The organism is Bacillus cereus group sp. RP32, from assembly GCF_040459735.1.
Lineage (GTDB): Bacteria > Bacillota > Bacilli > Bacillales > Bacillaceae_G > Bacillus_A > Bacillus_A wiedmannii.
In genome coordinates, this window is record NZ_JARVHO010000001.1 from 1 (window position 1) to 57,671 (window position 57,671).

The following is a 57,671-nucleotide window of genomic DNA, read 5'->3' on the forward strand; positions in this document are numbered from 1 at the left end:
TAAAATAATACTTCCTGATTGTGCTACTTCTACGATTTCTTTTCCATTGTCTTCAACTGGGATAAAAGATTCAATAGAAATATCAGCATCGCTTCCTGTTAACGTAACTCCTTCTTCCGTAGCGACAACTTTAATTCCTGTAAGGATCGGAATTGTCGTACGAGAAGAAACAGCCTTCATTACATCTTGTACACTTCTTACAAGATAGTCTTTTTGTATTGTAAAACGCATAAAGAAAAACCTCCGGTAAGTATAATATTTTATTTAATTAATAAAGATAAAAAATAGTAGTAATAGTAATAGGGCCTGTGGATATGTGGATAACCCCGTTGAAGGATGTAAAAACAGTCTATCTACATGTGGATAGACTGTGCGTAAAACAAGGGAAGTTATTCACACTATTCAGCTACTACTTTAAAATATCGTTAATTTCTTCAACTTGTTTTTGTAATTGCGTATCCGTTTTAAGCAGCTTAGAAATTTTTTCATGAGCATGGATAACTGTTGTATGATCACGTCCACCAAATTCTTCACCGATTTTAGGCAAGGAGTAATCTGTAAGTTCGCGTGATAAATACATTGCAATTTGGCGAGGGAAGGCAACTGATTTTGTTCGCTTTTTCGCCTTGAAATCTTCCAGTTTTATTTGATAAACATCTCCGACAGCCTTTTGAATATCATAAATGGAGATAATTTTTGGTTTAGAATTTGGAATAATATTTTTAAGTGCTTCAGCTGCTAAATCAGCATTAATATCTTTGTTAATTAAAGATGAATAAGCTACAACTCGGATAAGTGCACCTTCTAGTTCACGAATGTTTGAATCAATTTGATTTGCAATATAAAGCATAACCTCATTTGGTATATCGAGTCCTTCAGCCTTTGCTTTTTTACGTAAAATTGCAATTCGTGTTTCTAAATCTGGTGGCGTAATATCCGTAATGAGTCCCCATTCAAAGCGAGAACGAAGACGATCTTCTAAAGTTGGAATTTCTTTTGGTGGCCGATCACTTGAAATTACAATTTGTTTACTTTCTTCGTGTAATGCATTGAATGTATGGAAAAACTCTTCTTGAGTTTGTTCTTTTCCTGCTAGAAATTGAATATCATCTATCAATAAAACATCTACATTACGGTATTTATTACGAAAATCGACTGCTTTATTATCACGAATAGAATTAATGAATTCATTTGTAAATTTTTCTGATGATAAATATACAACCTTTGCGTTTGGGTTATGTTCAATTACATAATGACCAATTGCATGCATTAAATGGGTCTTTCCCAGTCCAACTCCCCCGTAAATAAAGAGGGGATTATATGCTTTAGCTGGCGCTTCGGCTACGGCCAATGAAGCAGCGTGAGCAAAACGGTTACCAGAGCCAATAACAAATGTATCAAACGTATATTTTGGATTTAGCATACTCTGTGGTAAATGATTAGAATCATCTTGTGCTGAATTTGGTTTAGAAGGAGGAAGATCAATCTCCTCTTCAGCTTGACTTTGGGGAATAATAAAGCGAATAGCTAATTTTGCCCCCGTTAAATCATAAAGTGTTTCCGAAATTAGCTCTGAATAATGAGATTCTAACCAATCACGAGCGAATTCATTTGGAGCTGTAATTGTTAACACGTCTTTCTTTAAATTATGTGCGGTTGTTGATTTTAACCATGTTTCATAACTTGGTTTACTGACCTTTTTTTCTAGTTCTTTTAAGGCGCTGTTCCATAAATCAGAGATGTTTTCCAAAGGTGTCCCTCCTTTACTAAGATGGTAAAAGAATAAGGTTGCGCAACAAATGTACAACCTAAATAAATATAAAATGTATATTTATACGAAACGTATTTTAAAACCTAAAAACGTCGTTTGTATATGAGATAGGGTTTTCGACAAAAAAAGCAAATGTGGATAAGCATTTACCCACATGTGATTAAAACTGTCCACATGTTATACACAAATTGTGGATAAGATAAAGGTGTGGAAAACTTATTCAAAGTGAAAACACAACTATAATATCAAAAAAAAGTAGCTATAGCAATGAATTTAAGAAAGTTATCCACAAAATCAATACCTTGTGGAATAAACTTGTCCACAACACGATATACTGTGTAAAAGTACGAAAAGGGTTTGTGGATATAAAAACCGAGAAAAAACATTTATCCACAAGGAAATATAGGGTCTGTGAAAAAGTATGTGAATAGGTTCAAAATGAATATTTGATGAAAATTTCGAGAACCATTGACATTTTCCTAGTTGATTAACTATAATTTATAGGACTGTCTTTAACAGATATTCCTCAGGGAGGTGTCATATAATGAAAAGAACTTACCAACCAAATAAACGTAAGCGCAGCAAAGTACATGGTTTCCGCAGCCGTATGAGCACAGCGAACGGACGTAAAGTGCTAGCAGCTCGTCGTCGTAAAGGAAGAAAAGTATTATCTGCGTAGACCACTGATCGTTCAGTGGTCTTTTTTTCTAATAATAGTGAATTTCCACTGATGAACTACAGGAGTGTCAATTGATATGAAGAAAAAATATCGTATAAAAAAGAATGATGAATTCCAGACGGTTTTTCAAAAAGGAAAATCGAATGCTAACCGTCAGCTTGTTGTCTATCAACTAGATAAGGGAGAGCAGCCAAACTTTCGTATTGGCCTTTCTGTCAGCAAGAAAATAGGAAATGCAGTAGTGCGTAACCGAATTAAACGTATGATTCGCCAGTCGATCACAGAATTAAAAGATGAGATAGATTCTGGAAAAGATTTTGTTATAATAGCAAGGAAGCCTTGTGCAGAGATGACATATGAAGAATTAAAGAAAAGCTTAATTCATGTCTTTAAACGCTCTGGTATGAAAAGAATAAAAAAGTAGCGTAAGGAAATGAATTACACTATATACATACCGAAACAAGGAGGAGCAGGCTTTGAAAAAGAAAATAGGTTTACTAGCCATGGTTATTGCATTAATGGCAATTGCTACTGGCTGTAGTGAAGTGAATCAGCCGATTACACCGAAAAGTACTGGAATTTGGAATGAATATTTCGTATATCCGCTTTCTCAGTTAATTACGTATTTTGCCAACTTATTTGGTAGTAATTACGGTTTAGCAATCGTTGTTACAACTCTTATCATTCGTTTTGCATTATTACCATTAATGATTAAACAAACGAAGAGTACGAAAGCAATGCAGGCGTTACAACCAGAAATGGTTAAGTTAAAAGAGAAATATAGTTCTAAAGATCAAGCAACACAGCAAAAACTACAACAAGAAATGATGCAGTTATATCAAAAAAATGGTGTAAACCCATTAGCAGGATGTTTACCAATATTCATTCAGATGCCTATTTTATTCGCGTTTTACCATGCGATTATGAGAACAGCAGAAATTAGTAAGCATACATTTTTATGGTTCGATTTAGGGCAGGCAGATCCGTACTATATCTTACCGGTTGTTGCGGCAATTACGACATTTATTCAGCAAAAGCTTGCAATGGCAGGAACAGCTGGTCAAAATCCGCAAATGGCAATGATGATTTGGCTTATGCCAATTATGATTTTAGTCTTTGCAATTAACTTCCCAGCTGCATTATCACTTTACTGGGTTGTTGGTAATATCTTTGGTATCGCTCAAATGTACTTGATCAAGGGGCCAGAAATTAAGGCTAGTAAGGCAGAAGGATCAAGCAAGTGAGTGTAATTACTGCTAAAGGACAAACAGTCGAGCTGGCAGTACAAGATGCTTTAAGGCAACTAAATGTTCTAAAAGACCGAGTAGATATAAATATTATCGATGAGGGTAAAAGAGGGTTCCTAGGTTTATTTGGGAATCGACCTGCAGTAGTAGAAGTTGTATTGAAGAAAGATCCGATTCAAGAATGTGGAGAATATTTAAAAAATATTATTCATGATATGGGTGTGGAAGCTGAGATTAGTAAAATTGTAAAAGGACGCGAAGTTGAATTTACAATTTCTGGCGAAAATATAGGTGTTTTGATTGGGAAAAGAGGAAACACCTTGAATTCTTTGCAGTATTTAACAAAACTTGTGGCGAATCGTAGTACGAAGCAGTATATTGGCATCACACTAGATGCTGAAAATTATCGTAGTAAAAGAAAAGCTACATTGGAAGCACTTTCTTATCGATTAGCAAAACAAGTAGTAAGTACGAAAAAAAGAGTTGTGTTGGAGCCTATGCCATCTTTTGAACGAAAGATTATCCACCAAGCATTATCTAATCATCAAAATATCATTACAACTTCTGAAGGAAAAGAACCACATCGACATGTTGTAATATCTTCCAAGTGACCGGTTACTCAATTGAGTGCCGGTTTTTTTGAGGGGAAAATAGGTGTGGATAACTAAAAAACACTAAACTTATCCACTGTGAATAAGTTTAGTGTTTTTTACATGAGGACATAATAAAATGAGTTATTATTCTTTTGTAGATAGGTTCGTTATGGTATTCTAATAATTTAGTGAAGAAAATAATCATGTTGAAATAGAGATAAATAAGCAAGTGAGGTGAAAGGACATGGAATTTGATACAATTGCCGCGATTTCCACAGCGCTTGGAGAGGGTGCAATTGCCATTGTTCGAGTAAGTGGAGATGATGCGGTTGAAAAAGTTAATCGTATTTTTAAAGGGAAGGATTTAACAGAAGTTCCTTCTCACACAATTCATTATGGTCATATTGTGGATTTAGATACAAATCAGGTTATTGAAGAAGTGATGGTATCTATTCTGCGTGCACCAAGGACTTTTACACGTGAAAATATAGTGGAAATTAACTGTCACGGCGGACTTGTTTCGGTAAATAAAGTATTGCAGCTTATTTTAGCGCAAGGAGTACGATTAGCAGAGCCTGGTGAATTTACAAAACGTGCTTTTTTAAATGGCCGTATTGATTTATCACAAGCAGAAGCTGTTATGGACTTAATCCGTGCAAAAACAGATCGTGCAATGAACGTAGCGATTAATCAAATGGAAGGACGATTATCTAAATTAATCGGCCGTCTGCGTCAGGACATATTAGAAACGCTGGCTCATGTTGAGGTAAACATAGATTACCCGGAATATGATGATGTGGAAGAAATGACACATAATATTTTAATTGAGAAGGCTACACATGTTCGTACGGAAATTGCAAAAATATTAGAAACATCGAAGCAAGGAAAGATTTTACGTGAAGGTATTGCTACTGCAATCATCGGTAGACCTAACGTTGGGAAGTCATCGCTATTAAATAGTCTTGTTCAGGAGAAAAAGGCAATTGTAACTGATATTGCAGGAACAACTCGTGATGTTATTGAAGAGTACGTTAATGTGCGTGGTGTACCACTTAAACTTATAGATACAGCCGGGATTCGTGAAACAGAAGATGTTGTTGAACGAATTGGTGTAGAGCGTTCAAAAGAAATGATGAGCCAAGCTGATTTAGTGTTAGTTGTCGTTAATTATAGCGAGGCTTTAACGCATGAGGATGAAGATCTATTCCGTGCCGTACAAGGAAAAGATTTCATTGTTATTGTAAATAAGACAGATTTATCGCAAGTAATCGATATGGAACGTGTTATAGAATTGGCAGCGGGAAATCGTATTATTACAACATCGTTAATTGAGGAACAAGGAATAGATGAGCTTGAAAAGGCAATAGCTGATTTATTCTTTGAAGGAACAATTGATTCTGCAGATGTGACATATGTTTCTAACGCGAGACATATTGGATTATTAATACAAGCAGGAAAAACAATTGGAGATGCAATTGAGGCAATAGAAAATGGTGTTCCAATTGATATGGTGCAAATTGATTTAACAAGAACGTGGGAAATACTTGGTGAAATTACTGGTGATACCGTCCATGAAAGCCTAATTGACCAGTTGTTCTCTCAATTTTGTTTAGGAAAATAATATAGCGATGTTTGAGAAAGATAGAGATTTTTAGGAGGAATAAACAATGGGATACAATGCCGGTTCATACGATGTCATAGTAATCGGTGCAGGTCATGCAGGATGTGAAGCTGGTCTTGCGGCAGCACGAATGGGCTCCAAAACATTAATGTTAACAATTAATTTAGATATGGTGGCGTTTATGCCATGTAACCCTTCTGTTGGTGGACCAGCAAAAGGGATTGTTGTTCGGGAAATTGATGCATTAGGCGGAGAAATGGGACGCAACATCGATAAAACATATATTCAAATGCGTATGTTAAATACAGGTAAAGGACCAGCTGTACGCGCGCTTCGCGCACAAGCAGATAAGTTTTCTTACCAGCATGAATTAAAGAAAACAATTGAAGAAACACCAAATTTAACGTTGTTCCAAGGAATGGTTGAGCGTTTAATCGTTGAAGATGGCGAATGTAAAGGGGTAGTTACGCAAGCTGGTGCTGAATATACAGCCAAAACAGTTGTAATTACGACTGGAACATTTTTACGCGGTGAGATTATTATGGGAGATTTAAAATATTCGAGCGGTCCGAATAATCAACAACCATCTATTACTTTATCCGAGCATTTAGAGGAGCTTGGATTTGATCTTGTTAGATTTAAAACAGGTACACCTCCGCGTGTAAATAGTAATACGATTGATTACAGTAAAACAGAAATTCAGCCAGGTGATGATAAACCACGAGCTTTCTCTTTTGAAACGACAAAATTTATTATGGATCAAATTCCATGTTGGTTGACGTATACAAGTACGGAAACACATCGTTTAATAGATGAAAACCTACATCGCTCAGCTATGTATTCTGGTATGATTAAGGGAACAGGACCTAGATATTGTCCTTCAATTGAAGACAAAGTAGTAAGATTTAATGATAAACCACGTCATCAAATTTTCTTAGAGCCAGAAGGACGTAATACACAAGAAGTGTATGTACAAGGTTTATCCACAAGCTTACCAGAAGATGTGCAACGTGATATGCTTAGAACAATACCTGGCCTAGAAAATGTTGAAATGATGCGTACAGGTTATGCAATTGAATATGATGCAATTGTGCCAACACAACTATGGCCAACACTTGAAACGAAAAAAATTAAGAATTTATATACAGCAGGACAAATTAACGGAACTTCTGGTTACGAAGAGGCGGCAGGACAAGGGCTTATGGCTGGGATTAATGCAGCATGTCGTTCTTTAGGTAAAAAAGAAGTTATTTTAGGTCGCGCGGATGCTTATATTGGTGTCTTAATTGATGACCTTGTAACGAAAGGTACAAATGAACCATATCGCTTATTAACATCTCGTGCAGAATATCGCCTATTATTACGCCACGATAATGCTGATCTTCGTTTAACTGAAGTTGGTCGTGAAATTGGATTAATTAAAGAAGAGCGCTATGAGCGATTTACAAATAAAAAATTAAAAATTGAACAGGAAAAGGAACGTTTAAGCAGCATTATTATTAAACCACGTCCTGAAGTTCAAGAATTAATTCGTAGTATTGGCGGAAGTGAATTGAAAGATGGAATACGTGCAAGTGACTTATTACGTCGTCCAGAGATGACATATGAGCATATTCATCTTTTAGTACCAAGCGAAGTAGAATTAAGTGATGAAATTACAGAACAAGTTGAAATTCAGATTAAGTACGAAGGATATATCGAAAAATCCTTACAGCAAGTAGAGCGTATGAAGAAAATGGAAAACAAAAAAATCCCTGTGGATATTGATTATGATGCGATTTCTAGCCTTGCCTCAGAAGCGAGACAGAAATTGAAAGATGTGCGTCCACTTTCAATGGGGCAGGCTTCACGTATTTCTGGCGTGAATCCAGCGGATGTTTCTATTTTACTTGTGTATATTGAACAAGGAAAAATTGCGCGAGTATCGAACCAATAAATAGTAAGGAGATATTGTTAGATGAACATAGAACAATTTCAATCTATGCTAGAAGAGAAGGGTATCACCCTCTCTTCTAGACAGTTAGAGCAGTTCGAAATCTACTTTGAAACATTAGTAGAGTGGAATGAAAAAATGAACTTAACGGCTATTACGGAGAAAGAGGAAGTATATTTAAAACACTTTTTTGATTCCATTACAGCTGCTTTTTATTATGATTTTTCAGAACCATTCTCAATTTGTGATGTTGGCGCAGGAGCTGGATTCCCAAGTATTCCTTTGAAAATCTGTTTCCCGCACTTAAAAGTAACAATTGTAGACTCATTGCAAAAACGTATTAACTTCTTAAATCATTTAGCACAAAAGTTGGAATTAGGTGACGTTGCGTTTTGTCACGATCGTGCGGAAACATTTGGGAAAAAAGAAGGTGTACGTGAATCGTACGATATTGTAATGGCACGTGCAGTCGCGCGTCTTTCGGTATTGAGTGAGCTATGTTTACCACTTGTAAAAGTTGGAGGAACATTCATTGCAATGAAAGGTGCCGCAGCAAACGAAGAAATTGAAAATGGCAAGTATGCTTTAGAGGTGCTAGGTGGGAATTTAAAAGAAATGTCTACGTTCCAATTACCGTTTGAAGAAAGTGAACGTAATATTTTATTAATCGAGAAAAAGCGCAAGACACCAAAGAAATATCCACGCAAACCGGGAACACCCAATAAATTACCTATTGAAAAATAAATCTTATTAGACGTAAGATTAAATTATATAAATGAAAACGTAAATGTTTCATAGGAAACATTTTATGGAGAATAGTCAATAGGCCTAAAAGGTGGTGGAATATGTATGAAAAATACGTTTTCTCGTTTATTTGGCTTTGGAGATAAAGAGAGCGAATTCGAATTACAAGACGAAAGCCATGAAGAAATAGATAAAAAGGTATATGAAGAAATACAAGAAATTCCGATAGTAAATATTACCCCTAACCGTTATCAACCACGAACAGTTTTTGATGATGCACGAATTGAAGAGCTAGCACTAACGATTCGTACACATGGGCTGATTCAGCCGATTGTTGTGAGGCAATATGAGGATGACAAGTACGAGATTATCGCTGGAGAAAGGCGTTTCCGTGCGGCAACAAAGTTAGGGTGGGAAAAAGTTCCTGCAATTATAAAGAACTTAAATGATACAGAGACAGCTTCTGTAGCTTTAATTGAAAACTTGCAACGTGAGGAACTAACAGCAATCGAGGAAGCTGTGGCATATCAAAAGCTAATTGAGTTACATAATTTAACACAAGAAGCATTGGCACAACGACTTGGAAAAGGACAATCCACAATCGCAAATAAGTTGCGATTGTTAAAGTTGCCTGAAGAAATAAAACGTGCGTTATTAGAAAAAAGTATTACAGAACGTCATGCCCGCGCTCTCATTCCTTTAAAGAATGAGGAATTACAACTGAAGGTTTTACAGGAAATTGTGGAGAAACAACTGAATGTAAAGCAAACAGAGGAACGAATTGCGAAATTACTAGAGGAAGCCAAACCGAAGCGTAAGGCAAAGCAAAAAGCAGTAAGTCGAGATACGAGAATTGCCATGAATACAATTAGGCAGTCATTACAAATGGTTGCTGACAGTGGTTTAAATGTTAATTCTGCGGAAGAAGAATTTGATGAGTACTATCAAATTACAATTAAAATTCCGAAGAAAAAATAATAATGGCGTGTTAGAGACCTTATCCTATTGGATAGGTCTCTTTTACTATATTTTCTTGTTAGATGAAGAAGGAGTTTAGAAATAAATTTTGAAGTTTAATAAGGACGTAAAAGAAAAACTTTTATTTCATGTTACAATAAACGTAATTGTTACTAGAATAAGATAGAAAGGTTGAAAGTAGGTGACATCATGGGAAAAATCATTGCTATTGCCAATCAAAAAGGTGGCGTTGGAAAAACAACAACATCTGTTAATTTAGGAGCTGGATTGGCACAAGTAGGTAAAAAAGTCCTTCTTGTAGATATTGACGCTCAAGGAAATGCAACGACTGGTGTGGGAATTGAAAAATCCGAATTAGATCAATGTATTTACAATGTTCTTGTGGAAGATGCAGATGTTCAAGGGGTTATATGTAAAACCGCAACTGAAAACTTAGATGTTCTACCCGCTACAATTCAATTGGCAGGTGCTGAAATTGAATTGGTACCGACTATTTCCCGGGAAGTACGTTTACAAAGGGCATTACAGCCAGTTCGTGATGAATATGACTATATTATTATCGACTGTCCCCCGTCCTTAGGGTTATTAACGATTAATGCATTAACCGCAGCAGATTCTGTTATTATTCCTGTTCAATGCGAATATTACGCACTAGAAGGATTAAGTCAGCTATTAAATACAGTTCGACTTGTGCAAAAGCACTTAAATAAAAATCTAGCAATTCAAGGTGTATTGTTAACGATGTTGGATGCCCGTACGAATTTAGGGATTCAGGTTATAGATGAAGTGAAAAAATACTTTAGGGATAAAGTATACCGTTCGATTATTCCACGTAATGTTCGTTTAAGTGAAGCACCAAGTCATGGGAAACCAATTATGCAGTATGACGCTAAATCAAGAGGGGCAGAAGTATATATAGATTTAGCAGAGGAAGTGATTGCAGGTGGCTAAAGGATTAGGAAGAGGAATTAATGTGTTTTTTCCTGATTTAGATGTGAAAGAAGAAGAGGCAATTCAGGAGATTGTGATAACTGAATTAAGACCGAATCCATATCAACCACGTAAACACTTTAATAAAGAGGCAATTCAAGAATTATCGGCCTCTATTAAAGAGCACGGCATATTGCAACCGTTAATTGCTAGGAAGAGTATTAAAGGATATGAAATTGTTGCAGGTGAAAGAAGATATCGTGCTGCCAAAGAGGCAGGGCTCGAAAAGGTACCTGCTGTTGTAAGACAATTAAATGAGCAGCAAATGATGGAGTTTGCATTGCTTGAAAACTTACAACGAGAAGATTTAAACCCAATGGAAGAAGCAATGGCATATCAAATGTTAATGAATGAGCTAAATGTAACGCAAGAACAATTAGCAAAACGTCTTGGTAAGAGCAGACCTTACATTGCAAATTATACGCGGTTATTAAGCCTACCTTCTTTTGTGCAAGATATGATTGCAAATGGTCAACTTTCAATGGCCCATGGGAGAACTTTGCTTACTATAAAAGATGAAGAACAATTGAAATCTTTATTAAAACGAATCGAAAAAGAAGGATTAAACGTTCGTCAATTAGAGAAAATTGTCCAGGAGATTAATCAACGCGTTTCACGTGAAACAAAACAAGTGAAAAAAGAGAGAAACATATTTTTCGTAGAACGCGAAACGTTCTTAAGAGAAAAGTTTGGCACAGATGTGAAAATTAAAGAAACGAAAAAAGAAAAAGGTAAAATCGAAATTGAATTTTTTAATAAAGAAGATTTAAATCGTATTTTAGAATTATTAGCGCAGAAAAACTAAAAAGCAAACCATCTTATTATTTATAGATGGTTTGCTTTTTTTAATACAGATAATTTTTGGTCTGTTTCTTTTATACTTTGTGCAATTACATCAGCCATTTTCATGACTAAACTTAATCTTGTATTTTGCAGGACGAAAAACTCCATAAAACCATTTAGATTTACGATGCCATGAATATGTAAATCACCAACTGCAGGTAATTTTTTGTTCATCGCAGCTCCAGGTTTACTAGGCCCCATTCCGGTAGTGATGGAACCGATGTTTTGAGACTTTCCTAAACAGGCATCAACCGCAATTATAAATGAAGTAGGATTATCTTTCTGTATATTCTGAATTTTTTCTTCTAAATTTAGCGCATGCACTGGCTCATCTAGTGTGCCGAACACTTGGAAGTTTTTAATTCCTGCTTGTTCTAGTTTCGTACCGACTAACGGACCGAGTGCATCGCCTGTAGAACGATCTGTTCCGATACAAACGAGAATAATCGGTATATTCGTTTTAATAGGGATATGGGAAAGTAAGAAGTTACTAATTGTCTCGGAGGCTTCTACGTCTTGGTGCATAACATTTTGAGTTTCTTTTTCGAAAAAGGGTAAGCGAAAACTTCCAATATTCATGAAGCATCCATCCTTTTAATAAATTTTCAAAATATGTTATATGGTGAGTAAAATGGAAAACTATAAGTGCGTACTTCCTGTAAAACTTGAGTGAAAACGGAAATAATAGTACTAGTATATATATATTCGTTCCATTTTATACCTGCATGGAAGTTAACAAATGCAATTAAAGTCATAAAAATTTTTCAGAAATCAGGGTGACTTCTGATACAATAAGAAGGATGATTAAAAAGAAATTTTAGCTGGAGAGGTAGAGGTACATGGATTTAGCGTTGAAATGGTTTGAGTCCATTGATTGGACGAATATAGGTGTGAAATCACTAAAAATAGTCGTTATTTTAATACTTGGTGCAATTATTGTGCGAGTTGCGCGTGCAATTGTACGAAATGCGTTTCGTATGGGAAGCCGTTCGCCAATTCAAATTTCAGAACGTCGTACAGTTACAGTAGCGAAGTTACTTGAAAATATTGTGGCATACGTTGTTATGTTCATTATGTTAATTGCGATTTTGGGTGTGTTTAATATTAATGCATCTGGTTTATTAGCGGGTGCCGGGGTAATTGGTTTAGCAGTCGGATTTGGTGCTCAAAGTTTAGTAAAAGATGTTATTACGGGGTTATTTATTTTGCTAGAAGATCAATTTTCAGTAGGTGACTATGTAAAAATTGGTCAGTTTGAAGGTGTCGTTCTAGAAATTGGACTTCGTACAACAAAAGTAAAGAGTTGGACAGGTGAAATTCATACTTTACCAAATGGAAGTATTATTCAAGTTACGAACTATTCAGTTAGTAATAGTGTAGCATTTGTTGATGTATCCATTTCGTATGAGGCTGACATAGCGAAAGCGGAGCAAGTCATTGAAGAGTTATTAGAAGAATTACCTGCACAGTATACGCAAATGGTAGCAAAGCCTCAGTTATTAGGTGTGCAAACATTGGCTGCGTCAGAAGTTATATTACGTGTTATTGCGGAAGTAGAACCGATGCAACATGCGGTTGTTGCGAGAGCACTTCGTAAAGAAATTAAAAATCGTCTAGATTTACATGGGATTGAAATTCCATATCCACGTATGGTTTTATATAATCGTGAAGAATTGGTGAGTGGAAAAGCAATTTAGTATGGAGAGGGGTTTGGAGAATGGAGCAAAAGCAGTATAACTTGTACGATGTTGTGGAAATGAAGAAAGCCCACCCATGTGGTGAGAATCGCTGGAAGATTATTCGTATGGGAATGGATATCCGCATTAAGTGCGAGGGATGTGACCATTCAGTAATGATTCCTCGAAGAGAATTTGATCGTAAGGTGAAAAAAATACTTGTGAAGCACGAAGAATAGAGAGAAAGTAACAGTTGCAATGGGTAGCTGTTACTTTTTTTCGTTTGGAGGAAACTTGTCATTTTTTTCGTTACTATCTATAATGATGAAAGATTGAGACATAGGAGTGAAAAATATGGGATTAACGGCTGGGATTGTTGGATTACCTAACGTAGGGAAGTCAACTTTATTTAATGCAATTACACAAGCAGGAGCAGAATCTGCAAACTATCCATTCTGTACAATTGATCCAAACGTAGGGATTGTAGAAGTACCAGATGAGCGTTTAAATAAATTAACGGAATTAGTAGAACCGAAAAAAACTGTTCCGACTGTATTTGAGTTTACTGATATTGCAGGTATCGTAAAAGGTGCTAGTAAAGGTGAAGGTTTAGGAAATAAATTCTTATCTCACATTCGCCAAGTAGATGCAATTTGCCAAGTTGTTCGTTGTTTTGAAGACGAAAATATTACACACGTTTCAGGGAAAGTAGATCCAATCGATGATATTGAAACAATCAACTTAGAGCTAATCCTAGCGGATTTAGAATCTGTTGATAAACGTATCGAGCGTGTTGCGAAGTTAGCAAGACAAAAAGATAAAGAAGCAGTATATGAGCATGAAATTTTAGTTCGTTTAAAAGAAGCTTTTGAAGAGGGAAAACCAGCTCGTACTATTGAATTTACAGAAGAACAAATGAAGATTGTTAAAGGCCTTCATTTACTTACAACGAAAGAAATGTTATACGTAGCAAACGTAAGTGAAGATGATATTATGGATCCTTCTGAAAATAAATATGTACAAATGGTAAAAGAATTTGCTGCAAATGAAAATGCTCAAGTAATCGTTGTATGTGCAAAAATCGAAGAAGAAATCGCTGAGCTAGACGAGGAAGAGAAAAAAGTATTCCTTGAAGAACTAGGCATTGAAGAATCTGGTTTAGATCAATTAATTCGTGCTGCATATGATTTATTAGGACTTGCTACTTACTTCACAGCTGGTGTGCAAGAAGTACGTGCATGGACATTTAAACAAGGTATGAAAGCACCACAATGTGCTGGCGTAATTCATACAGACTTTGAGCGTGGATTTATTCGTGCGGAAACAGTTTCTTACGAAGACTTAATGACAAACGGTTCTATGACAGCTGCAAAAGAAGCTGGTAAAGTTCGTTTAGAAGGAAAAGAGTATATCGTAAAAGATGGAGACGTTATGCACTTCCGCTTCAACGTTTAATTTAATATTTCCTAGGAAAAATAAAGATATGAGCTTGGCAAATATATTATGTGTTTGCCAAGTTTTTTATGCATGGGTGAGTTGATTCATCTAACTTACTATGATATAATCTAAACTCGTGAGTAATTACTATAAATTAATTGCTCCTTGCCCATTATGGGCCGTTTAGACCAAAAGGAGGTGAAAGTGTAATGAGAAAGTACGAAATTATGTACATCATTCGTCCTGGCGTTGAAGAAGAAGCTCAAAAAGCTTTAGTTGAACGTTTCGCAGGTGTTTTAACAAACAATGGTGCAGAAATCATTAACACGAAAGAGTGGGGTAAGCGTCGTTTAGCTTACGAAATCAACGACTTACGTGAAGGTTTCTACATGATCTTAAACGTGAACTCTAACGCAGAAGCGATTAACGAATTCGACCGTTTAGCTAAGATCAACGAAGACATCCTTCGTCATATCGTTGTTAAAGAAGAAGAAAAATAATTGATATATAAGGGAGAGTGGTTCGATTGATGAATCGTGTTATCCTCGTTGGTCGTTTAACTAAGGACCCTGACTTACGTTACACGCCCAATGGTGTTGCAGTAGCTACTTTTACGTTAGCTGTGAATCGCGCATTTGCGAATCAACAAGGTGAGCGTGAAGCTGACTTTATTAATTGTGTAATATGGCGTAAACAAGCAGAAAACGTAGCAAATTATTTGAAAAAAGGTAGCTTAGCAGGCGTAGATGGACGTCTTCAAACTCGTAATTACGATGGACAAGATGGTAAGCGTGTATATGTAACAGAAGTTCTTGCGGAAAGCGTACAATTTTTAGAGCCGCGTAATGGCGGTGGGGAGCAACGTGGTTCATTTAATCAGCAACCATCAGGAGCTGGTTTCGGTAACCAAAGCTCTAACCCATTTGGTCAATCTAGTAATTCAGGTAACCAAGGTAACCAAGGGAACCAAGGGAACTCTGGATTTACGAAGAATGACGATCCATTTTCAAATGTAGGTCAACCGATCGACATTTCCGACGACGATTTACCGTTCTAATACAGTAAATTAGTTAGTTTTAACAAAGAATGGAGGGAATAGACATGGCAGGACGCAAAGGTGGACGTGCGAAACGTCGTAAGGTGTGTTTCTTCACATCTAACGGCATCACTCGCATTGACTATAAAGATGTTGATTTATTAAAACGTTTCGTTTCTGAGCGTGGTAAAATTTTACCTCGTCGTGTAACAGGAACAAGCGCAAAATACCAACGCAAACTTACAGTTGCAATTAAACGTGCTCGTCAAATGGCACTTTTACCATATGTTGGTGAATAATAGCGTATGAAATGCACAGTAGAGTCGGACTCTACTGTGCATTTTGCTATGCTTTTCTTTTTTGAAAGAGAGGTTAGATGATGAAGAATACGAAATTTATTACTGAGGGTGCAGCGTTGCTAGCGATATATGCAATGTTATTGCTTATATCTATGTATGTTCCAATTTTAGGTACAGTTGTAACGTTTGCTTTGCCATTGCCGTTTATATTGCTAACGATAAGATATAGATTATCTAACGCCTTTGTAATTTTTACGGCGGCACTTTTTATTACCGTTATTGTCAGTCAACCGATGAACCTAGTAAAGACAACTATGTTTGGATTGATAGGTATCGTTTTAGGATATATGTATAAAAAACAAAAAAAACCGGTAGAGATTTTGATGGCGGGGACGCTTGCGTACTTAATTGGTATTATGCTCATTTATGTTGCAAGTATAAAGTTTTTTAACATAGATTTAATGAAGCAAATGCAAAATATGCTTAATGAAAGTATGGCGCAAAGTGAAAAGATAGTCACTGCTGCTGGTATGCCTATTAGTAAGGAGCAAAAAGAATTATTTGCACAATTTAATGATGTGTTACAAACGTTATTCCCAAGTTTGCTTGTAATGGTCTCGGTATGTTTTTCTTGGATTACAGTTATGATATCAGGTAGTGTTTTGAGAAAACTAAAGCATGACGTTATACCTTGGCCTAAATTTAAAGATATACAATTACCAAAGAGTATTGTTTGGTATTACGTTATATTTATTTTGCTATCAACTTTTATAAAAGTAGAACCGACATCATATTTACATATGGTATTTTCTAACCTATATGTCATATTTGCCTTACTACTAGTACTACAAGGTCTGACATTTATCGCTTTTCTAGCGCATAGCAAAGGTTTTACGAAAGGGGTTCCTATTATTAGTTTTATTGTCTGCATGTTTATACCGATGTTGTTTCCTCTTGTGACAATCTTAGGTATAATTGATTTAGGGATTTCATTGCGTTCTAAAATAGGAGGATAAAGTAATATTCCTTATACTATTTTAATCTGTTTAACTAACTGAAAGGTGAGTTAGTTTTACTTTATAGGAGTTGTATACATGCCTGAATTTTATAAGAAACAGTGGTTTTTATATCCTGTTTATGTATTGGCATTTTTCGTGTTTGTGCTCATTGCCATCCTCTGTTATTTTCATTTAATTATGGGGATATCCACCTTTTTTATTTTTTGCATTGTACTTTTTGTTGTTATACGCTTTGAACTGACCTTTCAAAGGAATTTCGAAAAGTATACGACAGATATGATTACAAGAGTAAAGAAAGTGAGTAATGAAGCATTTAACCAAATGCCGATTGGTATTTTGTTATACAATAAGGATTATGGGATTGATTGGGCGAATCCTTATTTATCTTCATGTCTAGGACAGCATGCGTTAGCTGGATGGCACCTTTATGATGTATCAGAAACGTTGCTTCTTTTTATTAAGGGAGAAACTTCCGACGATATAGTCTCTTTAAATAACCGAAAGTTTCGCGTTTTTGTAAGGAAAGAAGAAAAGTTAATTTATTTCTTTGATGTAACGGAACAAACAGAGATTGAAAAGATGTACGAGGATCAACGCACTGTTTTGGCTGTCATTTATTTAGATAATTATGATGAAGTTACACAGGGGTTAGATGATCAATTACGTACGAATATCACAAGTCTTGTAACATCACGACTAAATGAATGGGCCGTTAAGTATGGGGCATATTTAAAACGTGCATCTTCAGAAAGATTCTTCGTTGTACTAAATGAGAGTATTTTAGCACAGATGGAGAAAGGGAAATTTAGCATTTTAGATCAGGTGCGTGAAGAAACATCCAAAAGGAATATACCACTCACCTTAAGTGTAGGTGTTGGATCAGGTGATTTACCTTTATCAGAGCTTGGGGCAATGGCTCAGTCCGGTTTAGACCTTGCGCTTGGCCGTGGTGGAGATCAAGTAGCTATTAAACAAGCGACAGGTAAAGTTAAGTTTTATGGTGGTAAGACGAATCCAGTTGAAAAACGTACTCGTGTACGTGCCAGAGTTATTTCGCATGCATTAAAGGATTTAGTATTAGAAAGTAGTAATGTCATTATAATGGGGCATAGGGCTCCTGATATGGACGCAATTGGTGCTGCGATTGGTATTTTAAAGGTAGCGCAATTAAATGAGCGCAAAGGATATATTGTGTTAGATGAAAATGATTCTGATAAGGGAATTAAGCGTTTAATGGATAAAGTGAAACAAAACGAAGAGTTATGGTCTCACTTTATTACCCCAGGACAAGCGATGGAATTTGCAAATGATGATTCATTACTTGTTGTTGTTGATACGCATAAACCTTCAATGGTGATGGAAGAAAAGCTGTTACATAAAATTGAAAATGTAGTTGTTATTGACCATCATCGCCGGGGAGAAGATTTTATTGAAGATCCATTGCTTGTTTACATGGAGCCATACGCTTCTTCCACGGCAGAACTTGTTACAGAATTACTTGAGTACCAACCGAAAAATTTAAAAATGACAATGTTAGAAGCAACGGCACTGTTAGCAGGTATTATTGTTGATACGAAAAGCTTTACATTCCGGACAGGTGCTCGTACGTTTGATGCCGCTTCTTATTTACGCTCACATGGTGCAGATACTGTACTTGTACAAGAGCTTTTAAAAGAAGATATGGATCAGTATTTACGGGTTGCAAAAGCTATTAAAAATGCGTACATTTATACAAATGGAATTGCGATTGCAAAAGTTGATAGTGATGATTACTACGATCAAGTGCTTATTGCGCAATCAGCCGACACATTATTAACAATGACAGGAATTATTGCGTCATTTGTTATTGCAAAACGTGGCGAGAATTTCATTGGAATTAGCGGCAGGTCTTTAGGTGAAGTGAACGTGCAGCTAATTATGGAAAATTTAGGCGGTGGTGGGCATTTAACGAATGCAGCCACACAAATGAAAAATGTTACAGTAGATGAAGCTGAGGAGAAGCTTCGATTTGTTATTGATGACTATTTACAGGGAGGCACACAATCATGAAAGTAATTTTTCTAAAAGACGTAAAAGGTAAAGGGAAAAAAGGAGAAATAAAAAACGTACCAGATGGCTATGCAAATAACTTCTTACTAAAACAAGGATTAGCTGCTGAAGCGACAAATAGCAGTATGAAAACTTTAGAAGCTCAAAAGCGAAAAGAAGAAAAAGATGCAGCAGCAGAGGTTGAAAATGCAAAAGAGTTGAAAGAAACGTTAGAGAAACTAACTGTAGAAGTAAAGGCGAAATCTGGAGAAGGTGGCCGTCTATTTGGTTCAATCACAAGTAAACAAATCGTAGATGCAATGCAAAAATCACATAAAATTAAACTTGATAAACGTAAATTTGAAATGGATGATGCAATTCGTGCATTAGGCTATACAAACGTTACTGTGAAGTTGCATCCGCAAGTAACAGCAACAGTAAAAGTTCATGTTAGTGAACAATAAAAATAAGTTAAGCAAGGAGGATTGCGTATGAGTGATGTAATGGCTGATCGTACCCCTCCGCATAATATAGAGGCTGAGCAGGCGGTTTTAGGGGCCATATTAATTGATCAAGATGCGTTAACGTCAGCATCGGAATTATTGGTACCTGACTCATTTTATCGAACGAAACATCAAAAGATTTTTGAAGTCATGCTTGGGTTATCTGATAAAGGAGAGCCGATTGACTTAGTAATAATGACGTCAGCAATGGCTGATCAAGGATTATTAGAAGAAGTTGGTGGGGTTTCTTACTTAGCAGAATTAGCAGAAGTTGTTCCAACCGCTGCTAACGTAGAATATTATGCACGAATCATCGCTGAAAAGGCGCTATTACGTCGTTTGATTCGAACAGCGACTCATATCGTGTCTGATGGGTATGAGAGAGAAGATGACGTGGATGGTCTTTTAAATGAGGCTGAGAAAAAAATATTAGAAGTATCTCACCAAACGAATGCAAAAGCATTCCAAAATATTAAAGATGTTCTTGTAGATGCTTACGATAAAATTGAACTTTTGCATAATCAAAAAGGTGAAGTTACTGGGATACCAACTGGATTTACAGAATTAGATAAGATGACCGCAGGTTTCCAGCGAAATGATTTAATCATCGTAGCGGCACGTCCATCAGTAGGGAAAACCGCATTTTCATTGAATATCGCACAAAACGTAGCGACGAAAACTGATGAAAATGTAGCGATTTTTAGTTTAGAGATGGGCTCTGATCAGCTTGTTATGCGTATGCTTTGTGCAGAAGGAAATATTGATGCGCAAAGACTGCGTACCGGTTCATTAACTTCTGATGATTGGGCAAAATTAACAATGGCGATGGGGAGCCTTTCTAATGCTGGTATCTATATTGATGATACACCAGGGATTAAAGTAAATGAGATTCGAGCGAAATGCCGTAGATTAAAGCAAGAACAAGGTCTAGGGATGGTTTTAATTGACTATTTACAGCTTATTCAAGGAAGCGGGAAATCAGGAGAAAACCGTCAGCAGGAAGTATCTGAGATTTCTCGTACATTAAAAGGGATTGCGCGTGAATTACAAGTGCCTGTTATTGCCTTGTCACAGTTATCTCGTGGTGTAGAATCTCGTCAAGATAAACGTCCGATGATGTCTGACATTCGTGAATCGGGAAGTATCGAGCAGGATGCTGATATTGTAGCCTTCTTATATCGTGAAGATTACTATGACCGAGAAACGGAAAATAAAAATACGATTGAAATTATTATTGCAAAGCAGCGTAACGGTCCCGTAGGCTCAGTAGAGCTCGCATTCGTTAAAGAGTTCAATAAGTTCGTTAACTTAGAACGTCGCTTCGAGGATGGACATGCGCCGCCTGCATAAAGATAGTATAAAAAAGAAATGCATTTCTTATAATAAGATGTGTTTCTTTTTTTTTATAGGAAAGATAAGGCTTTCATAGTGTGAAAATATAATTCTTACGAACGAAAATGTTTTTTAATAAAAAAATGTTCGCTTTTTGGTTGACTTCTTTTTCGGTTTTGGTACAATTATATTGTTTGAATAGATCGTTTGAAAATCGCGGAGGTGCTTTAATAATGTCTTCAGTAGTAGTTGTAGGAACACAATGGGGCGACGAAGGAAAAGGTAAAATCACTGATTTTCTTTCTGAGCATGCGGAAGTAGTTGCAAGATATCAAGGTGGAAATAACGCGGGACATACAATTGTTTTCGGCGGAGTTAAATATAAATTACACTTAATTCCATCTGGTATTTTCTATAAAGAGAAAATTTGTGTAATAGGAAATGGCTTAGTAGTAGATCCGAAAGCATTACTTGAAGAGTTAAAATACTTACACGATCGTGGTGTAAGTACTGATAATTTACGTGTAAGTAACCGTGCGCACGTTATTTTACCTTATCACTTAAAACAAGATGAATTAGAAGAAGCAAGTAAAGGTGATAACAAAATCGGTACAACGAAAAAAGGTATCGGTCCTGCATATATGGATAAAGCTGCTCGTATTGGTATTCGTATGGCTGATCTTTTAGACCGTGAAGCATTTAAAGAAAAGCTTGAGCGCAATTTAGTAGAAAAAAATCGTTTATTTGAAAAAATGTACGATACAGAAGGTTTCAGTGTAGAAGAAATCTTCGAAGAGTACTTCGAGTACGGACAACAAATCGCGCAATATGTATGTGATACGTCTGTTGTATTAAATGATGCACTAGATAACAATCACCGTGTATTATTTGAAGGTGCACAAGGTGTTATGCTTGATATCGACCACGGTACGTACCCGTTCGTTACATCTTCTAACCCGATTGCTGGTGGTGTAACAGTTGGAACTGGAGTTGGTCCTGCGAAAGTTACTCGCGTTGTAGGTGTGTGTAAAGCATATACAAGCCGCGTAGGTGATGGTCCGTTCCCTACGGAGCTTCATGATGAAATTGGTCATCAAATTCGTGAAGTTGGTCGTGAGTACGGAACGACAACTGGTCGTCCACGCCGCGTAGGTTGGTTCGATAGCGTTGTTGTAAGACATGCGCGTCGTGTTAGTGGTTTAACAGATTTATCATTAAATTCTATCGACGTTCTAACAGGTATTCCGACTCTTAAAATTTGCGTTGCTTACAAATACAATGGCGAAGTTATCGATGAAGTTCCAGCAAACTTAAACATTTTAGCGAAATGTGAGCCTGTATACGAAGAACTTTCAGGTTGGACAGAAGATATTACTGGTGTAAAATCATTAGACGAGCTTCCTGAAAATGCACGAAAATACGTAGAACGTGTTTCTGAGTTAACAGGAATTCAATTATCTATGTTCTCAGTTGGACCAGATCGTAACCAAACAAATATCGTTCGTAATGTATACGAAGCTTAATTGATATTTTTGAGAAAAAACTCATGTCCGCATGAGTTTTTTCTTATGTTTTATAAAAAAATAAAAAAAGTATTGCAAAAAACAAAGGAAACATGTTATGATACATCTTGTCGTCACGAAAATATGACGTTGGTGAGTATGAGCCATTAGCTCAGTTGGTAGAGCATCTGACTTTTAATCAGAGGGTCGAAGGTTCGAATCCTTCATGGCTCACCATTTTATTTTTCGTGGCCCGTTGGTCAAGTGGTTAAGACACCGCCCTTTCACGGCGGTAACACGGGTTCGAATCCCGTACGGGTCATGTTTTTTTATGTTCATTTTTGGTCCCGTGGTGTAGTGGTTAACATGCCTGCCTGTCACGCAGGAGATCGCCGGTTCGACCCCGGTCGGGACCGCCACTTTTGTTTATACCACCATTAGTGGTTTTATATATAGTTTTGGCTCGGTAGCTCAGTCGGTAGAGCAGAGGACTGAAAATCCTCGTGTCGGCGGTTCGATTCCGTCCCGAGCCACTCTCAGGATATTAAGTGGGCCCACTTAATATCCTTTTTATTTGTGTAATTTTACAAAATTGAGTAGTTATTTTAAAATAGAATGAGAAGCCTCTAGCAGTTGAAGCTAGAGGTTTTTCTATAGATCGTATAGGATTCTGTGTAAAAGTGGATCATACATGAGTCTGTGAGAATAGAGGAGAAAGTACTTAAGCAAAAGATGCGGCCATATAGGGACATACTATGTAGACATCAATGTGTTTAGGGATATTGAACATATTTTTACCCCGCATTAACGGGCAGTAAGACCCCACCCAAAAATTCAACGAAGGTAAAGAAGTTAGGTGCGGGATCAACTGCACGTAAATGCCCGATTAAAGTTTCACTTTATAAGGAGGAAATAGACGATGATGGGAAAGAAAATTTTAGTAGTTGATGATGAAAAGCCGATTGCGGATATTTTGAAGTTCAACCTAGAAAAAGAAGGTTTTGAAATTGTAATGGCGCATGATGGTGATGAAGCGATTGAAAAAGCGAATGAAGAGCAGCCAGATATGGTTTTATTAGATATTATGCTACCAGGTAAGGATGGCTTAGAGGTTTGCCGTGAAATACGTAAAAGCTCAGAAATGCCGATTATTATGCTTACAGCAAAGGACTCTGAAATTGATAAAGTATTAGGGCTTGAGCTTGGAGCAGATGATTATGTAACGAAGCCATTTAGTACGAGGGAACTACTTGCTCGTGTGAAGGCGAATTTACGTCGCCATCAACAAGGTGGTGCTGCAGAAAAAGAAGAAAATACGGAAATGGTTATTGGACCAATCGTTATCAATTCAAATGCGTATAGTGTAACGAAACGTGAGGAAAATATTGAACTTACACATCGTGAATTTGAGCTACTACATTATTTAGCCAAACATTTAGGACAAGTTATGACTCGTGAGCATTTATTGCAAACAGTTTGGGGTTATGACTATTTTGGAGATGTACGTACAGTGGATGTAACAGTGCGTCGTTTACGTGAAAAAATTGAAGATAATCCAAGTCATCCTACTTTAATTGTAACTAGACGTGGAGTAGGATATTACTTGCGTGACCCAGAGCAGGAATAGTATATGAAGAAAGTTGGTTTTTTTCAATCTATTCATTTAAAATTTGTACTCATATATATGCTATTAATATTGATAGCTATGCAAGTTATTGGGGTATATTTTGTAAGAGAGTTAGAAAAGAGTCTCGTACAAGGCTTTAGAGATTCTTTAACGCAGCAAACGAACTTATTATCATATAACTTGAAACAAGAGTTTAAAAAAAGTTATACAAAGGCAGAAACAGAATCAACAGATGAAACGATTAAAACTTCAATTCGAAAATTTGCCTCTGATCGAAAGAAAGATATCCAAGAGGTAAGTGTATTTGATTCGCATAGAAAGTTACTCGCTATTTCAGATGAGTCAAAGCAAAACAAGGTAAATAGAACATCAACTGATATAGCTGTTCAACGGGTATTGGTACAAAAAAAGCCAGAAGTGAAAATTGAGAAGGATGGTCGTACAGGCCATCGTGTACAAGTTATGCTTACTCCTATTCTAGATGATAACGGCAAGGATGCACTTGGTGTTATTTACATTGTTGCATCTATGGAAGATGTTTATAAACAGATGAAGGATATTAATCAAATTTTTGCGACTGGAACCGTTATTGCATTACTCGTAACAGCTGTACTTGGAATTTTGTTAGCTCAAACGATTACGAGACCAATCTCAGATATGCGAAGACAAGCGATTGAAATGGCAAAAGGAAACTATTCAAGAAAAGTAAAAGTGCATAGCCATGATGAAATAGGACAATTAGCATTATCTTTCAATAATTTATCAAAAAAATTACAACAAGCTCGTTCTTCAACGGAAAGTGAAAGACGTAAATTATCATCTGTTTTATCACATATGACAGATGGAGTAATTGCTACTGACCGAAAAGGAGACATTATTTTATTAAATGATCCTGCGGAAAAGATGCTAAATGTTTCGCGTGAAACGGCGCTCGATCAATCTGTTTTAGAAGTATTAGGGATACAAGAAGAATTTACGCTCGATCATTTATACGAAGAGCCTGATTCCGTTTTATTAGATTTTAGTACGAGAAATGAGCCATATATTTTACGTGCTAGTTTCTCTGTTATTCAAAAAGAGACAGGGAAAGCAAATGGTTTAATTGCCGTATTATATGATGTAACTGAGCAGGAGCGTATAGAAAGGGAACGCCGTGAGTTTGTGGCAAACGTTTCCCATGAATTAAGGACGCCATTAACAACGATGCGCAGTTACTTAGAGGCACTTACGGACGGCGCGTGGCAAGATCCGAATATTGCACCGCAATTTTTAACAGTTACACAAGAAGAAACAGAAAGAATGATTAGACTTGTAAATGCGTTATTGCAACTTTCTAAACTCGATAGTACAGAACATCGTTTAATGAAAGAATGGGTCGATTTTACTGACTTCTTTAATAACATTATTGATCGTTTTGAAATGTCTAAAGAGCAAAACGTAAGTTTCAAACGATCTTTCTCTAAGAAATCCCGATTTATTGATATGGATACGGATAAAATTACGCAAGTTTTGTATAACATTATTTCGAATGCATTAAAGTATTCACCAGAAGGTGGAACAGTAACATATCGCTTACGTGATCGTGGGGAATTATTAGAGGTTAGTGTAAGTGACCAAGGAATGGGTATTCCCAAAGAAAACGTCGATAAAATCTTTGAACGTTTTTACCGCGTAGATAAAGCACGTTCAAGACAAATGGGTGGTACAGGACTTGGATTAGCAATTGCAAAAGAAATGATTGAGGCACATGGTGGCTCGATTTGGGCGAAGAGTGAGGAAGGAAAAGGGACAACTATTTACTTCACATTGCCAATGGCAGCAGATGAAGAGGACGATTGGGAATGAGTATGGAAAATGTTAAAACGATAGTTTTAATTAATTTAGTTGTAATTAGCCTATTTCTTACTTTTAACTTATGGACGTATGTGCCAGATTCCACGTCTATGCAAAACGCAAAATTTGTGCAGGGGAATGAAGGAATTACTCAAACTAAAATCGCTGATGTTGTCCGCCCTACTTCTATCATCGTGCATAAAGATAAAAATCATTATGGGAGCAAAAGAGAGGGAGATATAGAATCAATCTATAAACCTTTGGAAGCAGGGGAATTACATGGTTTCAAAGAGATATCGATTGCTAAGGCTGATTTCCTTTCTTATGTGCATGGTGAAGGGAAAATGGAGCTTGTTTTTCCTACCAACATCCCATTTGATGCAGTTAAATCTATGTTTAATATGAAAGAAAAAAGTATAGATAAGCCTAAACATTTTAATCGAATTATTCTTGACCCTTCTAGAAGTAGGGATCAAGAAATTAAAATTAATTTTGTTTCTGATGGTGATAACTCTAGAATATATGAAGCAAAATTAAGTGGTGTGTATTTAAAAGATATTGTAAATGCACAAAATCAATTTATAGTATCGGCAAAACCTTATTTTGACTATCAAATTAATGATATGAAAAAGCTATTTTTACCAGATGGAACGACAGAATTAAGTAATATAACATATATTTCATCTAATTTAGCGGTTGATACATTTAAGAATGCTCTTTTTAGTGACCCACGTTATTTAAGCCCTATTACCGAGAAATCGAAAGAAACATTTACGGATGGTATTAGGTCCATGGAGATTGAAAACGATCATCATATGCTAAAGTATAAAAATTCTTCTGTTTCAAGTGAGAAAACGACAGATAATTTAATGCTTTTACAAAAAAGCTTTGATTTTGTAAATGGTCACAGTGGGAGTTTGGATTCATATCGTTTGGATTATATGAATAAAGGACAGACGGTATTCCGTTTACATGAAGATGGATATTCCGTATTCAATACAGATGGATTAGCTGAATTGAGACAAGTATGGGGATCAGAAGAAGTAATGGAATATGAAAGACCGTTGTTGTCTTTAAATACGAAAGGTATAGAACAGAAGGTTACTCTTCCATCAGGTCATGTTGTAATAGCATCTTTAGAAAATAATGCCGCGGTAGATAAAAGATTCATTAAAGACATTGGTATTGGATACAAATTATCACTAGATGGGCAAGTAGCTCGACTACAGCCAATTTGGTATGTAAAGTTTGTTGAAGATGAAGCGGGTAAACAAAAAATATATGAGTGGAGTGAGGGAGGACTAAATGGATTGGGATCGGATTAAAACCATATTTATTGTGACCTTTTTTGTTTTGGACCTCTTTCTCATTTTTCAATTCATTCAAAAGCAAGATAGTAATCAATTGGAGCTTATTGCAGAAACAAAGATAGATCAAGAATTAAAAGCAAACAAAATTACTATGGGTAATTTCCCTAAAGAACCGAAAAAAGAATCATTTATTAGGGCGGAAAACAAGGCGTTTAAAGAAGAAGATGTACAGTCTTTAAAGAATCAAACGGCGCATATACAAAATATGTACAGGATAGAAAGTAAGCTAAAAGAGCCCTTTTTAAATACAAAATCATTATCCAAAGATAAGTATAGTGATTTTTTGAAGAACTATGTATTGGATGGACAAAAGTATGAGTTTGGGGCAATGAAAGACTCTAAAATTTACTTCTTCCAAAAATATAAAGATAAGCCTATTTTCTATAACGATCAGGCAATGATTGTTGTGGAATTAAATGAAAAAAATGAACTCGTGTCGTACACGCAGACGATGCTAACTGATTTAAAAGAAATGGGCGAAAGTGAAAAAACGAAACAGCAAGAAATTATTACTGCTCAAACAGCTTTAGAAAATCTGTATTTAAAAAATAAAGTTCATGGGAATACACATGTAAAAGAAGCACAAATTGGTTATGCCACCCTTACCGCATCTACTTCTAATAACCAAGTACTCGCTCCAACATGGAATTTAAAAACGGAGCAGAAGCAGGACTTCTTTGTAAATGCAATCGAAGGACAAGTTATGGAATTAGGGGAAAGGGAAAATCAAGTGGTTGATGAACATACTGGAGTGAGAAAGAATGGGGTTGCATTTTAGCGTACTTGCAAGTGGAAGTACAGGGAATATGCTATATGTAGGAACAGATGAAAAAAAATTACTCGTCGATGCAGGTTTAAGTGGTAAAGCAACCGAGGCTTTATTTAAACAGGCAGAATTAAATATAAATGATGTATCGGGTATTCTTGTAACACATGAACATAGTGATCATATTAAAGGGTTAGGTGTATTGGCACGTAAATATGATTTACCTGTTTATGCAAATGAGAAAACATGGAATGCAATGGAACATTTAATAGGAAATATCCCAACTGAGCAAAAGTTTATTTTTTCAGTTGGGGATGTGAAAACATTTGGTGATATTGAGGTCGAGTCATTTGGGGTTTCTCATGATGCGGCAGAGCCGATGTTCTATGCTTTTCATAATAATAATAGAAAGTTAGCCCTTATTACAGATACGGGATACGTGAGTGACCGTATGAAAGGTGTTATTAAGGGTGCTAATGCTTTTGTGTTTGAAAGTAATCATGACGTGGAAATGCTTCGTATGGGACGTTATCCATGGAGCATTAAGCGGCGTATTTTAAGTGATGTGGGTCACGTTTGTAATGAGGACGCTGCATTAGCGATGGCAGATGTAATTACAGATGAGACAAAACATATTTATTTAGCCCATTTAAGTTTAGATAATAACATGAAAGAACTAGCACGTATGTCAGTATCACAAGTATTAGAGGAAAAAGGATTTGGAGTGGGAGAAGCCTTCGAAATTCATGATACAGATCCGAAAATGCCTACAAAAATTCAATACGTATAATTCTTCATTTTAGTAAACAATAAAGGTGAATATAGTTGTTTTCAGGAAGATGGGTGAACAAATATGTCCTTTATTGATGAAGAAAATTATCGTATGAAACGTGCAAGAAAAAAGAAGCATAAAGGTATTGTTATTTCTAGCATAGCAGGAACAATTGTAGGAGCTTCGTTATTTGCATTTGGAGCTCCTTTATTTGCGAATGATGCGGGCGCGCTTCCGCAAGCTGAAGCAAGTGGAAGTAATATGGCCGAAGCTCAAGGAATTAAACAGATTAGCTTTGTTGATGCTGTTGATCGTGCGTCTGAAGCTGTTGTTGGCGTTATTAATATTCAACGAGATAATTTTTCAGAGGCAGATTCAGAAGCTGGTACAGGATCGGGTGTAATTTATAAAAAAGCAGATGGCCAAGCTTATATTGTAACGAATAATCATGTTGTTGCTGGAGCGAATCGTATTGAAGTAAGTTTAAGTGATGGTAAGAAGGTTCCTGGAAAAGTATTAGGAACGGATGTAGTCACAGATTTGGCTGTACTAGAAATAGATGCAAAGCATGTGAAAAAAATAATTGAGATTGGCGATTCTAATACTGTTCGTAGAGGAGAACCGGTCATTGCGATTGGAAACCCACTCGGGCTGCAATTTTCAGGAACCGTTACACAAGGCATTATTTCAGCTAAGGAACGTATTGTTCCTGTAGATTTGGATCAAGATGGACATTACGATTGGCAAGTAGAAGTATTGCAAACAGACGCAGCAATTAATCCAGGTAATAGTGGTGGTGCGCTTGTAAATGCGGCAGGTCAATTAATTGGCATTAACTCAATGAAAATTGCAGCAAAAGAAGTAGAAGGAATTGGACTAGCTATTCCAGTTACTAGAGCTGTTCCAATTATGAATGAATTAGAGAAGTACGGAAAAGTAAGGAGACCGTATGTTGGAATTGAACTTAGATCGTTAAATGAGATTCCAAATTACCATTGGTCAAAAACATTGCATTTACCAAGCAATGTAACAGAGGGAGTTTGCATTTTAGATGTGAAAAGTCCTTCGCCAGGTGTAGATGCTGGTTTACGAGAACACGATGTGATTGTAGCAGTAGATGGAAAACCGGTTCGCGATATTATTGGATTCCGTACGGCCTTATATGATAAAAAAATTAATGATAAAATGACTCTTACGTTTTATCGTGGTACAAAACGAGCAACAACAACGGTTAAACTAGGCATTCAAAAGTATTAAAAACAGGAGGGCCTACCTCCTGTTTTCTATTGTAGAAAAGTGAGGTGAAGAATATGAATTTACCTTGTTGTTTAGAACATGTTGAATTAGCTTTAGATATTATTGTGGATGAGTGTGAAGTTGCACCGGTTATCAACAATGTGGATAACTCAGAAAAAGAGAAAAAAACATGTGAATTTTGTCAAAACAAGGCGACATATGTTGTATCGAACACAGATTCTCACACAATATGTGGGTAACAATTGTGGATATGTGGATAAGTTGTGTGGATAACATGTTTGTAAGGTGGGGAATGAGTGTGAATATCTCGATTATTTCAATTGGGAAATTAAAAGAAAAATATTTAAAACAAGGTATAGCAGAATACTTAAAACGATTATCTGCATACGCAAAAGTAGAAGTAATTGAATTGCCAGATGAAAAGGCGCCAGAAAATTTAAGTGAAGCAGAAATGTTAATTGTAAAAGAAAAAGAAGGTATACGTATACTGGATAAAATTTCTGACGATACGCATGTCATTGCGTTAGCGATAGAAGGAAAACAAAAATCATCAGAAGAATTTGCAGTAAGTTTAGATCGTCTTGCTACATATGGAAAGAGTAAAGTTGCCTTTGTAATTGGTGGATCACTTGGACTAAGTTCAGAAGTAATGAAGCGTTCAAACGAATCTCTTTCTTTTTCAAAGATGACATTACCACACCAATTAATGCGATTAGTATTGCTTGAGCAAGTGTATAGAGCGTTTCGTATTAATCGTGGGGAACCGTATCATAAATAAAATTACTTTTTGTATATAAAAAGAGTAAAAAAGACCATTGGGCAAAAACCACCGATGGTCTTTTAAATATTAATAGGTAGTACGAAGGTTTCCTAAAATAAGTATGTTTCTATTTCTAAAAAAGTGTGTTGTAATATGAAGAGGGAAAAGTATAAGTAGTCATAGAAGTGAGGAATTAAAGGTGAAGAAGTTTAAAAAGTTTTACTTGGAGATTACGAGTGTATGTAATCTTGCGTGCAGCTTTTGTCCGCCGACGGAAAGGCAGAAGCAATTCATTTCTGTGGAGGATTTTGCTAAAAGATTAGACCAAATTAAACCTCACACAGACTACATTTATTTGCACGTGAAGGGTGAGCCATTGCTCCATCCGAAAATAGATCAATTGTTAGATTTAAGCCATGAAAAAGGGTTTAAAGTTAATATTACAACGAACGGAACGTTAATTAATAAAAGAAGGCATAGACTGTTAAATAAGCCTGCTTTAAGACAAATGAATTTTTCATTGCACAGTTTTGATGGACACCCAGGTTCGCAAGATAAAGAGGGCTATGTAAGAAGTATACTTTCCTTCATTAGAGAGGCGACAAGTCAATCAGATTTAATTGTTTCACTTAGATTATGGAATTTAACGCAGGATAATAAAACAAATGCTGAAATTCAAAAAAATAGAGAGTTATTATCCATCATTGAAAATGAGTTTGGTCTATCTTATCAAATCGAAGAGAAGCTTACACCGGGAAAAGGTATAAAAATTGCGGAACGTGTCTTTATTAATCAAGACTATGAATTCCAGTGGCCGGCATTACATGAAGAAGAGGATGATGGAAAAGGATTCTGTCATGGTCTTCGTAATCAGGCTGGAATTTTAGCGAACGGAACAGTTATTCCTTGTTGTTTAGATGGTGAGGGGATTATTAACCTTGGGAATATTAATAATGACTCATTTTCTAACATTATAGAAGGTGAAAGAGCAACAAACATTGTCGATGGATTTTCGAAAAGAGTTGCAGTCGAAGAGCTATGCAGGAAATGTGGATACCGTAAAAGATTTGGAAAATAAATATGAAACAAGCCCTCATAAAGCGAGGGCTTATTTTTTATTCTTGATAAGAGCGTTCTAATTCATCAATTAAGGAACCGACGTAAGAAACAGCCCTGCGGATTGCATCTGGTTTTGACATATCGACTCCGGCATGTTTCATTAATTCAAGTGGTTTCATCGTACCACCAGCGCGAAGTACATCTAACCAGCGGTCAACGGCAGGTTGCCCTTCCTCTTTAATCATTTGGGCTACCGCAGTAGATGTAGTGAGGCCTGCGGAATAGGTGTAAGAATATAAGCCCATATAATAATGAGGTTGGCGCATCCAAGTTAAGCCAGCACCTTCGTCAATTTCTACAGAATTTCCCCAGAATGTCGAAAGTACATTTGTTTTTATTTCAGTTAAAGTTGTAGCTGTAAGTGCTTCTCCTTCTTCTGCTAGGGTATATACTCTTCTTTGATATTCTCCCTCAAGTAAGTGAGTAACAAAGTTATGATAATATGTGCCAAGTAGTTGCAGAATCACCCATCTGCGCATTCTCTTGTCGTCAGTAGTCGCTAATAAATGCTGGGCTAATAGTAATTCATTCATTGTAGATGGTGCTTCAACAAAGTACATAGATGGACGTACATTCATAATACGCTGGTTTTTATTTGCTAAATAAAAATGACCAGCATGGCCAAATTCATGTGCTAATGTGAAGCATCCACGCATCGTATTTTGCCATGTAATTAAAATGTATGGATGAGAACCATATGGGCTTGAACAAAATGCTCCGGTGGATTTGCCTACGTTATCTGCAAGATCAACCCATCTTTCTTTGAATCCTTTTTCGATAATGGAACTATATTCATCGCCTAATACCTTTAAAGAATCTTGAATTAATTTACCAGCCTCCTTGTATGTGATGGTTGGATTAAATTCGGGATCTAAAGGTGCATGTAAGTCGCAGAACAGTATTTGATCGAGTCCTAATACTTTCTTTTTTAAATCTGCAAAACGGCGCATATGAGGCGCTAATTCTTTATAAATAATATCAAGTTGATTGTTATACATTTCAAGTGGAACTTTTTGAGGTTCTAAAAGCATATGAGTAACAGATTCAAATTTGCGTAAACGAGAGAGTGTTACTTGTTTTTTTACTTCAGTAGCATATGTTGTTGCCACTGTATTCTTATATCGTTTTAAGGTGGAAACAAATGATGAGTATGCTTTTCTACGTATGTCTACGCTTGGAGAGAACTCATATTTGCTTTCAAATAATGAAAATGATACAGGGAGTTCGTTTCCTTTTTCGTCTTGTATGGAGGTAAAATCCATATCGGCTAATTTAGTCATACCGTAAATTTTGTATGGAGAACTATGTACTTCGCCAAGTGCAGCAAGAGCTTCTTCTGTTTCAGGAGAGAGCGTGTGCGGCCTTTTTTGTAGGATGTCTAGTAATGATTTACGGAAAGGTTCGAGTTTTGTTTCTTCAGCTAAATATTTTTCAATTGTTCCTTCGTCGAATGAGAGGATTTCATTATGGATAAAGGACAGTGCAGTATGTACTTTCGTCCATAAAGCAGCAATTTTGGAAGAGTTCGCTTGAATAATTGGATTTGTACGATCAGTGGATTCTTTTAAATTTGCATATGAGTATAGTTTTGTTAACTCCATTAAAAGATCTTCTTCTAAAAGTAGGCAATGTAATAAGGTAGTGGGGCTAGTGTGTAATTGTCCTTTAAACGCATCAAGTTTTTTTATATCGTTTGTTAATACACGTAATGCAGTTTCCCACTCTTTATCAGATTCGTATAAATCAGAGAGGTCCCATGTTAGCTCAGTAGGGACTTCTGTGCGAATATGGCGTTTCTCAATTACATTTTTCATTTGTTATATCCCCCTTATTATAAGTATCTAAAAACATGATAATAGAAAATTCAGTAAAATGAAAATAATTTACATTTCTATGTATGAAAAAGAAGGACAAGCATAAAAATGCTTGTCCTTCGAGTTAAATTTAAAAATTAATATACTTTATCACCGTTGAAAATAGAGTTTTTCACGACTACATAATCTACAGTACGAATTGAGTCTAATTTTGTTCCACCAGCGTAAGAGATAGAAGATTGAAGATCTTGTTCCATTTCGATTAAAGTATCTTCTAAAGAACCTTTATGCTCAACGAACATTTTCTTACCTTCAACGTTTTTCTTCTCACCTTTTTGGAATTCAGAAGCTGAACCGAAGTACTCTTTATGAAGTTTGCCGTCTTTTTCGATTGTTTCCCCTGGAGACTCTTCATGACCAGCGAATAGAGAACCGATCATAACCATAGTCGCCCCAAATCGAATAGATTTAGCTACGTCGCCGTGTGTACGAATACCACCGTCAGCGATAATTGGCTTACTTGCAGCTTTTGCACACCAGCGAAGTGCAGCTAGTTGCCAACCGCCAGTTCCAAAACCTGTTTTAATTTTAGTAATACAAACTTTACCAGGTCCAATACCAACTTTTGTTGCGTCAGCACCAGCGTTTTCTAATTCTCTTACCGCTTCTGGAGTCCCAACGTTTCCAGCGATAACGAAGCTTTCTGGTAAATGCTTCTTAATATGTTGAATCATGTTGATTACAGCATTAGAATGTCCGTGTGCAATATCAATCGTGATGTATTCAGGTGTAAGTTGCTCAGCAGCTAATTGTTGTACGAATTCATACTCGTCCTCTTTTACACCAACGCTAATAGAAGCGATTAATCCACGTGATTGCATATCCCTAATGAATGAGATACGTTTCTCTGGTTGGAAACGATGCATGATATAGAAGTAATTGTTTTCAGCTAAATAAGTTGCGATTCTTTCATCAATAATCGTTTGCATATTTGCAGGTACGACAGGTAATTTAAATTTATGTTTACCTAAAGTGACAGTTGTATCACATTCAGAGCGGCTGTTTACAATACATTTCGCAGGAATTAATTGAATATCTTCATAGTCGAATACGTTTTCCATCATTTACACCCCTAAAATACGAATATTTTATTCATTTCGTTTAAAAATGTTCGTCCAAAAGATAATTTACATTATTTTCACTCATAAGTCAAAGGTTTTCATATTTATATTTAAAAATTAAGGTTTAGCTACGTATGTTGTAAGTTCATGTAATTAAAATGTGTTTAAACATAGTATTATTTGATGTAAAATTATGTTTGGGAAATAAAAGTTAAAGAGGTAAATTTAGGAGGGGTGCTAATGAAGCGCTTAGTATATATGGATTGGTTGCGTGTATTAGCAACGATCGCAGTGGTTACAATTCACGTTTCTGCGGGTTATGTTTCTATGTTAGATGCAAATAACGCATCACGCTGGATGGCTGGTAACTTGTTTGAATCGATTTCACGTGCGAGTGTTCCGATTTTTGTAATGATTAGTGGAGCGTTATTGTTAAAGGGTACAAAAGATATTTCAGTCGGGGAATTTTTACAGAAGCGTGCAAGTAAAGTAATTATACCTTTTGTAGCTTGGAGCGCTATATTTTATGCATATGGAGCATATGCAGGATATTTCCCGGCATCTTTAAAGCAAGGGATAAAGCACTTTTTAACGGATACTATTGGGGGACATTTATGGTTCTTATACATGATTGTAGGGATATATTTAATTACACCTCTACTGAAAATCTTTGTGAAGAACGCTAAAAAAAGAGAGATAGAATACTTTTTAATTTTATGGCTATATGCATCTGTTGTAGTCAATTTAGTGAAATATTATTATCCTATCAACTTTAACATTGAATTATTTTACGTTACAAATTATGTAGGGTATTTCTTACTTGGTTATTATTTATCCAATTACGATATTTCGAAAAAATGGAGGAATATTTCTTACATTGGAGGACTTGTAGGATTTATTAGTACATTCTTTATTACATATTACTATACAGTAAAAGCAAATGGACAGTTAGAGCAGTTTTGGTATGGATATTTTGCGCCAGGTGTTGTACTGATGGCGATTGGATTATTTATATTTTTCAAATATGCATTCCAAAAGTCAGAAAGAGAATTACCATTGTTATTCCGTTTTATAAATCAAGCAAGCCTTGGAATCTATATTCTTCACTTCTTCTTATTAAATAACTTGTTGTACATGGTTTTCCCTAAGGTAAATGAGCGTGTACATGCAATATTGGCAATACCTATTAATGTAACGATTACAATTGTTCTTAGTCTGGTAATTACGTTAGTATTGCAAAGAATACCAGTTGTGAAAAAATTAGTTCCGTAAAAATGAATACAGTATAGATAGGGCAGACTTATTATTAAGGCTGCCTTTTCCTATTTTAAAATTATACTTAGATAAATTTAAGTTGAAACGAATTGAAAACAGTGGATTAATATAGTATCTTACTATAGTCTAAAGTGAGGTATGAAGAACATAATAGGTTAAATATAAAATCAAATGAGGTTAATATATGAGTAAAAAAAGCTTTAGTAATTATGCATTAAGTAAAGAAGTAAGACGAGCACTTACTGGTTTAGGATATGAGCATCCGACAGAAGTGCAAGGAGAGGTTATTCCAGTTGCATTGCAAAAGAAGGATCTTGTTGTAAAGTCGCAAACGGGAAGTGGAAAAACGGCTTCGTTCGGAATACCACTTTGTGAAATGGTAGAGTGGGAAGAGAATAAACCACAAGCATTAGTTTTAACACCAACGAGGGAACTTGCTGTTCAAGTGAAAGAAGATATTACGAATATAGGGCGATTCAAAAGAATTAAAGCTGCTGCAATTTATGGTAAATCTCCATTTGCACGTCAAAAATTAGAGTTAAAGCAAAAGACGCATATTGTAGTGGGGACCCCAGGACGTGTGTTGGATCATATTGAAAAAGGGACCCTTTCTTTAGATCGATTGAAATATTTAGTGATTGATGAAGCAGATGAAATGCTAAATATGGGCTTTATCGATCAAGTAGAGGCAATTATTGATGAATTACCTACAAAAAGAATGACAATGCTATTTTCAGCAACCCTACCGGAAGATATTGAAAAGTTATCCCGTACATATATGAATGCACCAACTCATATTGAAATTAAAGCAGCTGGGATTACAACAGATAAAATTGAACATACCCTTTTTGAAGTAAGGGAAGAAGAGAAGCTTTCACTTCTTAAGGATGTAACTATGATTGAAAATCCAGACAGTTGCATTATTTTTTGTCGTACACAAGAAAACGTAGACCATGTATATAGACAGCTAAAACGAGTTAATTATCCTTGTGACAAAATACACGGTGGTATGGTGCAGGAAGATCGTTTTGAAGTTATGGATGATTTTAGAAAAGGAAAGTTCCGTTATTTAGTAGCAACTGATGTAGCTGCGAGAGGAATTGATATTGATAATATTACACATGTTATTAATTACGATATTCCATTAGAAAAAGAAAGCTATGTACACCGTACTGGAAGGACGGGACGAGCTGGTAATAATGGAAAAGCTATTACATTTATAACGCCTTATGAAAATAGATTTTTAGAAGAGATCGAGGAATATATCGGATTTGAAATTCCAAAGGAACTGGCACCTTCAAAAGAAGAAGTTATAAAAGAGAAAGCAGTATTTGAAGAAAAAATATATGCTAAACCAATTATAAAGCAAGATAAAAATGCAGACCTAAACAAAGGAATTATGAAATTGTACTTTAATGGCGGAAAGAAAAAGAAAATTAGGGCGGTAGATTTCGTTGGTACAATTGCTAAAATTCAAGGTGTTTCTGCTGATGATATAGGTATTATTACAATACAAGATAATGTTTCGTATGTTGAAATATTAAACGGAAAAGGACCACTTGTTTTAAAGGTTATGAGAAATACAACGATAAAAGGTAAACAATTAAAAGTTCATGAGGCAATTAAGTAAACAAAAAACTATCCACTATAACAGGTGGATAGTTTTTTTATTTAAGATTCTTTTAAATCATCAATCAACTTCTCAGCTAAGCGCCTATACATATTACTCATGGACACAAATGATGTTAGTAATAAAAATTTCTCTAGATTCGGATCTTCTAAGGAAGAAATTTCACTTACTTCTGAAACAAGATTATTTACGTCTTGTGTAAAGCTTTCGACGTTTTTTTCGGTAAGAGAAAGATAATCTTTATATAATGTATTTAATTCGAATGAATCATCGTTTAATAAGGATTCATTTATATTTTCTAAGGAGCTTTTTATGTCATTAATGGAAAGGGCTCCTTTTAATTGATAAATTAAGCTGATTAAAATCATATGCTCTTTTGAGTATTTTTTATTTTTGATTGGAATAAACAGTTTCCCTTTTGCGTAATTGTTAATCATTGTTTTTGTTAATACTTTTTCATCATCGGTTCTTGTTGTATCCGAATAAGTATTTTCAAATAATTGGACAACCTGGTCTACATACAAGTCGACATTTGGAATATCCTCAAGCGTAATGTTTTTTTCTAAATGTAATGTTTCAAGCAGTTTATTTATATTTTCCACGTAGAACCCCTCACTTTTATAACTTAGTGGAGCATAATGTTTAGTTTATCTCTAAATATGGTATTACGAAACAAATGAATTGTAAATGTTGACCTCTAATAATAATGTGTATATAATTACATGTAGTTATTAAAACTACATGTAATTATATGAGGGGTGTATATATGAATGCTTATGTAAGAGAACCAGTTAATGCTTTTACCCACTTGGGAGGAGCTGTATTATCATTTATTGCATTATTAGCTATGCTTGTAAAAGTTTCTATTAAGATGCCATCTTTTGCGGCAATTACAGCTATTATTTTGTTTGGTATCGGAATGATGGTTCTGTATACAGCATCAGCTGTATATCATAGTGTTGTAGCCAGTGAACGTGTTATTTATTTCTTTCGGAAGCTTGATCACTCTATGATTTTTATATTGATTGCAGGTACATATGCACCATTTTGTTTAATTACATTACATTCCGCAAACGGTTTATTATTATTTTGTTTAGTTTATGCAACTGCCATTTGTGGTATTGTTTTTAAAATGTTTTGGTTTAGTTGCCCGAGATGGTTATCAACAGCAATTTATATTACAATGGGCTGGTTAATTGTTCTGTTCTTTGCACCGTTAGCTGCTAACTTAAGTGCAGGAGGTATCGTGCTTCTAGTGCTTGGAGGCATTCTTTATACAATCGGTGGATTTATTTATGGAACAAAGCCAAAATGGTTAGAGTTTAAACATATGGGGCATCATGAAATTTTTCACGTGTTCGTGTTATTGGGAAGCCTTGCCCACTTTTTAAGTGTATATTGCTACGTAATTTAACAATATCAAATTTTCGAGTGATTTTTATTTTTCTTGATTAATAAAAAAAGATATAAACACATACGTATGTTGAAGAGCTGTATAACTTAAAGGTTATGTGGCTCTTTTTTATATAAATAATAATTCGGAATAAATATTCTAAATTGTCAGTCTTTTGTGGTAGGATAGATTTGTATTGAGGTTATAAGATTTTATAATTAATAATAAGTGGGGGACTATATATATGGCGATACTTATAACAGGTGGAGCAGGATATATTGGTAGTCATACGTGTATAGAATTATTAAATAATAATTATAAAATTATAGTCGTAGATAATCTTTCAAATAGTTCAATCGAGTCCTTAAATCGAGTAAAAGAAATAACGGGAAAACAATTTGAATTTTATAAAGAAAGTGTTTTAAATCGTGAAAAAATGAATGAGATTTTTTTGAAAAATAATATTGAAGCGGTTATACATTTTGCTGGATTTAAAGCAGTGGGGGAATCGACTACAATTCCTCTAACATATTATTATAATAATATAATAAGTACAATCGTACTATGTGATGTGATGCAGAAACATCATGTTAAAAAGTTTATTTTTAGTTCATCTGCAACTGTATATGGAATTCCAAAAACGTCACCAATTACAGAAGAATTTCCACTAAGTGTGACAAATCCATATGGGCAAACAAAATTAATGATTGAGCAAATTATGCGTGATGTGGCAAAAGCTGATGATGAATGGAGTATTGCGTTACTTCGTTATTTTAATCCCTTCGGAGCACATAAAAGTGGTCGTATTGGAGAAGATCCAAATGGGATTCCGAATAATTTAATGCCATATGTAACGCAGGTGGCGGTAGGTAAATTAAAGGAACTAAATATATTCGGAAACGACTATCCAACAAAAGACGGGACAGGTGTCCGTGATTATATTCACGTTGTTGACCTTGCAAAAGGACATGTAAAGGCACTTGAGAAAGTACTTGAGACGAAAGGAATAGAGGCATATAATCTTGGCACAGGTAAAGGGTATAGTGTGTTAGAGATGATAAAGGCTTTTGAGGAGGTTTCAGGTAAAAAAATACCTTATAAAGTGATAGGGCGTCGTCCTGGTGATGTAGCAGTATGTTTTGCTGATGTATCTAAAGCGAAACGAGAATTAGGATGGGAAGCAGAATATGGGTTAGAAGAGATGTGTGTAGATTCTTGGAGATGGCAGGTAAATAATAAAAACGGCTATCAAATGATTTAAGGTAGTTAGTAAAGCATTCTCTTATTAATTTGTAGGATATTTTATGTATATAATAAATTGTTTTCTTTATTATGTTGCTTGAGGTCAGTAATATGTTCAATTTAGGAAAGAGAATGTAATAAAATATTACTGACCATAGCATTTGAATAGCAACCGGTTCTATTGAAAAGTATTCCAATACTTGTATCATTGTTAAAGTGCGTTTATAATCAAATAATCTTGTTAGCTTTTTGCTTGAATTACGTATTATTGAAAGCGTTTTTATTGCGTGATATATTTTGATTGACATCATTACTGTATGAAATGTATGAAAAGGGTTTTTCTATTGTTTTTTAAGGTAGGAAGTCTGACTTATTTTCGAAAAAACTTCGTATGTAGTTGTAAGTAAGAAGGAGAATAAGGAATAATATAATTTTTACAAGACGGGGAGGGTACAGTGTGAAAATGTAAGGTTTTCACATGAGGATATATGGGGTACGTAGGATTATTACTTTCGGGTGCAGCTTTATTTTTAAATAGTCTTGTTATATTAGGGAAAGCAGAGATGAAAAGTGCGGGTGTTTTTAATTTATTTGTGGGTGCACTACAAATTATTATTCCGTTCTATTTGATCATGATTTCTGACCAAAGCAATTGGACAGTGTATTCATATGCAGCTACTTTCTTATTTGGATTAACCTATTTATATGTAGGTGTTACCTTTATAAAAGGAATGGATAGTAGCGGTTTAGGTTGGTTTTGTATTTGGGTAGCAATTATTGCCTTATTCTATATGGTTGTTTCATTTGTTCAATTTCACGATGTTGTTAATGCATTAACGTGGTTTATGTGGGCATTACTTTGGTATTTATTCTTTGTATTAAATACACAAAAGAAGAATATCAATCAATATCTTGGAAGAATTGCCTTCGTACAATCATGGGTAACATTGACGTTGCCTTCACTCTTTTATTTTATGGGAGTATGGGGAGAGGGATTCGTATATGAACTATGGGTTTATGTATCCGTAATTTCTATTTTATACTTCTGTTATTGTATTTATAAATATCGAGTACGTTAATATATTTTCTGCAGAAAAGCATGGAATCGTTAAACGAATTCCATGCTTTTTATATATGAGCAGTTATAATAGAGAGGTATTATTTTACATTTTATCAAAATGGGGATGATGAAGTTGAAAAAAGTATTGGTGCTAGGGGGAACAAGATTTTTTGGTAAACATTTAGTAGAAGCACTTTTGCAAGATGGACACGATGTAACGATTGCGACGAGAGGCATTACTGAAGATTCTTTTGGAAGTGTAGTAAACAGATTGATTGTAGATAGAGAAGACGAAAAACAACTAGCTGAGCGTCTAGAAGATAAAAGTTATGATATCGTATACGATAATTTATGCTATAGCTCGAATGCGGCGAAGATAGTATGTGGAGTGTTACGAGGAAAAACGAAGAAATACATTATGACATCTTCAATGGCTGTTTACGAGCCAGCACTAGGCTTATTAGAAGAGAACTTTAATCCGTACGAGTATGCCATTACGTATGGTGGTAGGAAGGATTTTACTTATAGTGAAGGAAAGAGATTAGCCGAAGCGGTTTCATTTCAACAAGCAACATTCCCAGTTGTTGCAGTACGTTTTCCAGTTGTTATTGGAGAAAACGATTATACGAAAAGGTTACAATTTTACGTTGAACATATTGTGAAGCAAGAACCTGTCGCCGTGAATGATCTAGATGGAGAGTTATCATTTATACATGAAAAAGAAGCAGGAGAATTTTTAGCTTGGTGCGGGATGAAGGACATAGAAGGGCCAATTAATGCTTGTAGCAACGGGGTAGTTTCTACTCGAGAAGTTATTCATTTCATAGAAGAAAATACGGGAATAAAAGCACTCGTTCAAGAAGTAGGAGATAATGTAGCACCTTATAATGAAGTGATTAATCGTACATTACATAATGGAAAAGCTAGTGAATTAGGATTCCCGTTCCGAGAATTGAAAATAGAAATAGAACAAGTATTACGTTATTACATGCATGCAATGAAATAATCATAAATCCCCCGGTGGCAATCCGGGGGATTCTGGAGGATTTCGACAATACTAATTTTACATTACCAAACTTACCTTATACGCACGACTAATGTTTTTGTGATCGCATTGCTTGTAAATACTTTTCATTTACTTGGTCCCAGTTCACTGTATGCCACCAGTTGGTAACAAATTCTGGACGCCGATTTTGATACTTTAAATAATAGGCATGTTCCCATACATCGATGACGAGTAATGGAATTTTACCTTCTTGCAAAGGTGTATCTTGATTAGGTGTACTTATAACAGTAAGTTCTTCACCATCAAGGACAAGCCACCCATAGCCACTTCCAAAACGGCTAATTGCTGCTTTGGACAGTTGATCTTTTAAGTTGTCAAAGGCATTGAAATAATAATCAATTACTTTTGCAACGTCTCCATTAGGCTCGCCGCCACCTCGCGGGCTCATCACTTCCCAAAAAAGACTATGACAATAATGTCCACCACCGTTATTTCTGACAGCTGTAACAATTTCTTTTGGTAAAGTTTCTAAATTACATAGTAACTCTTCTAAAGGTTTATTATGTAATTCCGTATAGTTTTCTAAAACGGCATTCAAGTTATTTACGTATGCCGCATGGTGCTTTCCATGATGAATAGAAAGCGTGTTGCTATCGATATATGGCTCTAGTTCATCATAGTCATATGAAAGCTTTGGCAATTGAAATGAAGACATAACATTCCCTCCTTTCTTATTAAAAAGTTGGTCTAGGTAAAAATAATTTATCTGAGTCAAAAATACACCTATTTTTTATACAAGTCAATAGTAATCTCTTTAATTTTCTGAAAAATATTACAATAAAAGTAACACTTCGACTTTCATTTGTGACTCTTATTCTTTTTGCTTATACTGTAAAGTAGTAACGTTTTGTTGAAATAGAAGGAGATCGTTTATGAGTAAAACGAAACAATTAATAGAGGAAGCGAGTCATTTTATTACGGTTTGCTATAAAGAGCTTAATAAAGAACAATTCATAGAAGAGAGAATAAAAGAAATTCAAGTTGAGATAGAGAAGACGGGGACGTATGAGCATACATTTGAAGAACTTGTTCATGGATCACGAATGGCATGGCGCAATAGTAATCGATGTATTGGAAGACTATTTTGGAGTAAGATGCACATATTAGATGCACGTGAAGTAAATGATGAGGAAGGTGTATACAATGCATTAATTCATCATATTAAATATGCAACGAATGATGGGAAAGTTAAACCGACAATTACAATTTTTAAGCAATATCAAGGTGAAGAAAATAATGTACGAATTTATAATCACCAATTGATTCGATATGCAGGATATAAAACAGAAATGGGAGTGATTGGTGACTCTCATTCCACTGCGTTTACGGATTTTTGCCAGGAACTTGGCTGGCAAGGAGAAGGTACGAATTTTGATGTATTGCCACTTGTTTTTTCTGTCGATGGAAAAGAACCTGTATATAAAGAAATTCCTAAAAAAGAAGTGAAAGAGGTACCAATTGAACATCCAGAGTACCCAATCTCATCTTTAGGAGCAAAATGGTATGGGGTTCCAATGATTTCAGATATGCGCTTAGAAATTGGCGGTATTTCCTATACAGCTGCTCCATTCAATGGATGGTATATGGGGACGGAGATTGGGGCGCGTAACTTAGCGGATCATGATCGTTATAATTTACTGCCGGCTGTTGCGGAGATGATGAAGCTCGATACATCGAGAAACGGTACGTTATGGAAAGATAAGGCGTTAATTGAATTAAACGTAGCTGTGTTACATTCCTTTAAAAAACAAGGAGTTAGTATTGTTGACCATCATACTGCTGCACAACAATTTCAACAATTTGAGAAGCAAGAAGTAGCTTGTGGTCGTGTTGTAACGGGCAATTGGGTGTGGCTCATTCCGCCATTATCTCCAGCTACCACTCATATTTATCATAAACCGTATCCGAATGAAATTTTGAAGCCAAATTTCTTTCATAAATAATATTTAGTATAGTTTTTTTATGCAAATTATAATTTTTTTAAATTACTGTTACGTAGCAAATGGAAGCCTTTACTCTCGGTTATTTTTGGAAGGAGCTTTTTGAACCAAGGAGTTCCTTATGTTATAATCAAATTTCTGTTTCGAAGACCTTATAGAAATATAAGGTCTTTTGTTTTGCTTTTTTATGTAATAGGAATAGAAATTTTCTTTTAAATAAGGGATTTAGCATATTTTTAGGGACAACATAAGTGTGTAGAAAATTGATAAATTATTATGCTTATATAATCATTGTGTTTTGGATGTAAACAATAAAACATAATAAAGTTGTTTTTTTAGATTGCTGAGGAAGGAGGAAGTGTAAATGAGAATGAAGAGTCGAAAAACGGATTGGCCTGTATTTCTTATTAGTGGTGGCTCACTTTTATTATTTGTAATTGCAGTTATTTTAAATAAAAGTTACGTAGAGGGAGTCATTAATAGCAGTTTTGCAGCTTCAATTAAATATTTTGGTGCCTTTTGGCAAGTTTTATTAATTGGTACATTTGTTGTTGCAATGTGTATGGCATTTTCAAAATATGGGAGAGTTAAACTTGGGGGGCTAGAAAAACCTGAGATTAGTACGACAAAATGGCTCGCTATTATTATGTCTACATTACTTGCTGGAGGTGGCGTTTTTTGGGCAGCCGCAGAGCCGATGTACCATTTGATGACGGTGCCACCAATACATGAAGGTATAACTGCTGGGACGCAAGAAGCGGTAATGCCTGCTTTAGCACAAAGTTATATGCACTGGGGTTTCCTGGCTTGGACGATTTTAGGTACAATTAGTGCGGTAGTTATGATGTACGGGCACTATCATAAAGATATGCCGTTAAAACCTCGAACGCTTTTATATCCTATCTTTGGGGAGAGATTGCGAAAGAGTTGGCTTGGAACAATGATCGATGTATTTGCCATTATTGCGGTAGCTGCAGGGACGATTGGTCCAATCGGATTTTTAGGACTACAAGCAAGTTATGGGTTACAAGCATTGTTTAACATTCCTGATGTGTTTACTACTCAATTAGCCATTATTGTTTGTGTAGTAGCTGTTTCTACTATATCTGCGGTAACGGGAATTGATAAAGGGATTCAAATTATAAGTAATTTAAATGTTAGGTTAGCAGTTTTATTAATGGTATTCGTATTACTGTTTGGACCAGGTGGATTTATTATCGATTCATTTGTTTCTTCGTTTGGATTTTATATAAATGAATTTATTCCCATGAGCACATATCGTGGTGATACGGCTTGGTTAGGATCGTGGACAATCTTTTTCTGGGGATGGTTTATTGGATACGGACCGATGATGGCAATTTTAGTGAGCCGAATTTCAAGAGGAAGAACAATCCGAGAAATCATCGTTGCAATTGGAATTATTGCGCCTATTATTACAACGTTTTGGTTTACTATACTAGGGGGATCAGGTGTGTTTTATGAGTTAATGAATCCTGGTTCTATCTCGGTGGCATTAAGTGAATCTGGTATGCCAGCGGCTATGATTGCAATTACAGAGCAACTGCCACTATCTAATATTATTGGACCTGCATTTCTTTTATTAACAATTTTATTTGTAGTGACAACAGGAGATTCAATGGCTTATTCAATTTCAATGGCAGTGACTGGAGATGGAGATCCTAGAATTAGTTTGCGAGTTTTTTGGTCGCTTATTATGGTCGCAGTTGCGGCGATTCTTTTATATATGGGTGAGGGAAGTATTAACGCCTTACAATCCTTCATTGTAGTGACGGCTGTTCCGGTATCTATTCTGTTATTCCCAATGCTATGGCTAGCGCCTAAAGTTGCAGGGGAATTAGCCTTAAAACAAGGTATTGTAAAAGAAGAAGAGAAAACTTCCTTCTTGTTCCAAAAAGCTAGTAAATCAAAATAAATAATTGTATTTATATAAGAAGAGGAAGCATTTCATTTGAGATGCTTCCTCTTTACTATTTATTTAACTACTTTTCTCGAAGGAGATAGTACCCTGTACAGTTTCAATCTATTCTAATACTTTATCTTTCGTCTCTGGGACACATAATAGCATTGTAACTAAACCGATTGGATAAATAATGAAGATGAGAGATAGTGCTCCCATTAAATTACCACCTGCAGCAAGTAAGCCGATAATAACAGGTCCAAATCCAGCTAACCCACGTCCTGTACCGAAAATAAAGTTTTCGGCTGTCGAGCGAGCTTCAGCAGGGTAGTTTTCAGCTAAAACAGCTCCGAATCCCCCCATCATGCCATTGGCAAAGAATCCAAGTAGTGCACTTCCCCATAACAATGATGTTGAGTCTGTGAATAAGAAGAAGTAAATGAGACAGTATATAGTACCACCGACATAATAGATTGTAAAAGTTTTACGGCGACCAATTTTATCGGCTAGAATACCAAAAGTCGCAATTCCAATTAGCATGCCGATTGTAGAGATGAACATCCAACCGCTCGCTTTTGCTAATGTGTAGTTATATTTATTCGCTAAAATAGTTGGCATCCATGTGAAAATTCCATAATATCCGAAGTTCTGGATGAATGACATAATAATAAGACCGATTGTTGTTATCGTTACTTTTTTATTGGCAAATAACTTTCGAAGTGGGAACTTTTTCATTTGCTTTAGTTGTTCTGCCTCGGTAGTTGTTAAATTACCTTCAGCTTCTTTTTGTAACAATTCTTTTTTGTATCGTTGTTTTTGTTCCCATATTTTCGGTTCACTTAAACTTTTGCGGACGTAAACAGCTAACAAAGCGGGAATGAGTCCAAATAAGAAAACAGCTCTCCATCCAAAATGCGGGACGATAAATGCGGGAAGGAGTGAAGCGAATAGTACGCCAAATTGCCATCCAAGTGCAACAACGGATGTCGCCTTAGCGCGCATTTCTTTAGACCATGTTTCAGTTACGATGGCCATTCCAATACCGAATTCACCACCAACCCCCATTCCAACTAAAAAGCGAAGAATTAATAATTGCCAATAATCTGTTGCGAAATAAATAAGTGCTGTTGCGAGTGAGAATAGTAAGATTGTGAAGGCCATCGTACGGATACGCCCAAATAAATCAGCAATAAATCCAAATAAATAAGACCCGATTAGCATTCCTATTGTGGTAGCTAATGTTAAGTTTCCACCTTCAACAGGGCTTAAATGAAATTCTTTTAAAATGTAGACGAGTACGAAAGATAAGAGCAACATATCTAAACCTTCTGCTGCATATCCTAGCGCAGAACCAAACAATGTTTTATATCTTTTCTCCTTCGTTTCCTCTGTTGTTGATTGTACATCAGTAGTAACGTTCATCATTACTCCTCCTTATTTTCTTCTACAGTCGCTATGGAAGAATAACAAAAGGCCTTCTCACCTGATATGATGAGAAGGCCAAAAAAGCATACGTATCTCTAAAAAAGACCATACGTATAGTATATTCCGACTTCCTTCTCAACCTCACGGGGTTGGGTTAAAGGACTGTATTATATTACTTTATTTTTAGCACTCTTCTATTAGGTTGTCAAATAAAGAGGGGATAGTTATGTGTAAAATATTTCAAAAGATATTGCATTCTTCTTGACGCCCACTTCATTATTTTCCCATAATAAAACTAACTCATATAAAAAGGAATGAATCACAGATGCTAAATTTAGTACTTATGATGATTGAACGTGTCGGACTTATTGTTATTTTAGGATTTTTACTTTCTCATATTAGAACGTTCAGGCGCCTTCTTCATAGACAAGATGGGTATGTAGATAAGCTTAAGCTTATTTGTATTTTTTCAGTGTTTACAATTGTCAGCAATTACACGGGAATTGAAATTGCGGGGAATACAATTATGAATGAAAATTGGCTACAAGGTGTTTCGTCATCTAGTACAATTGCGAATACACGTATTATGGGTGTTGGAATTAGTGGATTGCTTGGTGGTCCTATCGTCGGAATTGGAGTAGGATCGATTGCTGGTATTCACCGTTATATGCTTGGCGGGACGACAGCGCTAAGTTGTGCAATCTCTTCAATTTTAGCAGGTGTTATAACTGGGTATATTGGACACATTTTCAAAAAATATAATCGTGCAATTACGCCTAAATTTTCAGCGATTTTAAGCGTGTTTATCGTTTCTTTAGAAATGATTATGATCTTATTAATCGTAGAGGATGGAATTAGTATCGTGAAAACAATTGCGATACCAATGATCCTTGTAAATAGTTTCGGAAGTTTTATTTTACTTTCAATGATACAAGCTATTTTGCGTCAGGAAGAAAACGCGAAAGCTCTGCAAACGCATAAAGTATTACGAATTGCTGATAAGACATTACCATATTTTCGCAGGGGATTAACAGAAGAGTCTTGTAAACATGTGGCACAAATTATTCACCGCTTTACGGGAACAGATGCGGTATCCTTAACAGATACAGAGAAAATATTAGCTCACGTTGGATTGGCATCAGATCATCATATTCCTTCACACAGTTTAATAACAGGTTTATCGAAAGAGGTTTTACATACAGGGAAAATAATGAAAGCGAAATCACGTGAGGTTATTAATTGCCAACATGAAGACTGTCCTTTGCAAGCAGCTATTGTTATTCCATTAACTTCACATGAAAATACGATGGGGACATTAAAACTGTATTTCAAGAACCCTAACCAGTTAAGTCGTGTTGAAGAGGAACTTGCAGAAGGGTTAGCAAAAATATTTTCCACGCAGCTTGAGTTAGGTGAAGCAGAGTTACAAAGTAAGTTATTGCAAGATGCCGAAATAAAAGCGTTACAAGCACAAATCAATCCGCATTTTTTATTTAATGCAATTAATACCGTATCAGCTTTATGCCGAACAGATGTAGAAAAGGCAAGGAAGTTATTATTGCAGCTTAGCGTGTATTTCCGTTGTAATTTGCAAGGGGCACGTCAGTTGTTGATTCCACTAGAACAAGAATTAAACCATGTACAGGCATACCTATCACTAGAACAAGCAAGATTCCCAAATAAGTATGAAGTAAAGATGTATATTGAGGAAGAGTTAAAGACAACATTAGTACCACCATTTGTTCTTCAACTGTTGGTTGAAAATGCGTTGCGACATGCTTTTCCGAAGAAACAGCCAGTATGCGAAGTAGAAGTGCATGTTTTTGAAAAAGGGGGCATGGTTCACTTCGAAGTAAAAGATAATGGACAAGGAATTGAGGAAGAACGCTTAGAACAATTAGGAAAAATGGTAGTGTCGTCAAAGAAAGGGACTGGAACAGCTTTATATAATATTAATGAACGACTTATCGGGTTATTTGGGAAAGAGACAATGCTTCAAATTGAAAGTGAATTAAATGAGGGGACAGAGATTACTTTTGTTATTCCTAAAAAAATAGGGGAGGAAGAACGGAGTGTTAAAAGTATTAGTAGTTGACGATGAAATGTTAGCACGTGATGAATTGAAGTATTTATTAGAGCAAACGAAAGAAGTAGAGATAATTGGTGAGGCAGATTGTGTAGAGGATGCATTAGAGGAATTAATGAAAAACAAACCAGATATTGTTTTCCTAGACATTCAGCTATCTGATGATAACGGATTTGAAATCGCAAATATATTAAAGAAGATGAAAAATCCCCCTGCAATTGTGTTTGCTACTGCCTATGATCAATATGCGCTGCAAGCATTTGAAGTAGACGCGTTAGACTACATTTTAAAACCATTTGATGAAGAACGTATCGTACAGACATTAAAGAAATATAAAAAGCAAAAACAAATAAAATTAGAAACAAATCAAGAGGTAAAGAGTGTAGACGTAACGACCGAGATGCATAAATTAGCATTACCAATTGAGGAATCGATTGTACTTGTGAATATTGAAGATATTATATATGTAGGACTTGTGGATGGAAAAGTGACAGTAAAAACAATGAGAGAAACGTATGTAACACACGATACACTTGTAATTTTGGAAAAGAAGTTGCCACAAGCAAGTTTTATGCGTGTCCATCGTAGTTTTATTGCAAATATTAATCATATTACGGAAATACAACCATGGTTCAATTCTACATATAATTTAATTATGAAAGAAGGATCAAAAGTACCTGTTAGCCGGACATATGCAAAAGAACTCAAAAAGCTACTTCGTATTTAAGAAGTAGCTTTTTGCATTTCATCTGCCTATTTTTGTAACTAATTTTGTATATTTGACGTTCCGCTATGCAAACGCTTACAGTTTTGTTTTTATCTTATACAATAAAGGTACCAAATCGAAAGAGGTGGCCAAAATGAGTACGAAAAAAGTATATAGTTTCTTATCACAAGCATTCATATTTTCAGCTATTATGTTAGTTTCTAATATTATTGCAACGCATTTACCAATTCCGATGCCTTCATCGGTGATCGGATTAGTTATTTTATTTAGCCTATTATGTTTAAAAGTTATTAAATTGGAACAAGTTGAATCACTCGGAACAGCTTTAACAGGTATTATCGGATTCCTTTTCGTTCCATCAGGTATTTCGGTTATTAATTCTCTCGGTGTAATGGGACAATATTTTGTACAAATTTTAACTGTAATTGTTGTCGCAACAATTATTTTACTCGCTGTAACAGGATTATTTGCACAATTTATTTTAGGAAAAGACGATAAAGAAATAGAAGATACGAAAGAATTGAAAGTAGTAAATAAAGGACGCAAGCACGGAAAAGTTGCGTAACCAATTTAGTATATATTGCTAGGAGGGAATGAACATGGCAAGCACAATGACTCCATATTTCGGAATCGTCGTTTCATTAATCGCATACGGAATCGGAACATTATTATTTAAGCATTCAAAAGGATTCTTCTTATTCACACCATTATTCGTAGCGATGGTATTAGGGATTGTCTTTCTAAAAGTAGGTAACTTTACTTTTGAAGAATATAATACTGGCGGAAAAATGATTAGCTTCTTCTTAGAACCAGCAACAATCGCGTTTGCAATTCCATTATATAAACAAGTGGATAAGTTAAAAAAATATTGGTGGCAAATTTTATCGGCTATCGTGGTTGGATCTATTTGCTCAGTAATTGTCGTGTTCATTGTTGCAAAAGCAATTGGTTTAGATACAGCAGTAATGAATTCAATGTTACCACAAGCAGCAACAACAGCAATTGCATTACCAATCTCTGAAAGTATTGGTGGTATACCAGCAATTACATCGTTTGCAGTTATTTTTAACGCAGTTATTGTATACGCATTAGGAGCATTATTCTTAAAAACATTTAGAGTAAAACATCCAATTGCAAAAGGTTTAGCACTTGGAACAGCAGGTCACGCATTAGGAGTGGCAGTAGGAATTGAAATGGGTGAAGTAGAGGCAGCTATGGCAAGTATTGCTGTAACAGTAGTTGGGGTTGTAACTGTAGTTGTCATACCGATGTTTATGCCATTCATTGGATAGTAAAACTTACTTAAAAAAACGAGAAAAGCAAGCTATTTGTAGGACAGATTTCTACTGATAGCTTGCTTTTTATGTTACAGTAGTGGTAAGACCTATGTTAATAAAATGTAAGTTTCCTTAAATCTTCATTAATACTGTGTAGAATACGTTTTGAATTAGGTCATTGTATTGTAAAATAAGAAGTAAGCTACTATAGGATCTGCTAAGAGAGATCTATAATAAGCTTATAAAAATCTTTATATGAATGAATAATTAAAGGTAGAGAAGAGAGAAAAAATCTACTTATTAACGTTTTACTTTATAGGACAGGAGAGAGTACTCGTCGATTATGCAAATAAAAAACCTGTTTCAAAGCAAAGGATTTCAGAGGTTTCTCGTATTAGTAATACTTGCTCTCGTGTTATACGGGCTGCAAAGTATGTTGAATTTAATTTTAATTACGTTTATTCTCACATATTTAATGGATCGATTCCAAAAGTTTATTTCTCGCAAATTAGATCATTTCATGCCCATTAACCGAAAAATTATTATAGCGTTTCTATATGTAATGTTAATTGGTGGAATTGCTATTACGCTATTTAAATATTTACCAGTATTAACGATACAAATTTCACAATTGATTTATCAATTTAACGTATTTTTAAGAAACCCACCGGATAGTGAATTAATTAAGTATGCAGTTAATGCTGTCAATCATATGGAACTTTCGAAATATGTAGGACAAGGCGTTGACATTTTGTATAAATCGATTACGAATGTTGGGAAATTTGGCCTTCAAGTGTTACTTTCTTTAATTTTAAGTTTATTTTTCTTATTGGAGAAAGCTCGGATCGTTGCTTTTACTGCAAAATTTAAAGAAAGCCGACTTGCAATTTTCTATACTGAAATTGAGTACTTCGGTAAGAAATTTGCACGTTCATTCGGAAAAGTAATCGAAGCACAATTTTTAATTGCAGTTGTTAACTGTGTTTTATCCGTTATTGCACTATGGATATTAGGATTCCCACAATTATTAGGTTTAGCGTTAATGATCTTCTTACTCGGTTTAATTCCAGTAGCTGGGGTTATCATTTCGTTATTCCCGCTTTGTATGATTGCTTACAATATTGGCGGTATTATGTACGTTGTTTATATTTTAATTATCGTAACAGTAATTCATGCGCTTGAAAGTTACGTGTTAAATCCGAAGTTCATGTCGCAAAAAACAAACTTACCGATCTTCTATACATTTATGGTATTAATCTTCTCAGAACACTTCTTAGGTGTATGGGGATTAATTATCGGTATTCCAATCTTCATTTTCTTATTAGATGTCTTAGATGTGACAAGTGATGAAATGGAGAATGAAGCCAAAAAAATAAGATGAAGTAAAGAAAAAGCATCGATGTTCGATGCTTTTTCTTTTATAACATGATGTTTTTTATGCCATACTGTAAGCAGAAGATAGAATAGGGGTGAAATAATGGCTGTAAATGAAAAGGTAGAGTTAGCTACATTTGCTGGAGGGTGCTTCTGGTGTATGGTTTCGCCATTTGAAGAGATGGAAGGAATTATAAAGGTTGTTTCTGGTTATACAGGTGGTCATAAAGAGAGTCCAACATATAAAGAAGTATGTTCAGAAACGACGGGACATTATGAGGCAGTACAAATTACATTTGATGCAAATAAAATGCCGTATGAAGAGTTATTAAATATATATTGGAGACAAATTGATCCGACTGATATAGGAGGACAATTTCACGATCGTGGACAGTCTTACGAAACAGTAATTTTTTATCACAATGAAGAACAACATAAAAAAGCAGAGGCTTCAAAAGAAGAGCTTGCAAAGAGTGGACGCTTTTCAAAACCAATTGCTACAAAAATATTACCAGCAGCTACGTTTTATCCAGCTGAAGACTATCACCAAGGATATCATAAGAAAAATACATTCCGCTATGAGTTATACCGTAAAGGATCGGGACGAGATGCTTTTATTAAACAACATTGGCCAAAAGATAATACTCATTTAAAAGAAAAACTCAATGAGATGCAGTTTTATGTAACACAGGAAAATGGAACTGAGCCACCCTTTCAAAATGAATATTGGAATCATAAAGAAGAAGGACTTTATGTAGATATCGTCTCAGGTGAACCGCTATTTACTTCTTTAGATAAATTTGATAGCGGGTGTGGATGGCCTAGCTTTACGAAGCCAGTTATGTCAGCAAGTGTGAAAGAAAAAATGGATGTCAGTCATAATATGACGCGTACGGAAGTGAGAAGCAAAGAGGGAGATTCACATCTAGGCCATGTATTCCCGGATGGCCCAGGACCAAATGGTCTTCGTTACTGTATTAATTCCGCAGCCCTTCGATTTATCCGAAAAGAGGAATTAGAGAAAGAAGGATATGGTGATTTTCTAGTCGTATTTGGGAATAAAAAATAACCTCGCTAACTGCGAGGTTATTTTTTGTTATTTTGCTTTTTTCTTTTTGAACTTGCTTAATACTTCATAAACGATTGGAACAATAAGAAGTGTTAATAACGTTGAACTTGTTAATCCACCAATTACTGTTACACCAAGTCCTTTAGAAATTAAGCCGCTACCTTCAAATCCTAATGCAAGTGGGATAAGAGCACCGATTGTTGCAATTGCAGTCATTAAAATAGGGCGAAGGCGTGTAGCACCAGCCTCTAATAAAGCTTCACGTGTTGATAGCCCTTCATTTTCTTTATGAATAACACGGTCGATAAGCACGATTGCGTTTGTTACAACGATACCGATTAACATAAGTGCACCAATCATTGCAGAGACACTTAACGTTTCACCAGAGATTAATAAGGCAACAAGAGCTCCGATAATTGTGAATGGTAGCGAGAATAAAATTGCGAATGGTGCAAGGGCACCGCCAAATGTAACGACAAGAACGAAGTATACAATGGCAATCGCAGCTAACATCGCTAAGCCAAGTTGCTTGAATGATTCTTCAATATCTTTTGTAACACCGCCCATAGAAACATCTACACCTGAAGGAAGATCCATTTTATCTACTTCTTTTTGAACAGCGGCAGATGCTTTTGAAACGTCATCAGATGTTAGTTTTGCACTTACTTCTGCATAAACACGGCCATCGCGGTGTTTCACTGTATTCGAAGTTTCCCCTTCTTTTACAGTCATAACATCTTTCACAGCCACTTCAGTACCAAGTGGCGTTGTAATTTTACGATTTGTTAAGTCATCGATTGTTGCATAATTTTGTTTTTCAGCTTCGACATATACATTGACATCTTTACCGTCTTTTTTAATTGTTGTCAGAACAGGTCGATCATGTTGATTAGAAAGTCCCATTCCGATTTGTGCAGCTGTTAGACCCATTTTACTTAGTTTTTCCTGATCTGCGACTAAAGTGTACTCTGCATACGTTTTTGCAATACTAGAGTCAATATCCTTTAAGTCTTTATTTTTCTTCATGATATTTTGAATATCTTTGACAATAGGTTTAATGTCTTCCGAGCTATCTCCGTAAACGTATAGTTTAATTTCATTACTACCGCCACTCGCTCCGAAGTCTTGGTTTTTCCATTCGCCTTTTCCAGACATCTTCTGTAAATCTTTAACGACTTGCTCTTTTTCTTTTTCGAAGTTTTTCGTGTCGTTATCATATTGCACGAAGAACATTGCTTGATTTGATTGACCAGGACTCATTGGGTTTTCGCCACCTAATGAGAATTGAATTGTTTTGACGTCTTTATTATCTTGGAAGTGCTTCTCAGCTTTCGTTGCAATTTTTTCAACATCTTCTAACGTTTGACCTGGTTCAGGGTTGTACGTTGTAATAATCATTTTTTCTTCTTCAGATGGTAAGAAACTTACACCGATAATTGGCACAAGTGCAAGACTACCAACTAATAGAAGGACAGCAATGCTTGATGTGATGATTTTATGATTTAAAGCCCATGCAAGTATGCGTTTATACCCGTTTGCTAATTTACTTGGTTTTTCTTCATGATGTACTTCTTTTTCCCTCATGCTCTCTTTTTTAAATAAAGAGTGAGCTAACATCGGCACGATTGTAACTGCTACTAGTAACGATGCTAATAAAGCGAAGACGATAGTTAAGGCAAATGGTAAGAACATTTCACCAATCATACCTTTTACTAGTCCAAGCGGTAAGAATACAGCAATTGTTACAATGGTAGAAGACATAATTGGGATAAACATTTCCTTCGTAGCTTCACGAATTAAATCTTTTCCGCGCAGTTTCTCTTCTGATAACGACATTCGTCGGTAAATATTTTCAATAACAACAATGGAGTCATCAACAACGCGTCCAATAGCGACTGTCATTGCTCCAAGTGTCATAATATTAAGCGTAATATCCATTTGTTTTATGACTAATACAGCAATTAATAAAGAAAGTGGTATGGAAACGACAGAGATTAATGTTGTTCGGATATTTCGTAGGAACAGCATAATAATAACAATCGCAAATATAGCACCAAAAATAGCTTTGCTCAGCATTGTTTCTACTGATTTCTCAATCGGTGCACCTTGGTCGAATGTTGAAATAATCTCTAAGTCTTTATATTTTTTCTCAAGGTCTTTTACTTTATCTTTCACTGCATTTACAACATCAACAGTATTCGCGTCAGCAGCTTTCACAATTTGAATTCCAATTGCTTCTTTTCCATTTGTTCGAGAAATAGATTCTGCTTTTCCGACTTCTTTAATGTCAGCAATTTCATCTAATGTAACTGTCGGAATCCCGTTCATAGCCGCTGGATTCATTTGCGGTGTTTGTGTACCAGCTCCAGCGTTTTGACTACCTTGACCGCTCGGTGATGAAGGTATAGCTGGGATCTTTAATTCTTTTAATGCTTTCATTGTTGTAATATTTCCATCTACAACAACTGATTTTTCTGTGTCTTTAAATGTATATAAGCCAAGTGGTAAAGATACGTCCGATCCTTTAATTACATTTTTTACAGTATCTTCACTTAAACCTAATTCTTTCATCTTATCTTTCTTGAAGACAAGTTGTACTTCATCTACTTGTTGACCTGAAATTTGAACAGATGCGACCCCATCAAGTCCTTTTAATCCGGGAACAACATTTTTTTCTACATTTTCAGTTAAGGCAGCTAAAGATTCATTTTTACTTGCTACGCTTAACGAAATAACTGGAAAGGCATTGAAGTTTACACGTGAAACTTTCGGGTCTTTTACACCTTCTGGGAGTTTCACATTTGTGAGAGCTTCTTTAATTTCTGTTTCAGCCTTTTCCATATTTTTATCAAAATCATATTCTACCTGAATAGAAGATGCGTTTTGAAAAGATGATGAACTAACAACGTTTACACCACTTAAATTTTGTAGTTGCTCTTCCATCGGTTTTGAAACTTTGTCAGCTACTTCTTCTGGTGTAGCACCAGGATAAACCGTAGTTACTGTTACAACAGGTGTTGTGATATCAGGAATTGTTTCCAGCTTCATATTCAGCCCAGAATAAATACCTGCAATGGTAACAATAATGGTTAGTAGCCAAACTGCGAACTTATTTTTTAACGAGAAATTAATGATTTTGTTCATGTTTGCGCTCCCTTTGTATTGTATTGACCAACTGGTCAGTCTAATACATAATATAACTGACTGATTGGTCAGTCGTCAATGAAAAGGGATGGTATAATAAATTCATAATAAGATGCGAGATTAAATTTAGGAGAGACATGATATGAAAGAAAAAGAGCGTTTAATTATAGAGATGGCTATGAAGTTATTTGCGACTAAGGGTGTAAATGCGACATCAGTACAGGAAATTGTGACAGCTTGTGGCATATCTAAGGGAGCTTTCTATTTATACTTTAAATCGAAAGATGAGCTTTTATTAGCGACACTTCGATATTACTATGATAAGATTCAAAATAAAATGCTGGATATTGAACAAGAATCGTTATTGCCGCGTGA

The 57,671-nt window shown here is 35.5% G+C and carries 53 protein-coding genes, 4 tRNA genes and 1 pseudogene (1 of these 58 running past the window's edge); 49 read left to right on the forward strand and 9 right to left on the reverse strand.

Features of this window, described 5'->3' with window-relative positions; translation table 11 throughout:
• Window positions 1-231: pseudogene (locus tag QCI46_RS00005) on the reverse strand (DNA polymerase III subunit beta); the annotation flags it as partial.
• A 178-nt stretch (window positions 232-409) separates the two neighbouring features.
• A complete protein-coding gene (dnaA, locus tag QCI46_RS00010; protein ID WP_000428027.1) occupies window positions 410-1,750 on the reverse strand; it encodes a chromosomal replication initiator protein DnaA in 1,341 nt (446 codons plus the stop codon).
• Between the two features lie 565 nt (window positions 1,751-2,315).
• On the opposite strand from dnaA, the gene rpmH reads away from it, so the two are divergent.
• The 10 genes from rpmH (at window position 2,316) to spo0J (ending at window position 11,361) form a co-directional block, all read left to right on the forward strand.
• A complete protein-coding gene (gene rpmH / locus QCI46_RS00015) occupies window positions 2,316-2,450 on the forward strand; it encodes a 50S ribosomal protein L34 (protein WP_000831901.1) in 135 nt (44 codons plus the stop codon).
• 76 nt (window positions 2,451-2,526) lie between these two features.
• Window positions 2,527-2,874 (forward strand): ribonuclease P protein component, encoded by a 348-nt coding sequence (rnpA, locus tag QCI46_RS00020; protein WP_000731505.1) that lies wholly within the window; start codon window positions 2,527-2,529, stop codon window positions 2,872-2,874.
• A 52-nt stretch (window positions 2,875-2,926) separates the two neighbouring features.
• Window positions 2,927-3,694, forward strand: a complete 768-nt coding sequence (spoIIIJ, locus tag QCI46_RS00025; RefSeq protein WP_000726758.1) for a YidC family membrane integrase SpoIIIJ — start codon at window positions 2,927-2,929, stop codon at window positions 3,692-3,694.
• Window positions 3,691-4,308: an RNA-binding cell elongation regulator Jag/EloR gene (jag, locus tag QCI46_RS00030; protein ID WP_353839341.1), complete on the forward strand. Its 618-nt coding sequence runs from the start codon at window positions 3,691-3,693 to the stop codon at window positions 4,306-4,308. Before spoIIIJ ends, jag begins: the two co-directional genes overlap by 4 nt.
• A 226-nt stretch (window positions 4,309-4,534) precedes the next feature.
• Window positions 4,535-5,911 (forward strand): tRNA uridine-5-carboxymethylaminomethyl(34) synthesis GTPase MnmE, encoded by a 1,377-nt coding sequence (gene mnmE, locus QCI46_RS00035; protein ID WP_327958524.1) that lies wholly within the window; start codon window positions 4,535-4,537, stop codon window positions 5,909-5,911.
• Between the two features lie 46 nt (window positions 5,912-5,957).
• Entirely contained in the window at window positions 5,958-7,847 is a 1,890-nt protein-coding gene (gene mnmG / locus QCI46_RS00040; protein ID WP_000541059.1) for a tRNA uridine-5-carboxymethylaminomethyl(34) synthesis enzyme MnmG, read from the forward strand.
• 21 nt (window positions 7,848-7,868) lie between these two features.
• Window positions 7,869-8,588, forward strand: coding sequence for a 16S rRNA (guanine(527)-N(7))-methyltransferase RsmG (gene rsmG / locus QCI46_RS00045; RefSeq protein ID WP_001019619.1), 720 nt, complete (start codon window positions 7,869-7,871; stop codon window positions 8,586-8,588).
• A gap of 105 nt (window positions 8,589-8,693) precedes the next feature.
• A complete protein-coding gene (noc, locus tag QCI46_RS00050) occupies window positions 8,694-9,566 on the forward strand; it encodes a nucleoid occlusion protein (RefSeq protein ID WP_000799025.1) in 873 nt (290 codons plus the stop codon).
• A 189-nt stretch (window positions 9,567-9,755) separates the two neighbouring features.
• On the forward strand, window positions 9,756-10,517 hold the full coding sequence (soj, locus tag QCI46_RS00055) for a sporulation initiation inhibitor protein Soj (RefSeq protein WP_353839342.1): 762 nt from the start codon (window positions 9,756-9,758) through the stop codon (window positions 10,515-10,517).
• Window positions 10,510-11,361, forward strand: coding sequence for a stage 0 sporulation protein Spo0J (gene spo0J, locus QCI46_RS00060; RefSeq protein WP_001051814.1), 852 nt, complete (start codon window positions 10,510-10,512; stop codon window positions 11,359-11,361). The genes soj and spo0J overlap by 8 nt, the downstream gene beginning before the upstream one ends.
• A 20-nt stretch (window positions 11,362-11,381) precedes the next feature.
• On the opposite strand, the gene yyaC is transcribed toward spo0J, so the two are convergent.
• Entirely contained in the window at window positions 11,382-11,978 is a 597-nt protein-coding gene (gene yyaC, locus QCI46_RS00065) for a spore protease YyaC (RefSeq protein ID WP_097858866.1), read from the reverse strand.
• A 260-nt stretch (window positions 11,979-12,238) separates the two neighbouring features.
• Between yyaC and QCI46_RS00070 the strand changes: the two genes are divergently transcribed.
• From QCI46_RS00070 to QCI46_RS00185, 24 genes are all read left to right on the forward strand, one after another.
• On the forward strand, window positions 12,239-13,096 hold the full coding sequence (locus QCI46_RS00070; RefSeq protein ID WP_000362298.1) for a mechanosensitive ion channel family protein: 858 nt from the start codon (window positions 12,239-12,241) through the stop codon (window positions 13,094-13,096).
• A 20-nt stretch (window positions 13,097-13,116) separates the two neighbouring features.
• Window positions 13,117-13,314, forward strand: a complete 198-nt coding sequence (locus tag QCI46_RS00075) for a DUF951 domain-containing protein (RefSeq protein WP_000436051.1) — start codon at window positions 13,117-13,119, stop codon at window positions 13,312-13,314.
• Window positions 13,315-13,429: 115 nt separating this feature from the next.
• Window positions 13,430-14,530 (forward strand): redox-regulated ATPase YchF, encoded by a 1,101-nt coding sequence (gene ychF / locus QCI46_RS00080; protein ID WP_353839343.1) that lies wholly within the window; start codon window positions 13,430-13,432, stop codon window positions 14,528-14,530.
• A 191-nt stretch (window positions 14,531-14,721) separates the two neighbouring features.
• Window positions 14,722-15,012 carry a 30S ribosomal protein S6 gene (rpsF, locus tag QCI46_RS00085; protein WP_001233781.1) on the forward strand — a complete coding sequence of 97 codons (291 nt, stop codon included), beginning with the start codon at window positions 14,722-14,724 and terminating at the stop codon, window positions 15,010-15,012.
• A 26-nt stretch (window positions 15,013-15,038) separates the two neighbouring features.
• Window positions 15,039-15,569, forward strand: a complete 531-nt coding sequence (gene ssb / locus QCI46_RS00090) for a single-stranded DNA-binding protein (RefSeq protein ID WP_002108911.1) — start codon at window positions 15,039-15,041, stop codon at window positions 15,567-15,569.
• 44 nt (window positions 15,570-15,613) lie between these two features.
• Window positions 15,614-15,847, forward strand: coding sequence for a 30S ribosomal protein S18 (gene rpsR / locus QCI46_RS00095; RefSeq protein WP_000918874.1), 234 nt, complete (start codon window positions 15,614-15,616; stop codon window positions 15,845-15,847).
• Window positions 15,848-15,927: 80 nt separating this feature from the next.
• Window positions 15,928-16,863, forward strand: a complete 936-nt coding sequence (locus QCI46_RS00100; RefSeq protein ID WP_142343584.1) for a YybS family protein — start codon at window positions 15,928-15,930, stop codon at window positions 16,861-16,863.
• A 78-nt stretch (window positions 16,864-16,941) separates the two neighbouring features.
• Entirely contained in the window at window positions 16,942-18,915 is a 1,974-nt protein-coding gene (locus QCI46_RS00105; protein ID WP_001113891.1) for a DHH family phosphoesterase, read from the forward strand.
• Window positions 18,912-19,358 carry a 50S ribosomal protein L9 gene (rplI, locus tag QCI46_RS00110; protein WP_000864225.1) on the forward strand — a complete coding sequence of 149 codons (447 nt, stop codon included), beginning with the start codon at window positions 18,912-18,914 and terminating at the stop codon, window positions 19,356-19,358. The genes QCI46_RS00105 and rplI overlap by 4 nt, the downstream gene beginning before the upstream one ends.
• A 27-nt stretch (window positions 19,359-19,385) precedes the next feature.
• Complete coding sequence (gene dnaB / locus QCI46_RS00115) at window positions 19,386-20,747, forward strand: replicative DNA helicase (RefSeq protein WP_001286242.1); 1,362 nt, start codon at window positions 19,386-19,388, stop codon at window positions 20,745-20,747.
• Between the two features lie 215 nt (window positions 20,748-20,962).
• Window positions 20,963-22,252 (forward strand): adenylosuccinate synthase, encoded by a 1,290-nt coding sequence (locus QCI46_RS00120; RefSeq protein WP_044740892.1) that lies wholly within the window; start codon window positions 20,963-20,965, stop codon window positions 22,250-22,252.
• 140 nt (window positions 22,253-22,392) lie between these two features.
• Window positions 22,393-22,468, forward strand: a tRNA-Lys gene (locus QCI46_RS00125).
• A 13-nt stretch (window positions 22,469-22,481) separates the two neighbouring features.
• A tRNA-Glu gene (locus QCI46_RS00130) sits at window positions 22,482-22,553 on the forward strand.
• 21 nt (window positions 22,554-22,574) lie between these two features.
• Window positions 22,575-22,650 (forward strand) — tRNA-Asp (locus QCI46_RS00135).
• A gap of 41 nt (window positions 22,651-22,691) precedes the next feature.
• Window positions 22,692-22,764, forward strand: a tRNA-Phe gene (locus QCI46_RS00140).
• A gap of 386 nt (window positions 22,765-23,150) precedes the next feature.
• Complete coding sequence (gene walR, locus QCI46_RS00145) at window positions 23,151-23,858, forward strand: cell wall metabolism DNA-binding response regulator WalR (RefSeq protein WP_000971866.1); 708 nt, start codon at window positions 23,151-23,153, stop codon at window positions 23,856-23,858.
• Between the two features lie 3 nt (window positions 23,859-23,861).
• Complete coding sequence (walK, locus tag QCI46_RS00150; RefSeq protein WP_048542845.1) at window positions 23,862-25,703, forward strand: cell wall metabolism sensor histidine kinase WalK; 1,842 nt, start codon at window positions 23,862-23,864, stop codon at window positions 25,701-25,703.
• Window positions 25,700-27,016, forward strand: a complete 1,317-nt coding sequence (locus QCI46_RS00155) for a YycH family regulatory protein (protein ID WP_098076714.1) — start codon at window positions 25,700-25,702, stop codon at window positions 27,014-27,016. Before walK ends, QCI46_RS00155 begins: the two co-directional genes overlap by 4 nt.
• Entirely contained in the window at window positions 26,997-27,839 is an 843-nt protein-coding gene (locus tag QCI46_RS00160) for a two-component system regulatory protein YycI (RefSeq protein ID WP_088065084.1), read from the forward strand. Before QCI46_RS00155 ends, QCI46_RS00160 begins: the two co-directional genes overlap by 20 nt.
• Window positions 27,823-28,617 carry an MBL fold metallo-hydrolase gene (locus tag QCI46_RS00165; RefSeq protein ID WP_000522836.1) on the forward strand — a complete coding sequence of 265 codons (795 nt, stop codon included), beginning with the start codon at window positions 27,823-27,825 and terminating at the stop codon, window positions 28,615-28,617. The genes QCI46_RS00160 and QCI46_RS00165 overlap by 17 nt, the downstream gene beginning before the upstream one ends.
• 63 nt (window positions 28,618-28,680) lie before the next feature.
• Window positions 28,681-29,856, forward strand: coding sequence for a S1C family serine protease (locus QCI46_RS00170; RefSeq protein WP_048542840.1), 1,176 nt, complete (start codon window positions 28,681-28,683; stop codon window positions 29,854-29,856).
• A gap of 53 nt (window positions 29,857-29,909) precedes the next feature.
• The gene (locus QCI46_RS00175; protein ID WP_144534438.1) at window positions 29,910-30,095 is read left to right on the forward strand and encodes a CxxH/CxxC protein; all 186 of its coding nucleotides are present in this window, start codon (window positions 29,910-29,912) and stop codon (window positions 30,093-30,095) included.
• Between the two features lie 59 nt (window positions 30,096-30,154).
• The gene (gene rlmH / locus QCI46_RS00180) at window positions 30,155-30,634 is read left to right on the forward strand and encodes a 23S rRNA (pseudouridine(1915)-N(3))-methyltransferase RlmH (protein ID WP_001027003.1); all 480 of its coding nucleotides are present in this window, start codon (window positions 30,155-30,157) and stop codon (window positions 30,632-30,634) included.
• Between the two features lie 181 nt (window positions 30,635-30,815).
• On the forward strand, window positions 30,816-31,694 hold the full coding sequence (locus QCI46_RS00185) for a radical SAM/SPASM domain-containing protein (RefSeq protein WP_327958528.1): 879 nt from the start codon (window positions 30,816-30,818) through the stop codon (window positions 31,692-31,694).
• A 37-nt stretch (window positions 31,695-31,731) separates the two neighbouring features.
• Here QCI46_RS00185 and pepF read toward each other — a convergent pair whose 3' ends face one another.
• A complete protein-coding gene (pepF, locus tag QCI46_RS00190; protein WP_327958529.1) occupies window positions 31,732-33,549 on the reverse strand; it encodes an oligoendopeptidase F in 1,818 nt (605 codons plus the stop codon).
• Between the two features lie 137 nt (window positions 33,550-33,686).
• The gene (gene guaC, locus QCI46_RS00195) at window positions 33,687-34,670 is read right to left on the reverse strand and encodes a GMP reductase (protein WP_327958530.1); all 984 of its coding nucleotides are present in this window, start codon (window positions 34,668-34,670) and stop codon (window positions 33,687-33,689) included.
• A gap of 240 nt (window positions 34,671-34,910) precedes the next feature.
• On the opposite strand from guaC, the gene QCI46_RS00200 reads away from it, so the two are divergent.
• Both QCI46_RS00200 and dbpA read left to right on the forward strand, forming a co-directional pair.
• Window positions 34,911-35,942, forward strand: coding sequence for an acyltransferase (locus QCI46_RS00200; protein WP_353839344.1), 1,032 nt, complete (start codon window positions 34,911-34,913; stop codon window positions 35,940-35,942).
• A gap of 187 nt (window positions 35,943-36,129) precedes the next feature.
• Entirely contained in the window at window positions 36,130-37,575 is a 1,446-nt protein-coding gene (gene dbpA, locus QCI46_RS00205) for an ATP-dependent RNA helicase DbpA (RefSeq protein ID WP_353839345.1), read from the forward strand.
• 41 nt (window positions 37,576-37,616) lie between these two features.
• Here dbpA and QCI46_RS00210 read toward each other — a convergent pair whose 3' ends face one another.
• Window positions 37,617-38,177, reverse strand: a complete 561-nt coding sequence (locus QCI46_RS00210; RefSeq protein ID WP_088608190.1) for a DUF1836 domain-containing protein — start codon at window positions 38,175-38,177, stop codon at window positions 37,617-37,619.
• Between the two features lie 164 nt (window positions 38,178-38,341).
• On the opposite strand from QCI46_RS00210, the gene trhA reads away from it, so the two are divergent.
• The 4 genes from trhA to QCI46_RS00230 all read left to right on the forward strand — a co-directional run bounded on the left by trhA (window position 38,342) and on the right by QCI46_RS00230 (window position 42,276).
• Entirely contained in the window at window positions 38,342-38,989 is a 648-nt protein-coding gene (gene trhA, locus QCI46_RS00215) for a PAQR family membrane homeostasis protein TrhA (protein WP_353839346.1), read from the forward strand.
• 223 nt (window positions 38,990-39,212) lie between these two features.
• A complete protein-coding gene (gene galE, locus QCI46_RS00220) occupies window positions 39,213-40,229 on the forward strand; it encodes a UDP-glucose 4-epimerase GalE (protein ID WP_087981865.1) in 1,017 nt (338 codons plus the stop codon).
• Between the two features lie 469 nt (window positions 40,230-40,698).
• Entirely contained in the window at window positions 40,699-41,289 is a 591-nt protein-coding gene (locus tag QCI46_RS00225; RefSeq protein WP_000542569.1) for an AmiS/UreI family transporter, read from the forward strand.
• Between the two features lie 105 nt (window positions 41,290-41,394).
• Window positions 41,395-42,276: an NAD-dependent epimerase/dehydratase family protein gene (locus tag QCI46_RS00230; RefSeq protein WP_353839347.1), complete on the forward strand. Its 882-nt coding sequence runs from the start codon at window positions 41,395-41,397 to the stop codon at window positions 42,274-42,276.
• An 88-nt stretch (window positions 42,277-42,364) separates the two neighbouring features.
• On the opposite strand, the gene sodA is transcribed toward QCI46_RS00230, so the two are convergent.
• Window positions 42,365-42,991 (reverse strand): superoxide dismutase [Mn], encoded by a 627-nt coding sequence (sodA, locus tag QCI46_RS00235; protein ID WP_353839348.1) that lies wholly within the window; start codon window positions 42,989-42,991, stop codon window positions 42,365-42,367.
• Between the two features lie 217 nt (window positions 42,992-43,208).
• Here sodA and QCI46_RS00240 point away from each other — a divergent pair, with 217 nt between their 5' ends.
• Together QCI46_RS00240 and QCI46_RS00245 are read left to right on the forward strand one after the other, a co-directional pair.
• On the forward strand, window positions 43,209-44,279 hold the full coding sequence (locus tag QCI46_RS00240; protein WP_353839349.1) for a nitric oxide synthase oxygenase: 1,071 nt from the start codon (window positions 43,209-43,211) through the stop codon (window positions 44,277-44,279).
• Window positions 44,280-44,640: 361 nt separating this feature from the next.
• Window positions 44,641-46,209, forward strand: coding sequence for a BCCT family transporter (locus tag QCI46_RS00245; protein WP_353839350.1), 1,569 nt, complete (start codon window positions 44,641-44,643; stop codon window positions 46,207-46,209).
• Between the two features lie 108 nt (window positions 46,210-46,317).
• Here the strand turns inward: QCI46_RS00245 and QCI46_RS00250 are convergent, their stop codons facing one another.
• On the reverse strand, window positions 46,318-47,616 hold the full coding sequence (locus QCI46_RS00250) for an MFS transporter (RefSeq protein ID WP_353841813.1): 1,299 nt from the start codon (window positions 47,614-47,616) through the stop codon (window positions 46,318-46,320).
• A 328-nt stretch (window positions 47,617-47,944) separates the two neighbouring features.
• On the opposite strand from QCI46_RS00250, the gene lytS reads away from it, so the two are divergent.
• From lytS to msrB, 6 genes are all read left to right on the forward strand, one after another.
• Window positions 47,945-49,714, forward strand: coding sequence for a two-component system sensor histidine kinase LytS (gene lytS / locus QCI46_RS00255; RefSeq protein WP_353839351.1), 1,770 nt, complete (start codon window positions 47,945-47,947; stop codon window positions 49,712-49,714).
• Window positions 49,692-50,432 carry a LytR/AlgR family response regulator transcription factor gene (locus QCI46_RS00260; protein ID WP_048542820.1) on the forward strand — a complete coding sequence of 247 codons (741 nt, stop codon included), beginning with the start codon at window positions 49,692-49,694 and terminating at the stop codon, window positions 50,430-50,432. The genes lytS and QCI46_RS00260 overlap by 23 nt, the downstream gene beginning before the upstream one ends.
• Window positions 50,433-50,565: 133 nt before the next feature.
• Window positions 50,566-50,997 carry an antiholin-like murein hydrolase modulator LrgA gene (gene lrgA, locus QCI46_RS00265; RefSeq protein ID WP_000104908.1) on the forward strand — a complete coding sequence of 144 codons (432 nt, stop codon included), beginning with the start codon at window positions 50,566-50,568 and terminating at the stop codon, window positions 50,995-50,997.
• A gap of 34 nt (window positions 50,998-51,031) precedes the next feature.
• A complete protein-coding gene (lrgB, locus tag QCI46_RS00270; RefSeq protein ID WP_000168869.1) occupies window positions 51,032-51,724 on the forward strand; it encodes an antiholin-like protein LrgB in 693 nt (230 codons plus the stop codon).
• A gap of 328 nt (window positions 51,725-52,052) precedes the next feature.
• Complete coding sequence (locus QCI46_RS00275; RefSeq protein WP_098145791.1) at window positions 52,053-53,090, forward strand: AI-2E family transporter; 1,038 nt, start codon at window positions 52,053-52,055, stop codon at window positions 53,088-53,090.
• Between the two features lie 96 nt (window positions 53,091-53,186).
• Window positions 53,187-54,152: a peptide-methionine (R)-S-oxide reductase MsrB gene (msrB, locus tag QCI46_RS00280; protein WP_098653639.1), complete on the forward strand. Its 966-nt coding sequence runs from the start codon at window positions 53,187-53,189 to the stop codon at window positions 54,150-54,152.
• A gap of 27 nt (window positions 54,153-54,179) precedes the next feature.
• Here msrB and QCI46_RS00285 read toward each other — a convergent pair whose 3' ends face one another.
• Window positions 54,180-57,296 (reverse strand): efflux RND transporter permease subunit, encoded by a 3,117-nt coding sequence (locus QCI46_RS00285; RefSeq protein WP_088065073.1) that lies wholly within the window; start codon window positions 57,294-57,296, stop codon window positions 54,180-54,182.
• 142 nt (window positions 57,297-57,438) lie between these two features.
• Here QCI46_RS00285 and QCI46_RS00290 point away from each other — a divergent pair, with 142 nt between their 5' ends.
• Window positions 57,439-57,671, forward strand: partial view of a TetR/AcrR family transcriptional regulator gene (locus QCI46_RS00290; protein ID WP_327958543.1) — the start only. It continues 640 nt past the right edge of the window; the window shows 233 of its 873 coding nt (coding positions 1-233); the start codon lies at window positions 57,439-57,441; its stop codon lies beyond the right edge, outside the window.

Bases quoted from the DNA above. Each gene is read 5' to 3' on its own strand.
- dnaB (WP_001286242.1), top strand. From the start codon at position 19,386: ATGAGTGATGTAATGGCTGATCGTACCCCTCCGCATAATATAGAGGCT.
- QCI46_RS00225 (WP_000542569.1), top strand. From the start codon at position 40,699: ATGGGGTACGTAGGATTATTACTTTCGGGTGCAGCTTTATTTTTAAAT.
- QCI46_RS00230 (WP_353839347.1), top strand. From the start codon at position 41,395: ATGATGAAGTTGAAAAAAGTATTGGTGCTAGGGGGAACAAGATTTTTT.
- sodA (WP_353839348.1), bottom strand. From the start codon at position 42,991: ATGTCTTCATTTCAATTGCCAAAGCTTTCATATGACTATGATGAACTA.
- QCI46_RS00165 (WP_000522836.1), top strand. From the start codon at position 27,823: ATGGGGTTGCATTTTAGCGTACTTGCAAGTGGAAGTACAGGGAATATG.
- msrB (WP_098653639.1), top strand. From the start codon at position 53,187: ATGGCTGTAAATGAAAAGGTAGAGTTAGCTACATTTGCTGGAGGGTGC.
- rplI (WP_000864225.1), top strand. From the start codon at position 18,912: ATGAAAGTAATTTTTCTAAAAGACGTAAAAGGTAAAGGGAAAAAAGGA.
- rpmH (WP_000831901.1), top strand. From the start codon at position 2,316: ATGAAAAGAACTTACCAACCAAATAAACGTAAGCGCAGCAAAGTACAT.
- noc (WP_000799025.1), top strand. From the start codon at position 8,694: ATGAAAAATACGTTTTCTCGTTTATTTGGCTTTGGAGATAAAGAGAGC.
- rnpA (WP_000731505.1), top strand. From the start codon at position 2,527: ATGAAGAAAAAATATCGTATAAAAAAGAATGATGAATTCCAGACGGTT.
- mnmE (WP_327958524.1), top strand. From the start codon at position 4,535: ATGGAATTTGATACAATTGCCGCGATTTCCACAGCGCTTGGAGAGGGT.
- mnmG (WP_000541059.1), top strand. From the start codon at position 5,958: ATGGGATACAATGCCGGTTCATACGATGTCATAGTAATCGGTGCAGGT.
- QCI46_RS00100 (WP_142343584.1), top strand. From the start codon at position 15,928: ATGAAGAATACGAAATTTATTACTGAGGGTGCAGCGTTGCTAGCGATA.
- QCI46_RS00070 (WP_000362298.1), top strand. From the start codon at position 12,239: ATGGATTTAGCGTTGAAATGGTTTGAGTCCATTGATTGGACGAATATA.
- yyaC (WP_097858866.1), bottom strand. From the start codon at position 11,978: ATGAATATTGGAAGTTTTCGCTTACCCTTTTTCGAAAAAGAAACTCAA.
- QCI46_RS00245 (WP_353839350.1), top strand. From the start codon at position 44,641: ATGAGAATGAAGAGTCGAAAAACGGATTGGCCTGTATTTCTTATTAGT.
- QCI46_RS00120 (WP_044740892.1), top strand. From the start codon at position 20,963: ATGTCTTCAGTAGTAGTTGTAGGAACACAATGGGGCGACGAAGGAAAA.
- lrgB (WP_000168869.1), top strand. From the start codon at position 51,032: ATGGCAAGCACAATGACTCCATATTTCGGAATCGTCGTTTCATTAATC.
- QCI46_RS00250 (WP_353841813.1), bottom strand. From the start codon at position 47,616: ATGAACGTTACTACTGATGTACAATCAACAACAGAGGAAACGAAGGAG.
- galE (WP_087981865.1), top strand. From the start codon at position 39,213: ATGGCGATACTTATAACAGGTGGAGCAGGATATATTGGTAGTCATACG.
- rsmG (WP_001019619.1), top strand. From the start codon at position 7,869: ATGAACATAGAACAATTTCAATCTATGCTAGAAGAGAAGGGTATCACC.
- soj (WP_353839342.1), top strand. From the start codon at position 9,756: ATGGGAAAAATCATTGCTATTGCCAATCAAAAAGGTGGCGTTGGAAAA.
- rpsR (WP_000918874.1), top strand. From the start codon at position 15,614: ATGGCAGGACGCAAAGGTGGACGTGCGAAACGTCGTAAGGTGTGTTTC.
- QCI46_RS00160 (WP_088065084.1), top strand. From the start codon at position 26,997: ATGGATTGGGATCGGATTAAAACCATATTTATTGTGACCTTTTTTGTT.
- QCI46_RS00200 (WP_353839344.1), top strand. From the start codon at position 34,911: ATGAAGCGCTTAGTATATATGGATTGGTTGCGTGTATTAGCAACGATC.
- walK (WP_048542845.1), top strand. From the start codon at position 23,862: ATGAAGAAAGTTGGTTTTTTTCAATCTATTCATTTAAAATTTGTACTC.
- dbpA (WP_353839345.1), top strand. From the start codon at position 36,130: ATGAGTAAAAAAAGCTTTAGTAATTATGCATTAAGTAAAGAAGTAAGA.
- walR (WP_000971866.1), top strand. From the start codon at position 23,151: ATGATGGGAAAGAAAATTTTAGTAGTTGATGATGAAAAGCCGATTGCG.
- QCI46_RS00155 (WP_098076714.1), top strand. From the start codon at position 25,700: ATGAGTATGGAAAATGTTAAAACGATAGTTTTAATTAATTTAGTTGTA.
- QCI46_RS00105 (WP_001113891.1), top strand. From the start codon at position 16,942: ATGCCTGAATTTTATAAGAAACAGTGGTTTTTATATCCTGTTTATGTA.
- QCI46_RS00285 (WP_088065073.1), bottom strand. From the start codon at position 57,296: ATGAACAAAATCATTAATTTCTCGTTAAAAAATAAGTTCGCAGTTTGG.
- QCI46_RS00170 (WP_048542840.1), top strand. From the start codon at position 28,681: ATGTCCTTTATTGATGAAGAAAATTATCGTATGAAACGTGCAAGAAAA.
- rpsF (WP_001233781.1), top strand. From the start codon at position 14,722: ATGAGAAAGTACGAAATTATGTACATCATTCGTCCTGGCGTTGAAGAA.
- ychF (WP_353839343.1), top strand. From the start codon at position 13,430: ATGGGATTAACGGCTGGGATTGTTGGATTACCTAACGTAGGGAAGTCA.
- trhA (WP_353839346.1), top strand. From the start codon at position 38,342: ATGAATGCTTATGTAAGAGAACCAGTTAATGCTTTTACCCACTTGGGA.
- QCI46_RS00075 (WP_000436051.1), top strand. From the start codon at position 13,117: ATGGAGCAAAAGCAGTATAACTTGTACGATGTTGTGGAAATGAAGAAA.
- QCI46_RS00275 (WP_098145791.1), top strand. From the start codon at position 52,053: ATGCAAATAAAAAACCTGTTTCAAAGCAAAGGATTTCAGAGGTTTCTC.
- QCI46_RS00175 (WP_144534438.1), top strand. From the start codon at position 29,910: ATGAATTTACCTTGTTGTTTAGAACATGTTGAATTAGCTTTAGATATT.
- pepF (WP_327958529.1), bottom strand. From the start codon at position 33,549: ATGAAAAATGTAATTGAGAAACGCCATATTCGCACAGAAGTCCCTACT.
- guaC (WP_327958530.1), bottom strand. From the start codon at position 34,670: ATGGAAAACGTATTCGACTATGAAGATATTCAATTAATTCCTGCGAAA.
- lrgA (WP_000104908.1), top strand. From the start codon at position 50,566: ATGAGTACGAAAAAAGTATATAGTTTCTTATCACAAGCATTCATATTT.
- QCI46_RS00240 (WP_353839349.1), top strand. From the start codon at position 43,209: ATGAGTAAAACGAAACAATTAATAGAGGAAGCGAGTCATTTTATTACG.
- lytS (WP_353839351.1), top strand. From the start codon at position 47,945: ATGCTAAATTTAGTACTTATGATGATTGAACGTGTCGGACTTATTGTT.